The sequence below is a fragment of the Megasphaera paucivorans genome (assembly GCF_900103535.1).
Lineage (GTDB): Bacteria > Bacillota > Negativicutes > Veillonellales > Megasphaeraceae > Megasphaera_A > Megasphaera_A paucivorans.
The window spans coordinates 1-57,671 of sequence record NZ_FNHQ01000015.1 but is presented as its reverse complement, the minus strand read 5'-3'; the positions used below and the strand labels follow the sequence as shown (position 1 = coordinate 57,671).

General features: G+C 42.3%; 51 protein-coding genes and 1 pseudogene (1 of these 52 running past the window's edge). 47 read left to right on the top strand and 5 right to left on the bottom strand.

Features of this window, described 5'->3' with window-relative positions; genetic code table 11:
- From speC to BLR11_RS08020, 24 genes are all read left to right on the top strand, one after another.
- Nucleotides 1-687 carry the 3' end of an ornithine decarboxylase gene (speC, locus tag BLR11_RS08130; RefSeq protein WP_281240849.1) on the top strand. Its footprint begins 1,476 nt before the window's first position, so the window shows 687 of its 2,163 coding nt (coding positions 1,477-2,163); its start codon lies beyond the left edge, outside the window; the stop codon is at nucleotides 685-687.
- A 95-nt stretch (nucleotides 688-782) separates the two neighbouring features.
- Nucleotides 783-1,229 (top strand): universal stress protein, encoded by a 447-nt coding sequence (locus tag BLR11_RS08125; protein WP_091650526.1) that lies wholly within the window; start codon nucleotides 783-785, stop codon nucleotides 1,227-1,229.
- Between the two features lie 319 nt (nucleotides 1,230-1,548).
- Complete coding sequence (locus BLR11_RS08120; protein ID WP_176762920.1) at nucleotides 1,549-3,234, top strand: DUF2157 domain-containing protein; 1,686 nt, start codon at nucleotides 1,549-1,551, stop codon at nucleotides 3,232-3,234.
- Nucleotides 3,231-3,905, top strand: coding sequence for a hypothetical protein (locus tag BLR11_RS08115; protein WP_091650519.1), 675 nt, complete (start codon nucleotides 3,231-3,233; stop codon nucleotides 3,903-3,905). Before BLR11_RS08120 ends, BLR11_RS08115 begins: the two co-directional genes overlap by 4 nt.
- Before the next feature lie 33 nt (nucleotides 3,906-3,938).
- Nucleotides 3,939-5,291: a hypothetical protein gene (locus BLR11_RS08110; protein ID WP_176762919.1), complete on the top strand. Its 1,353-nt coding sequence runs from the start codon at nucleotides 3,939-3,941 to the stop codon at nucleotides 5,289-5,291.
- Nucleotides 5,292-5,412: 121 nt separating this feature from the next.
- Complete coding sequence (locus BLR11_RS08105; RefSeq protein WP_091650514.1) at nucleotides 5,413-6,648, top strand: FprA family A-type flavoprotein; 1,236 nt, start codon at nucleotides 5,413-5,415, stop codon at nucleotides 6,646-6,648.
- 116 nt (nucleotides 6,649-6,764) lie between these two features.
- Nucleotides 6,765-6,923 carry a hypothetical protein gene (locus BLR11_RS14135; RefSeq protein WP_176762918.1) on the top strand — a complete coding sequence of 53 codons (159 nt, stop codon included), beginning with the start codon at nucleotides 6,765-6,767 and terminating at the stop codon, nucleotides 6,921-6,923.
- A gap of 87 nt (nucleotides 6,924-7,010) precedes the next feature.
- Nucleotides 7,011-8,798 (top strand): WG repeat-containing protein, encoded by a 1,788-nt coding sequence (locus BLR11_RS08100; RefSeq protein WP_091650510.1) that lies wholly within the window; start codon nucleotides 7,011-7,013, stop codon nucleotides 8,796-8,798.
- A 139-nt stretch (nucleotides 8,799-8,937) separates the two neighbouring features.
- The gene (locus BLR11_RS08095) at nucleotides 8,938-10,194 is read left to right on the top strand and encodes a putative DNA modification/repair radical SAM protein (protein ID WP_245675118.1); all 1,257 of its coding nucleotides are present in this window, start codon (nucleotides 8,938-8,940) and stop codon (nucleotides 10,192-10,194) included.
- Nucleotides 10,191-10,934, top strand: a complete 744-nt coding sequence (locus BLR11_RS08090) for a TIGR03915 family putative DNA repair protein (RefSeq protein WP_091650507.1) — start codon at nucleotides 10,191-10,193, stop codon at nucleotides 10,932-10,934. Before BLR11_RS08095 ends, BLR11_RS08090 begins: the two co-directional genes overlap by 4 nt.
- 368 nt (nucleotides 10,935-11,302) lie before the next feature.
- A complete protein-coding gene (locus BLR11_RS08085; RefSeq protein WP_091650504.1) occupies nucleotides 11,303-12,760 on the top strand; it encodes an aspartate ammonia-lyase in 1,458 nt (485 codons plus the stop codon).
- A gap of 141 nt (nucleotides 12,761-12,901) precedes the next feature.
- Nucleotides 12,902-13,327, top strand: coding sequence for a YwiB family protein (locus BLR11_RS08080; RefSeq protein WP_091650502.1), 426 nt, complete (start codon nucleotides 12,902-12,904; stop codon nucleotides 13,325-13,327).
- On the top strand, nucleotides 13,327-14,991 hold the full coding sequence (gene argS, locus BLR11_RS08075) for an arginine--tRNA ligase (protein WP_091650499.1): 1,665 nt from the start codon (nucleotides 13,327-13,329) through the stop codon (nucleotides 14,989-14,991). Before BLR11_RS08080 ends, argS begins: the two co-directional genes overlap by 1 nt.
- Nucleotides 14,992-15,072: 81 nt before the next feature.
- Entirely contained in the window at nucleotides 15,073-16,674 is a 1,602-nt protein-coding gene (locus BLR11_RS08070) for a CTP synthase (RefSeq protein WP_091650496.1), read from the top strand.
- Nucleotides 16,675-17,234: 560 nt separating this feature from the next.
- Nucleotides 17,235-17,648 carry a SoxR reducing system RseC family protein gene (locus BLR11_RS08065; RefSeq protein ID WP_091650493.1) on the top strand — a complete coding sequence of 138 codons (414 nt, stop codon included), beginning with the start codon at nucleotides 17,235-17,237 and terminating at the stop codon, nucleotides 17,646-17,648.
- Nucleotides 17,649-17,707: 59 nt separating this feature from the next.
- A complete protein-coding gene (gene rsxC / locus BLR11_RS08060; protein WP_091650488.1) occupies nucleotides 17,708-19,087 on the top strand; it encodes an electron transport complex subunit RsxC in 1,380 nt (459 codons plus the stop codon).
- A 71-nt stretch (nucleotides 19,088-19,158) separates the two neighbouring features.
- The gene (locus BLR11_RS08055; RefSeq protein ID WP_091650485.1) at nucleotides 19,159-20,211 is read left to right on the top strand and encodes an RnfABCDGE type electron transport complex subunit D; all 1,053 of its coding nucleotides are present in this window, start codon (nucleotides 19,159-19,161) and stop codon (nucleotides 20,209-20,211) included.
- Between the two features lie 2 nt (nucleotides 20,212-20,213).
- Nucleotides 20,214-20,768, top strand: a complete 555-nt coding sequence (locus BLR11_RS08050) for an RnfABCDGE type electron transport complex subunit G (protein ID WP_091650483.1) — start codon at nucleotides 20,214-20,216, stop codon at nucleotides 20,766-20,768.
- 2 nt (nucleotides 20,769-20,770) lie between these two features.
- Nucleotides 20,771-21,391, top strand: a complete 621-nt coding sequence (rsxE, locus tag BLR11_RS08045) for an electron transport complex subunit RsxE (RefSeq protein WP_091650479.1) — start codon at nucleotides 20,771-20,773, stop codon at nucleotides 21,389-21,391.
- A complete protein-coding gene (locus BLR11_RS08040; RefSeq protein ID WP_091650476.1) occupies nucleotides 21,391-21,966 on the top strand; it encodes an electron transport complex protein RnfA in 576 nt (191 codons plus the stop codon). Before rsxE ends, BLR11_RS08040 begins: the two co-directional genes overlap by 1 nt.
- Nucleotides 21,967-21,996: 30 nt before the next feature.
- Nucleotides 21,997-22,842, top strand: a complete 846-nt coding sequence (rnfB, locus tag BLR11_RS08035; RefSeq protein ID WP_091650475.1) for an RnfABCDGE type electron transport complex subunit B — start codon at nucleotides 21,997-21,999, stop codon at nucleotides 22,840-22,842.
- A gap of 115 nt (nucleotides 22,843-22,957) precedes the next feature.
- On the top strand, nucleotides 22,958-23,902 hold the full coding sequence (locus BLR11_RS08030; RefSeq protein WP_091650472.1) for an FAD:protein FMN transferase: 945 nt from the start codon (nucleotides 22,958-22,960) through the stop codon (nucleotides 23,900-23,902).
- Nucleotides 23,903-24,039: 137 nt separating this feature from the next.
- Complete coding sequence (locus BLR11_RS08025) at nucleotides 24,040-24,480, top strand: Lrp/AsnC family transcriptional regulator (RefSeq protein ID WP_091650470.1); 441 nt, start codon at nucleotides 24,040-24,042, stop codon at nucleotides 24,478-24,480.
- Nucleotides 24,481-24,748: 268 nt separating this feature from the next.
- Complete coding sequence (locus BLR11_RS08020) at nucleotides 24,749-26,149, top strand: FAD-binding oxidoreductase (protein WP_091650467.1); 1,401 nt, start codon at nucleotides 24,749-24,751, stop codon at nucleotides 26,147-26,149.
- A gap of 105 nt (nucleotides 26,150-26,254) precedes the next feature.
- On the opposite strand, the gene BLR11_RS08015 is transcribed toward BLR11_RS08020, so the two are convergent.
- Nucleotides 26,255-26,995 (bottom strand): 4Fe-4S dicluster domain-containing protein, encoded by a 741-nt coding sequence (locus tag BLR11_RS08015; protein WP_091650465.1) that lies wholly within the window; start codon nucleotides 26,993-26,995, stop codon nucleotides 26,255-26,257.
- Between the two features lie 134 nt (nucleotides 26,996-27,129).
- Between BLR11_RS08015 and BLR11_RS08010 the strand changes: the two genes are divergently transcribed.
- The gene (locus BLR11_RS08010) at nucleotides 27,130-27,795 is read left to right on the top strand and encodes a Crp/Fnr family transcriptional regulator (RefSeq protein ID WP_091650462.1); all 666 of its coding nucleotides are present in this window, start codon (nucleotides 27,130-27,132) and stop codon (nucleotides 27,793-27,795) included.
- Here BLR11_RS08010 and BLR11_RS08005 read toward each other — a convergent pair.
- Nucleotides 27,792-28,439 carry a prepilin peptidase gene (locus BLR11_RS08005; protein ID WP_091650459.1) on the bottom strand — a complete coding sequence of 216 codons (648 nt, stop codon included), beginning with the start codon at nucleotides 28,437-28,439 and terminating at the stop codon, nucleotides 27,792-27,794. The genes BLR11_RS08010 and BLR11_RS08005 overlap by 4 nt on opposite strands.
- A gap of 282 nt (nucleotides 28,440-28,721) precedes the next feature.
- Between BLR11_RS08005 and cpaB the strand changes: the two genes are divergently transcribed.
- The 10 genes from cpaB (at nucleotide 28,722) to BLR11_RS07955 (ending at nucleotide 38,211) form a co-directional block, all read left to right on the top strand.
- Nucleotides 28,722-29,696 (top strand): Flp pilus assembly protein CpaB, encoded by a 975-nt coding sequence (cpaB, locus tag BLR11_RS08000; RefSeq protein WP_091650457.1) that lies wholly within the window; start codon nucleotides 28,722-28,724, stop codon nucleotides 29,694-29,696.
- Nucleotides 29,697-29,709: 13 nt separating this feature from the next.
- The gene (locus BLR11_RS07995) at nucleotides 29,710-31,440 is read left to right on the top strand and encodes a type II and III secretion system protein family protein (RefSeq protein ID WP_176762916.1); all 1,731 of its coding nucleotides are present in this window, start codon (nucleotides 29,710-29,712) and stop codon (nucleotides 31,438-31,440) included.
- 40 nt (nucleotides 31,441-31,480) lie between these two features.
- On the top strand, nucleotides 31,481-32,320 hold the full coding sequence (locus BLR11_RS07990; protein ID WP_091650452.1) for a CpaE/TadZ family protein: 840 nt from the start codon (nucleotides 31,481-31,483) through the stop codon (nucleotides 32,318-32,320).
- 61 nt (nucleotides 32,321-32,381) lie between these two features.
- Nucleotides 32,382-33,500 carry a CpaE/TadZ family protein gene (locus tag BLR11_RS07985; protein ID WP_091650449.1) on the top strand — a complete coding sequence of 373 codons (1,119 nt, stop codon included), beginning with the start codon at nucleotides 32,382-32,384 and terminating at the stop codon, nucleotides 33,498-33,500.
- Between the two features lie 5 nt (nucleotides 33,501-33,505).
- Entirely contained in the window at nucleotides 33,506-34,483 is a 978-nt protein-coding gene (locus tag BLR11_RS07980; RefSeq protein WP_091650447.1) for a type II secretion system F family protein, read from the top strand.
- A gap of 126 nt (nucleotides 34,484-34,609) precedes the next feature.
- Nucleotides 34,610-34,807 carry a Flp family type IVb pilin gene (locus BLR11_RS07975; protein ID WP_091650444.1) on the top strand — a complete coding sequence of 66 codons (198 nt, stop codon included), beginning with the start codon at nucleotides 34,610-34,612 and terminating at the stop codon, nucleotides 34,805-34,807.
- Between the two features lie 171 nt (nucleotides 34,808-34,978).
- Entirely contained in the window at nucleotides 34,979-35,488 is a 510-nt protein-coding gene (locus tag BLR11_RS07970; RefSeq protein ID WP_091650441.1) for a hypothetical protein, read from the top strand.
- A 29-nt stretch (nucleotides 35,489-35,517) separates the two neighbouring features.
- A complete protein-coding gene (locus BLR11_RS07965) occupies nucleotides 35,518-36,915 on the top strand; it encodes a TadA family conjugal transfer-associated ATPase (RefSeq protein ID WP_091650439.1) in 1,398 nt (465 codons plus the stop codon).
- A gap of 5 nt (nucleotides 36,916-36,920) precedes the next feature.
- Nucleotides 36,921-37,868: a type II secretion system F family protein gene (locus BLR11_RS07960; RefSeq protein ID WP_176762915.1), complete on the top strand. Its 948-nt coding sequence runs from the start codon at nucleotides 36,921-36,923 to the stop codon at nucleotides 37,866-37,868.
- A 1-nt stretch (nucleotide 37,869) separates the two neighbouring features.
- Nucleotides 37,870-38,211, top strand: coding sequence for a DUF192 domain-containing protein (locus BLR11_RS07955; RefSeq protein WP_091650434.1), 342 nt, complete (start codon nucleotides 37,870-37,872; stop codon nucleotides 38,209-38,211).
- 16 nt (nucleotides 38,212-38,227) lie between these two features.
- Here BLR11_RS07955 and BLR11_RS07950 read toward each other — a convergent pair whose 3' ends face one another.
- Nucleotides 38,228-39,760 (bottom strand): pilus assembly protein TadG-related protein, encoded by a 1,533-nt coding sequence (locus BLR11_RS07950; protein ID WP_091650431.1) that lies wholly within the window; start codon nucleotides 39,758-39,760, stop codon nucleotides 38,228-38,230.
- A gap of 190 nt (nucleotides 39,761-39,950) precedes the next feature.
- Here BLR11_RS07950 and BLR11_RS07945 point away from each other — a divergent pair, with 190 nt between their 5' ends.
- The 12 genes from BLR11_RS07945 to BLR11_RS07890 all read left to right on the top strand — a co-directional run bounded on the left by BLR11_RS07945 (nucleotide 39,951) and on the right by BLR11_RS07890 (nucleotide 55,711).
- Complete coding sequence (locus BLR11_RS07945) at nucleotides 39,951-42,113, top strand: DUF7657 domain-containing protein (protein WP_091650428.1); 2,163 nt, start codon at nucleotides 39,951-39,953, stop codon at nucleotides 42,111-42,113.
- A gap of 3 nt (nucleotides 42,114-42,116) precedes the next feature.
- Nucleotides 42,117-43,640 carry an NAD(P)/FAD-dependent oxidoreductase gene (locus BLR11_RS07940; RefSeq protein WP_091650424.1) on the top strand — a complete coding sequence of 508 codons (1,524 nt, stop codon included), beginning with the start codon at nucleotides 42,117-42,119 and terminating at the stop codon, nucleotides 43,638-43,640.
- A gap of 48 nt (nucleotides 43,641-43,688) precedes the next feature.
- Nucleotides 43,689-44,462 carry a glucose-1-phosphate cytidylyltransferase gene (rfbF, locus tag BLR11_RS07935; protein ID WP_091650421.1) on the top strand — a complete coding sequence of 258 codons (774 nt, stop codon included), beginning with the start codon at nucleotides 43,689-43,691 and terminating at the stop codon, nucleotides 44,460-44,462.
- A complete protein-coding gene (gene rfbG, locus BLR11_RS07930) occupies nucleotides 44,447-45,538 on the top strand; it encodes a CDP-glucose 4,6-dehydratase (protein ID WP_091650418.1) in 1,092 nt (363 codons plus the stop codon). The genes rfbF and rfbG overlap by 16 nt, the downstream gene beginning before the upstream one ends.
- Nucleotides 45,539-45,549: 11 nt before the next feature.
- Nucleotides 45,550-46,881 carry a lipopolysaccharide biosynthesis protein RfbH gene (gene rfbH, locus BLR11_RS07925; RefSeq protein WP_218118750.1) on the top strand — a complete coding sequence of 444 codons (1,332 nt, stop codon included), beginning with the start codon at nucleotides 45,550-45,552 and terminating at the stop codon, nucleotides 46,879-46,881.
- Nucleotides 46,882-46,895: 14 nt separating this feature from the next.
- The gene (locus BLR11_RS07920; protein WP_091650415.1) at nucleotides 46,896-48,503 is read left to right on the top strand and encodes an aldolase catalytic domain-containing protein; all 1,608 of its coding nucleotides are present in this window, start codon (nucleotides 46,896-46,898) and stop codon (nucleotides 48,501-48,503) included.
- 95 nt (nucleotides 48,504-48,598) lie between these two features.
- On the top strand, nucleotides 48,599-50,401 hold the full coding sequence (locus tag BLR11_RS07915; protein WP_091650412.1) for a thiamine pyrophosphate-binding protein: 1,803 nt from the start codon (nucleotides 48,599-48,601) through the stop codon (nucleotides 50,399-50,401).
- Nucleotides 50,402-50,463: 62 nt separating this feature from the next.
- Nucleotides 50,464-51,408 carry an NAD-dependent epimerase/dehydratase family protein gene (locus BLR11_RS07910; RefSeq protein WP_091650410.1) on the top strand — a complete coding sequence of 315 codons (945 nt, stop codon included), beginning with the start codon at nucleotides 50,464-50,466 and terminating at the stop codon, nucleotides 51,406-51,408.
- A complete protein-coding gene (locus BLR11_RS07905) occupies nucleotides 51,398-51,796 on the top strand; it encodes a GtrA family protein (protein WP_091650408.1) in 399 nt (132 codons plus the stop codon). Before BLR11_RS07910 ends, BLR11_RS07905 begins: the two co-directional genes overlap by 11 nt.
- Nucleotides 51,797-51,817: 21 nt before the next feature.
- Complete coding sequence (locus BLR11_RS07900) at nucleotides 51,818-52,768, top strand: glycosyltransferase family 2 protein (RefSeq protein WP_091650406.1); 951 nt, start codon at nucleotides 51,818-51,820, stop codon at nucleotides 52,766-52,768.
- 68 nt (nucleotides 52,769-52,836) lie between these two features.
- Complete coding sequence (locus BLR11_RS07895; protein ID WP_091650403.1) at nucleotides 52,837-54,753, top strand: DUF7657 domain-containing protein; 1,917 nt, start codon at nucleotides 52,837-52,839, stop codon at nucleotides 54,751-54,753.
- A 16-nt stretch (nucleotides 54,754-54,769) separates the two neighbouring features.
- On the top strand, nucleotides 54,770-55,711 hold the full coding sequence (locus BLR11_RS07890) for a glycosyltransferase family 2 protein (RefSeq protein ID WP_091650545.1): 942 nt from the start codon (nucleotides 54,770-54,772) through the stop codon (nucleotides 55,709-55,711).
- Between the two features lie 5 nt (nucleotides 55,712-55,716).
- Here the strand turns inward: BLR11_RS07890 and BLR11_RS07885 are convergent, their stop codons facing one another.
- Together BLR11_RS07885 and BLR11_RS07880 are read right to left on the bottom strand one after the other, a co-directional pair.
- Nucleotides 55,717-57,252, bottom strand: coding sequence for a hypothetical protein (locus BLR11_RS07885; RefSeq protein ID WP_091650401.1), 1,536 nt, complete (start codon nucleotides 57,250-57,252; stop codon nucleotides 55,717-55,719).
- A gap of 148 nt (nucleotides 57,253-57,400) precedes the next feature.
- Nucleotides 57,401-57,671, bottom strand: a pseudogene (locus BLR11_RS07880) (hypothetical protein); the annotation flags it as partial.

Genomic DNA, 57,671 nt, shown 5'->3' with positions numbered 1-57,671 from the left:
AAGATTTTGCTGTATACGCCGGGAATTAAAGAATCTTCATGGGAGTATGAAGACTTCGGAATTCCCGCTGGCATAGTCTCCCGGTTTTGCATAGAAAATGGCTTTACGCCGGAGAAAAGTGATTTATACTCCATTTTGTTTTTGCTTACACCGGCGGATTCTGCCAGCAAGATGAATACCATGATTACGTTATTAAAACGGTTTGAACGATATGTACGAATGGATATGCCGCTTAAAGCGGTATTACCTGGATTGGTTCGGCAATATCGGGAACGGTACGGACAATATACGATTCGGCAGCTTTGTCAGGAAATGCATGATTTTTCTAAACAGTGGCAGATAAATTGTGTTCAGAAAAATTTATTCCGCAGTGCCAAGCTTCCTGTATATGCCATGAATCCTCAAGAAGCAAATTGGCAACTGGTAGGCAATGAAACAGAATTAATACCACTGGAAAACGCGTTGGGCCGTATTGCTGCAGAAGGAGCCATACCGTATCCACCCGGAATCATTTGTGTTGCACCGGGAGAACGCTGGAGCGAGACGGCACAACGGTATTTTCGATATTGGCAGGAGGCCATCAACCGCTTTCCGGGGTTTGAGCCGGAAATTCACGGGGTGTACTTTGAACAGGAAATGGGAGAAACGACGAAGAGGGCTTTTACGCAAGTAGTGCTTGAAAAATAAATTTTGTATATTTTTTTTGTACTAGCAGGAATTATATTACTCAGTAGAGAATATAACTAGTAAATAGGTGATTGAGGAAGACAGGAGGGATTATTATGAAAAAGTACCAAAATATTATTGTTCCTACAGATGGGTCTGTAAATTCCAAGCGTGCACTGGAACATGCGGTTATCATCGCATCGGCTGTAGGTGCTACGATTACATTGGTCTATGTGGCAAACATCGTATCTGTTATTTCCAACTTTGACCAAATTCCTAATGCCAACGGATATGTAACAGAACAAGTTGCCTTGGATATGGAAGAAGATGGAAAGAAGGTTCTGGATGACTTTGCAAAAGCGATTCCCCAGGAAGTTAGCGTTAAAAGTGTGTTTGAAGTAGGATCCCCAGGACCGGCAATCTTATCGGTGGCTAAAAAATATAATGCCGATCTTATTGTTATGGGCAGCCGTGGTTTGGGACCCCTCAAAGGATTATTTATGGGCAGCGTAAGCAGTTATGTAGTTACTCATTCTGTATGCCCGGCATTAATTGTAAAATAATTCATGTGAGTACTGAAAGCCTTGTTTCCGTTATAGGAAAACAAGGCTTTTTTTGTATTGGTATATCGCGCAGAGCGGATAGAAAAGAAATTAAAATACACGATAAATTAAAAATAGATAAAACATTCTCCGCTTTCTAAAAAAAAAGACAATTACCCTGGTTCGGAAGATGGATTTAATAGAATATATAGGTAGTGAAGAATATGGCAAACGTAAATTTTATGATATACTATGATAGATAGAAATGAATAAGAAAAACGATACTAATTGGTATATAAAATCTTAAGTAATGAGATTTTGCCCGGGAGGCAATATAAAGATGGCAGCTGATAATAAAAAAAATAAATTTGAAATAGCGGACACACAAGGCCGGATACGTTTTTTTTCGCTGTATATGCTACTTGCCGTTATAGGTATATCTGTGGCTGGCATAGCCGGTATTTGGGGAGCGGCATTTACATGGTATCACATACCGATATGGGCGAAAATGACCATTGCACTGGTGATTTTATTTATATCACAAGTAGGCGTAGGGATGGCTATGTTTCAAGAGCGCCAGGGTACTTGGATAGGCGAAGGAGTGGCATTGGTTCATTGTGCAGCCGTATTTATTTCTGTGACGTTATTGGAAACGACCTTTTATACTGGCAGCAGTTCTTATTTTTATATGTGGGTCTGTGCGGTGCTTATTTTGCCAGGCGCGTATTTGCTGCGCTCGGCGGCTTCGATTATCGCGTATGCCGGTGTTGTATTGTATTGGGCCTTTATGACGGGAGTTTCTTATTCTCCCGGCGGCTGCGTCATGATGTGGATTTTGCTGGCCTTAGCCGGACCTTTTTATATGCTGCTTCGAGATCATCACGATGAAGTACGGTTAGCAATATTCTCGTGGGCAGGTACGATCGCAGTGTTCCTTGCCTTTGGCATTGCCGCCGGAGAGGCACCGTATATTCCGTTTTTGCTTTTTTCTGCACTGGCCGGAGTTGTTTTGCTGATGGGGTACGCAATTGATAGTCGCAAAGCATGGGGAGTTCCATTCCGCTGGCTGGGGCGTCTGGCTGCTGTCGGGGCCCTGCTTGTTTCTTGCCTGCCGGCAGCCTGGGACAGTGTTATTCGTGTGGCGGGATTTCAATGGATGAATATAGCTGTTACAGTTTTATTACTGTTTTTTGGTGCAGCTATATATGGGAAAGCGTTAAAAAGAAAGCTTTGGTCGCCGGCTTTATATGCTCTGATTCCTCTATTGATAGGAGCAGAAACTGTTTTAATACGAAACGGCATTGCTTTTTCCGTGCCTATTTTTGTTTCTTCGATTTATATTTTCTTTTTGGGCATGTTTGAAGTATTTCAAGGTGTCCGCTTTGGCAAAGCCCATCATTTGCGGTGGGGACTGACCATATTTATCTTTATAGGTGCCGCTGTGTTGATGGGAAGTCATGTATCCCCGTTTGCCATGGTTATTTCCTTTATTGTTATTTGTGCAGCTGGGTGGCAGCTGCAACGCTTTTTTCGCAAAAAGAAAGTATCATTTTTTCAACAAGCTCGTCAGAAAAGACATGCTAAAAAAGATCATACGGTCACATCCGTTCGGCAAGGAATCAATAAAAAGAGAAGAAATCATCCTGTTGATTCACCCTATAAAAGTAATGCTGCCGATATCACAGAACAGCAGGAGGCACTACCCGGCTGGATGACGGATGCGGTGAACCGCGAATCGGCAGCACTGCCTCATACAGAAACCGTATCACCCAAAGAACCGGCAGTATCTACCTTTGTGGCACCTGTTTTTCATGGACCCGATCAAATTCCGCTGCCTGATAAAAAGATATTTGCAGAAATAAAAAAAGAAGCGAAAGAAAATAAGATGAAACAAACAAAAAAACGCAGCGAATCTGTAAAAACAAAACCGGTGACAACTTCTCCGTGGGGGACGCCGGCTTCCGTCAAGCGTAAAAAACAATTTACACAGTCGCCGTGGTCAAAGGAAGGAGAATCTAAAAAATGAAGGTCATGAATTTTAGAATATCTCCGGATAGTAAATACAGGTGGGTGCTTTTTATTTTTCTTGTCATAGCGCAATTCAGTGTTTGCGGATATATAGCTTGGCGCTGGCATAATATTCAGGTCGATGGCATTCCGTATCAGTGGAAATGCATTCCGCGTTTGGAACAATCTGCCTTCGGTACGGATTATATCCGTGTAGTTTTTCCTGAGGATACGACAAAATGGCTGGATGATACGGAACCGCGGCTTCATGAAACTATTTATGTGTATATTTCACGTGATGATAAAGGGGTAATACAAATTAATGGCGCCTCTGCACATAAACCGCCTGTAGGCGAAGATTATATGAACGCCTCTGTCGTGGGGTATGGTGATAGTATTGTACAGTTCTTGGTTGGGTTTGATCGGTACCGCATTGATCCGGCAAAAGCGGATGGTATTTATGATATCGGTGTATCGGACAGCGTTATTGCCAGTATTCGCATGAAAAAGGGAGAAGGCGTTATTGAAGGTATCTTTGTTAATGGAATGCCCTTGGAATTTTGCGGCAGTGAAGCGGAAAAAACAGCAGAATCATTGGCGGGAAAGGCTGCCGGCAAGCCTGCAGCAAGCGTTAAAACTCATATTTTGGGATCTGCCATGGTTCCGCCGAAGCAGCAGAACGTGGAATGAAAAACATATAAGATAAATAAAAAGGAGGGAATTATGAAAGGGTATTGGAAATTAGGATGTACCGTTCTGCTCATCACGGCGTTTATGCTGTTGTCAGGATTTAGAGCACAGACGATCATTCATGATGACGGCAGTGAGACGCAGGATGTTTTGAAAGTATCCAGCACCACTGCCGGGCAAAAAAAGCTGCGTGCCGATGCAGATGAATTTCAAAAACGGAATTATACTATCATGGATTATAGCAACAATAATGGAGAAGGCTTTCGTGCTATGCGTACGATTACTAAAGACGGCGCGAATAAAAGCTCGGTAGACCATATTGTTCATAAAACGCATGACGGACTTATTTGTTCCACTTATTATATCGATTATCAATATAATCCGGATAGTATAAAGTCGCTTCGTATGGGCATACCCATGGAAGAAAATAATGCCGACTTGGAATATATTGTCTCGTTTCCATCGGGAACACAAGTTGTCAGCAATAGTACGAAGAGTGATAATCAGGGAAGTACCTATTTATGGAGCTTGAAGAATTCTCACCCGCAGGCAATCAAGCTGCAGGCGACAGTGTGGCATAAACTGGCTATTTATGTAGCATTGATGCTGGTTATTGCGGTAGTTATCCTCGTTTTGCTGATCGAACACCGGCGGCGCAATGTTATTAGCTGGAAGCGTGCCGCTCAAATGCGCCGTATGGAAATGATGCTTTTGTTTATTCCTATTTTTATTTTGGGATATATGGGATATGAATACTTTGTTGGTACGCATATCACCGCAGATACGTTGGCAAAAGTGTCACAGCAGCAGCAAGAAGAATTACTTGAAAACAGGGAAGAAGACCGACGCCTCCATGATGCCGAACTTCGTAAAAATGACAGTAAAATTATACATATCAAGGATAAAATGCTGGAAATATCGGCCTCCTTGCGCGATTTAAATCGTGGATATCAATCGGGGCAATACAGTAAGACAGCAGCTAAGGCAGAAGCACAGAAATTGACTTCACAGGCGAAGGATCTGCTGGATAACAGCGGGGATCTGTCACAAGCTGATAAAGATGTTTTGCGGCAGTTAGTGAATCGTGTTATTCAGGAAGCGGAAGATATAGGCAATGGACAGACGGTGATACAGACGCCGATCCAAAAACGCAGCGTATCGGAAGAACAGAAACGAGCCGATGATTTGTCTTCCAGCGGTACACTGAGTGATACTGCCGGCAATTCTGCATCCTCAGATACTGCAGGCACATCGGATAGTACTGCCAGCGGTTCTGATAATTCTGATAATTCAGGACAGTCGGCATCGACGGCAGGTAATTCTGGAAGCGGACCGGCTTCAAAAGCATCGGCGGGAAGTGGAAAAACGACAAAAGGAAGCAAGTAATGGATATATTTAGCATATTCTTATTTGCGAACATGAAAAAAAATGGTATGCTATATATAGCAGTGGGACATAGCAGATAGTTTTCCATTACCAATATTAATAAGTCAGGAGGGTATGATATATGCATTGTGTTGAAGAAATTAAAAATGGTATCTATTGGATGGGGTGCAACGATTTTAGGACTGAAATGTTTGAACATATTTTTCCGTTGCCTTTCGGTATTTCCTATAATTCATATTTCATTGATGATGAAAAGACGGCAGTACTGGATGCGATGGATAAAAGTGTCCGTGATGAATTTTTAGAGGATATTGAATATTTGCTGAAAGGGCGTACGCTTGATTATTTCTTTTTAAATCATATGGAACCCGACCATGCTGGTTCTATTTTGGCGTTAGTGGAAAAGTATCCGAATGTAAAAATCATTGGGCAGGCACAGACCTTTAAGCTATTTGAACAATTTTATCGTCATCCTATGCCGAATAATTATGTTGCAGTTAAAGAAGGCGACCAAATCAAACTGGGAAAACATGTTATTCAAATGATTAAGGCTCCTATGGTGCATTGGCCGGAAGTCATGCTGGCCTATGATGTGACGGATAAAGTGTTGTTTAGTGTAGATGCTTTCGGTATGTTTGGTACCAGCGGCAATGTATATGCTGACCAGGTTGATTTTGAAAGAGATTATATGGATGAATTCCGGCGGTACTATGTCAATATTGTTGGTAAATATGGACCGCAGGTTGTCAATGTGCTGAAAAAAATGGACGGACTTCCTATTGAAGTAGTCGCTCCGGTACATGGGTTAGTGTTCCGTACACCGGAAACGATTCAATTGATCATCCATAAATATCTCCATTGGGCTAAATATGTTCCGGAACAGAACGGGGTTGTGATTGCCTTTGCTTCTATTTATGGGAATACGGAACGGGCGGCTTGTGTGCTGGCTCATAAATTGAGTTTGCAGGGGATCAGAAATATTCATCTCTATGATGTATCCAAAGTTCATCCGTCATTTCTTACAGCCGAGGCTTGGAAATACAGTCATCTGGTGCTGGCGGCACCCACATACAACCTTAACTTGTATTTACCGATGGAAAACTTCCTGCACGATTTAAAAACATTACAGTTTCAGAATCGTAAAATTGCAGTTATAGGCTGCCATAGCTGGGCGTCGGCAGCACAAAAAACGATGATCGAATACGTAGAAAAGAAATTTAAGAATTGCGAAGTACTGGGAACGCCGCTGGATATTAGATCTTCCTTGAAGGATGAAGAAGAAGGAATTCTCGACAGTATGGCTAAAACAATTGCTAAAAGCATAGCAGAATCTCCAGACCCGGATTCTTTGGTTTAATTAAATAAAAAGCCGCCCGTGTAAAAAAGATGGGCGGCTTTTTTATATCTTGCCGCAGAGATATTTCCGGTGGTATAATGAAATCGCAGCCTATGTAAAGGAGGTTATCTGTAAGTATGATTATTAGAGATGACAGTGCTAAAGCCGGCGATCCGCACAAACAAGCCAAAGCTACAAATAACGGCGAACAGTTGCAATTTGATTTGGGTCGTCCATTAACAGAAGAAGAAAAGAAAATTTTTGAAAAACTTAAAGAAGGTTTACAAATGGGATAACCAATAAAATCAGGCTTGCTGTTTAGTTTGCCTGATTTTATTTTTTTTATATATAGATATTGCGGTGTATGTAATCAGGAGGTATCTATGAAAAAATGGATGTATGCAGTGAGTATTCTTACGATTGCAAGTACGGCGGTTATGGCGGAAGCATCATTCGATGCAGCGGTGCAGCAAAATAACAGATGGGGTGTTATTGACGGCACGAATAAAAAAATGATTCCTTTGATTTATGATCGGGCAGGACTATCATTAGAAAATGATAAAGCCGTAAGCAGGGAGGCTTTTCAGGCAGATGTTCAGAAAAATAAAGAATTGGGATTAGTAGAAGTGCAATCCCACGGTGTACGAGGTTTTTTTACACGGGAAGGGAAAGCAATTATTCCTGTATCGTATGACCGGCGCAGTTCTTGGAACGATCATACCCTGATGATACGGGTACAAGGAAAATACGGATATTATAAAAGCGACGGGACTGTTATTGCAGTGCCTCAGTACGATAGTGCGGCTGTGTTTAGTGAAGGGTTGGCAAGTGTTGGAAAACAGGGACAGTATGGATATATTGATGAACAAGGGACTATCAGTATCCCCCTGCAATATGGACAAGCTGGTTCTTTTCAACAAGGTCGGGCAGTGGTATGTAAAAATGGGAAGTGGGGAGTCATTGATAGGCAGGGAAAAGAATGTATTCCTTGCGTATATGAGGGTATCCAATCTGCGTATGAAAACGGATATATCGGGATTCAAAAAAAGGGTCTTTGGGGATTTGCGGATATAACCGGCCGTATTGCTATCGTGCCGCAATATAAAAAAATTATCAGTAATTTTCATGACGGATTTGCTGCGGCAGCGACAGATAAAGGACTTATTTTTATTAATACCCATGGGCAGGCACTGACGGAACCGGTATCAGACATATATGGACAATTTAATGAAGGACTGGCTCCGGTACGCCTGCAAAATGGGACGAAAGGCTATATAAATACAGAAGGAAAAATTGTGATCAAGGCGAACTATGATACACTCGGAAGTTTCCACAATAATCTTGCTGAATACGGAATCAAGGTGCGCACAGTTACGACCGGCGGGACGATTTCTATTTCTGTCGGCGGCAATGATCATTATGGATATCCTTCCTGGCAAGTTCCGTTATATCGCAATATCGGGGTCTACATCGGCGGAGATCCGTATTATGATGGCAGCGAACCGTATTTTGGTTATCATAATGGGGGCGGCATGAATGTGGGAATTACAACTTCTATGGGCCGAGAAGAACGGCGGGGATATATCGATACGACGGGAAAAATTATTATTGAAGCACAGCGGGATATTGTATATCCTATGACAAAAGAGGGGACCTATGTGATGGATCGCAATCGGTGGGGGTATATACGGACTGATGGTTCTTATTTGATACCGCCTGTATACAAATCATTGGAACGCAGTGCAGAGGCAGGACTCTTTCTTGCAGAAAATGAAAAGAATATATGGGGAGCGCTTTCCCTAACAGCAGGACAGCTAATGATTCCTTTCAAGTATGATGGATTGCAGCAACTGGGAACGATACTTGCATATAAGGAAGGAAAGAAATGGGGATTATTGCAGACCGATGGAACCGAACTATGCCGGCCTGTTTTTGATGAAGTCAGGGGACGGCTGCAGGATGACCGTCTTTTGGTAAGGACGGGAAAGAACTTGGCGTATGTAAATGACCATGGGACAGTTGTAATAATACTGGCTTCAACCATAAACAAAGCTGGCGATTTTTTCGGTGGGTATGCACCGATTCAATGTAAGGGAAAATGGGGAGTTATCGATGTAAATGGCAATAGTACGGTACCACCGGAATACGAAGAACTAGACGTGTTGAATTAATGAATCACCTATAGGCCGTGTTGTTCCGCGTATACGGAATAACACGGCTTATGTATTGTTGTTAATTTCCACAAAATAGAACATATGTTTGAAATACGCGAAAAAATATGATATGATAATAAAAAAAGGAGGGGATCCCTTGGACTGGGACAAGATGCAAGATAAACTAAAAATTTTGAGTGATGCTGCGAAATATGATGTATCTTGTTCATCCAGCGGCAGTACTCGTAAAAATGAAGGACGTGGTATCGGCAATGCGGCTTATTCCGGTATTTGTCACAGCTGGTCCCAAGATGGACGCTGCATATCTCTTCTTAAGATTCTTATGACGAATCGCTGTATATACGATTGTTCTTATTGTGTAAACCGCAGCAGTCATGATACACCGAGAGCCATGATGACGCCGGAAGAAATTGCCGAATTAACGATTCAGTTTTATCGTCGGAACTATATTGAAGGCTTGTTTCTTAGTTCCGGCGTATATCGGTCTCCAGATTATACGACGGAACTGCTTATTAAAGCGGCACGAATGCTGCGTGAGGAGAAACATTTTAACGGATATATCCATATGAAAGGGATTCCCGGTACAGACAGCCGTCTCATCCGCGAACTTGGCAGGTATGTGGACCGCATGAGCATTAATATAGAGCTGCCATCATCAGCTAGTCTGCAGTTATTAGCTCCGCAAAAAACGAAACAAGCGATTATGATGCCGATGCGGGAGGTAAAACAAGGCATTGCTGAGCGGCAGGAAGAAAGTCGATCCTATAAAAAACTGCCTTCTTTTGTCCCGGCCGGGCAGACAACACAGCTCATCATCGGGGCGACTCCGGATAGCGACCGCCGCATTATGGAATTAAGTGAAGCATTGTACCGAAAAGTAGGACTGAAGCGGGTATATTATTCAGCCTATGTGCCAGCTTTGAGCGGTCCCAATCTGCCGGCGCTTATTAAGCCGCCGCTGCTGCGGGAACACCGCCTGTATCAAGCCGACTGGCTGCTGCGATACTACCAGTTTTCAGCGGCAGAAATATTGACGGAACAGCAGCCTGATTTTGATTTATCCCTCGATCCCAAGGCGTGCTGGGCTCTCCGTCACATCGAATGCTTCCCGGTGGAAGTGAATAAAGCATCTTATCATATGCTGCTTCGGGTACCGGGTATCGGAGTCACTTCTGCTAAAAGGATCTGTGCCGCCCGCCGGGCAGCGTGGGTTTCATACGATACACTGCACCGCATGGGCATTGTTTTGAAGCGGGCTAAATATTTTATTACCTGTCGTGGAAAATATTATGGCGGTTCAGGTAAGCCGGAGGCAATTCACCACAGCCTTTGCCTGCATGAAAAAAACAGCCGTTACGAAGCCGGTGACTTGTTTTCGCAGGTACGCCTATGAATTATATATATGATGGCAGTTTTTTTGGATATATATCCGCTGTGTTTGATGCGTATCATGACGGTATCTGTCAGACAGGAATAATCCATGACGGAAGTCAGACGAGTCTCTTTGGGGAAGAACGGTTTGTTTGTACAGATATGGAAAAAGCCGGTAAGGTCTTGGAAAGTCTACGACAGCAGTGCGGCAGTGAAATCTGTCATTTGCTGTATTATGCGTTTTTAGCGGAACAACCGAAGCGTGAACAGCGGCTTCTGAAATTTATTCGGCAGGCTTTTCAGCAAAAGCAGGAGTTTCAACACCATTTGAGTGAGGAAACGATCTGGGAAGTACATCAATGGGCAGTAAAGACGGGGAACGAACGGCACAAATTATTAGGTCTGCTGCGCTTCCGAGAAATATCCAACGGAATGCTTTATGGAAAAATCGCACCGGATTATTGTGTTGTCCCTATTATGGCACCTCATTTTGTGCGACGGCTGCAAGGAGAAACGTGGGTCATTCACGACGCGCGGCGGAATTTTGGGGTATTTTATGATACGCGGAAACTACAAATCGTAGAGATACCAAAGATACTGCAGACGGCAGAAATAACAGAGGCAGAACACTTTTTTTCAGAACTTTGGCGGAACTATTATCGGACGATTGCGATTAAAGAACGAACCAATACAAAATTAAGACGCCAATTTATGCCTAAAAAATATTGGCCCTATCTCATCGAATTGAATGAACACGAGTAGGTGCAAGTCTATGAGACAATTAGAAACAAAAAATATTTTTCGACTATTTTTTTAAAATTATAAGGTAAAAAAATCATTTACATATATTTTTTGAAATCAAGAACGATTCGATTCCGAAATGATTAATTATTATTTTTAACATCGGTGATTTTGGCATAAGAGAGTACCTTGACTTTGCAGAACAGAAGTATTAGAATGTGGTTAATTTAAGAAGCTCGTACGGCAAAGACGCTGTTGAATTTTATTTCGACAGCGTCTTTTACTATGTCAAGGGGGACATACCCTACGGGTTTTTAAATCAAACTTGCTTTTTTTGTATACAATATGCAATAGGATTATACGTCGCTGTTACAACAGGGGGAAATATCATGAGAAAAGAACATGACTTTTTAGGAGAGATGGAAATACCGGACGAAGTGTATTATGGTGTACAAACTATGCGGGCTATGGAAAATTTTCATATTACAGGAGAACATCTCGATAAAGATTTTATTATTGCGGTCGCTACCGTCAAAAAAGCGGCAGCGCTGGCTAATATGGAAACCGGCCGTCTGGATCCAGGAATCGGTAATGTACTTGTACAAGCGGCAACAGAAGTTATGCAGGGAAAATTTATTGATCAGTTTCCTGTCGATCCCATTCAAGGAGGAGCAGGGACCTCTGTTAATATGAATATGAATGAAGTATTATGTAATCGCGCATTGGAAATTATGGGGAAACCAAAAGGACGATATGATATTGTATCGCCTAATAACCACGCTAATATGGCGCAGTCCACTAATGATGTGTTTCCCACGAGCATCAAAGTCTGTATTATTATGAAAAGTAAAGGCCTGTTGCGGGCGCTGCGCCGCCTGACAGATGAATTGGAAGTAAAATCCGAAGAATACAAAGATATCGTCAAGATGGGGCGGACACATTTGCAGGATGCCGTGCCTATTACCCTCGGGCAGGAAATGGGATCCTATGCTTCGGCCGTCCGTCGCAGCATTCATCGTATCGAACGTGCTATTGAAGGGGTTCATACGATCAATATGGGCGGTACGGCCGTAGGGACGGGACTTAACGCCGAACCTAAATATATCCAGTCTGTTGCCCGGCAATTGTCCGCTCTTACAGGCGAGATGTTTATTACAGCACGAAACCTTATCGACATGACCAATAATACCGATGCGTTTGCTGATTTTTCAGGAAGCATGAAAGCAACGGCACTGGTACTTATCAAAATGGCAAATGATTTTCGTCTCATGGCATCGGGACCGCGCTGCGGACTGAATGAATTAAAACTGCCGCCGCGTCAACCGGGGTCCTCTATTATGCCGGGCAAAGTAAATCCGGTGATGGCGGAAGTATTAGACCAAACTTGTTATCAAGTTATTGGAAATGATATTGCGATCAGTTTAGGCGTAGAGAACGGACAGTTTGAACTAAACGTGATGGAACCGGTCATGGCCTTTAATCTGTTTAATTCCATGCGTTATCTGACTAATGCCGTCAATGCATTTGTTGATAATCTGCTCATCAATCTGGAACCCAACCGGGAACAATGTGCGTATTGGCTGGATCACAGTGTTGGTATTATTACCGCGTTGTTGCCGCATATTGGGTATGAACAATCTTCTATGCTGGCAAAAGAGGCCTATATGTCAGGACGGCCTGTAAAGGAAATTATTTTGGAGAAAGGGCTCCTGACACAGGAACAAATAGAATATATTCTTTCACCGGCAGAAATGACACAACCTGGCATTGCGGGCGCTAAACTGCTTCATACGGATCAGGGAAACCACATAGAGCATCATAAAAAAATCAGCGGTGAATTTTACTGATAGATAACAGCGGTGGCAGTTTCTGACTGCCACTTTTTCTATGGAATTCTTTTGAAAATTTCCATTATTCATTGTTTCTTTTTCAAGTCATATGTTATATAATAGTAACATTGAGATAAAAAAGGGAAGGATTTGGATTCAGTGAAACCTGTCTTAGTAACCGTACAAAGCATCCAGCGAGATGAGGACGGACAGGAATTGAAGCTTGAGCTTGTTTCTGCAGGAAAATACTATTGCAAACAGAATGTCCAATATATTGTATATGAAGAAAGCGAAATTACAGGCATGGCCGGGGTTACCACGATTATTAAACTGCTACCCGATTCGGCAGTGCTGCTTCGCAGGGGAACTGTCCGACAGCGCCAAGTATTTCGTAAAGGCAGCAGTTTTAAGGCAACCTATAAAATGCCGTTTGGCGAAGTTATGATACATATGAAAACCTATGAGATGGAAATTCATTTGGTAGAAGGTATAGGAACGGTTCGTCTTGGATATGATGTTACAATAGAAGGAATTGGAACAAGCTATAATCAGCTGACAATTACTGTGCAGGAGGATAACGCGTAATGGAAATGAAAGAATTATTGCAGCAGGGAATCGCAGAAGCGATGGCGAAAGCGATTCATTCCGGCGTGCTGCCGGAAGGTACCTATCCGGATATCAGTTTGGAAGTGCCTCCGCAGAAAGAATTTGGTGATTTTGCATCAAACATCGCAATGCAATCTGCCAGAGTGGCACATAAAGCTCCTCGCGCAATAGCGCAGGCCATTGTTGATGAAATGAAATATCCTTGGCTGGAAAAAGCAGAAATTGCCGGAGCCGGATTTATCAACTTTTTTTTAAATAATACAGTTCTTTATGATTCACTGCAGCAAATACTAGCAGCAGGTCCGCAATATGGGAAGGCGCCCCTGCGTCCGGAAGATACGGTCCAGGTAGAATATGTCAGTGCTAATCCGACAGGACCGCTTCATGTGGGACATGGCCGGGGGGCTGCTTATGGCAGTGCACTGGTCAATTTGTTATGTGCGGCCGGGTATAATGTGCAGGCAGAATACTATATTAATGATGCCGGTAATCAGATGAATAATTTAGCAGCATCTGTCAATGCCCGCTATTTGGAACTCTTGGGAAAAGAAAGCCAGATTCCCGAAAACGGATATCATGGTACCGATATTATTGATACAGCCCAAGCGATTATCGACCAAGATGGCGATGCCTATTTAGCTATGCCGGAACAGGAACGGTTGGAATTTTTTAAAGACCGGGCCTATGTGGAAAAAATGAATATATTGAAAAAAGATTTGGCTCATTTCAATGTTCAATATGATACGTGGTTCAGTGAACGGACGCTGCATCCGGATGCGATTCATGCGGCGTGCGATGTACTTGAAAAACGTGGCAAGATATATGAAAAAGAAGGAGCTCTCTGGCTGAAATCAACGGAGTACGGAGATGACAAAGACCGAGTTGTTATTCGTGATAACGGCGTGCCTACCTATTTGGCAGCGGATATTGCGTATCATAAAAATAAATATGATAGAGGCTTTAAGAAACTCATTAATATATGGGGAGCCGATCATCACGGCTATGTAGCTCGTGTTAAAGCGGCTATCGCTGCTCTTGGATATGACCCGGATCAATTGGAAGTATTGCTGCTGCAGATGGTCAGTCTTTTCCGAGAAGGAAAACCTGTTAAGATGTCAAAAAGGACAGGACAGGCAATTACGCTGAATGAGTTGATCGAAGAAGTTGGGACAGATGCGGCACGATACTTTTTTATCATGAGATCGCTGGATACGCAGCTTGATTTTGACCTTGATTTGGCAAAATCACATAGTAGTGAAAATCCTGTATATTATATTCAATATGCCCATGCTCGTATTTACAGCATTTATGCACAAGCTGCGGAAGCGGGAATCAAGCTGGATACAGATTGGTCCCATGTAGTTTGGAATACATTGCAGGAAGAGGAAGAACTGGAAATAATAAAGAAAATGGCGGCTTTTCCTAATATTATTAAACAGGCAGCTCGTGACCGGGCGCCCCATCGCATTGCCCATTTTGTGTATGAGTTGGCAAGTCTGTTCCATCAATTTTATAATCATTGCCGGATCATTCAAGAGAATAAAGAACTGGCAGAAGCGAGATTGGCTTTGATCACGGCAGTGCGTATTACGATTGCCAACAGCTTGGCCATTTTGGGTGTTTCGGCACCGGAAAAAATGTAATATAATATAATATAAATAGTTCAGTGATTGCCGTATATTGCGGCATGTTTCTATATACTACAAGGCATACAGGGAGGAATTATGGCTAAGTACATATTTGTAACAGGCGGGGTTGTATCTTCATTAGGAAAAGGTATTACGGCGGCGGCTTTGGGTCGGTTGTTGAAAAATCGTGGATTTAAGGTAACGATTCAAAAATTTGATCCGTACATCAATGTCGATCCCGGTACAATGAGCCCATATCAGCATGGGGAAGTGTTTGTCACTGATGATGGTACTGAAACAGATTTGGATTTAGGTCATTATGAACGGTTTATTGACATTAATTTAGGCAAGAATTCCAATGTCACGGCTGGTAAAATTTATTGGTCCGTGCTACAGAAGGAACGCCGCGGAGATTATCTGGGTCATACGGTCCAAGTCATTCCGCATATTACAAATGAAATCAAAGACCGTATTTTCCGTGTTGGCGATGATGATAATGCAGATGTTGTTATTACCGAAATCGGGGGTACTGTCGGAGATATAGAAAGTCTTCCGTTCTTGGAAGCGATTCGCCAGATCAAAAAAGAAGTAGGCCGCAACGATGCACTGTATATTCATGTTACGCTTGTTCCGTATATTGCGGGTGCCGGTGAATTGAAAACCAAGCCGACACAGCACAGTGTTAAAGAACTTCGCAGCATTGGCATTCAGCCGGATATCATCGTATGCCGTACCGAATATTCTCTTTCTGAAGAAATGAAAGATAAATTGGCATTGTTCTGCGATATTGATAAAGATGCAGTGATTGAAAATAAAACCTTGAACAGTATTTATGAAGTACCGTTGCTGATGTCGGAAGAAGGCTTGGATCGTATTGTTTTAGAAAAGCTGGGACTTCCGGATCAGCCGTGCAATATGGAAGACTGGAAAAAGATGGTATACGATATTTACCATCCGGAAAAAGAAGTAAATATTGCTATTGTCGGAAAATATGTAGCGCTTCATGATGCATACCTTAGTGTGGCAGAAGCATTGGGGCATGCCGGCATTGTCTATCGGACGAAAGTTCATATTGATTGGATCGATTCGGAAACATTGGAAGCACCGGATGTATCATTAGCAGAAGTATTTAAAAACATCCAGGGGATTGTAGTTCCCGGTGGGTTTGGCAATCGCGGCATTGAAGGAAAAGTTAAGGCAATTCAGTATGCCCGAGAAAATAAAATTCCTTTCTTGGGATTATGTCTGGGCATGCAGTGCGCTGTTATGGAATTTGCCCGGCACGTTGCCGGTATGGAAGGCGCAACGTCTTCTGAATTTGAAGAAGATGCCAAATACCCGGTCATTGATTTAATGGCAGATCAAGTCGATATTTCTGAAAAAGGCGGAACTATGCGATTAGGACTGTATCCGTGCAAACTTGATGAAACTAGTAAATCTTTTGGCGTTTATGGCAAGAACCTTATTTATGAACGTCATCGGCATCGCTGGGAATTTAACAATAAATACCGGACAGAACTGATCAATGCAGGTCTTAAAATAGTGGGAACTTCACCCGATGACCGGTTGGTAGAAATGATCGAAATAGCAGATCATCCATGGTTTGTAGGCTGTCAGTTCCATCCGGAATTGAAATCCCGGCCGACAAATGCACATCCGTTGTTCCGTGGATTAGTCAAGGCGGCGCTGGATAAGTAATACGTATGATTTTTGCTATAAAAGATGACTTTTCGCAGGGGAAGTCATCTTTTTTTCGTCTTTTCAAGATCGATATATTTTTGTCATGGGACATGCTGGTTTTTCCATATAGAATACCGTCAGCGAATCGTACCCGTTTGCATTGTTACCAAAGCTGTCGTAAATTGATTGAGAATATCGTGCGAATATGTTCTAAAAAGTTACAAATAAAAAAAATAATACCAAACAGTTTATACATATAAAAAACGCAACATATAAATCTTGTTTCAGCATACTTATAAAAAGACCGAACAAGGCTGATATGTATCGATAAGAGCGAATGTAGGATAATTACCGTACCTTTTCGCTGTTATGTATAATTAATATTTATGCTATTAAAAGATTCATCTTATTTTAGTAAAAATCTTTTGCTTAAATTGCGGTATTTAAGCTAGCTTGCGATAATTTTCACATTGAATATTGCAAAATATGATGTTATAATTAAAACTGTTGAGAACACACTATTAGTAATGATAATGGTTTTCATTCATTTTATTTTGTGGGAAAGGAGCGATGAAATTATGAAGACGGAAGAAGGGACAATTACATCTATTGATGAATCAGGTATCGCAGAAGTAAAAGTCGGACGCCATTCCGATTGCATCGCTTGCGGAGCCTGCCCGGGTGCGGAGAACATTATTGTAAAAGCGACGAACCCTATTCATGCCAAGGTGGGGGACCGGGTAACGTTTGAAGTAAGAGAAGCCAACATTGTGATTGGCGCTTTTGTATGTTTCATTATGCCGCTGGTTGTTGCGGCGATTGGCGTTTTTATTGGTAGATGGGTAAGCATCCCTTTGGGATACGATATAGTGCAGTCGGAAATCATCGGCGGCATCGTGGCATTTCTTATTGCTTTAGTAGGAGTTAAAATGTATGACCGATCCATATCAGATAAGGAAAGTTCGAAGCCGAAGATCATATCGATTCTCTAAATTGGTTGCTTAACTGTTTTTATTATTTTTTCATTATATATTTAATGAGGTGATTTTTGATGATGAAAAGCTTTATCGGTGGGGTCCATCCGGATGATGGCAAGATCTATGCGAAGGACAAAGCAATAGAAACCCTAGCAGTACCGGAAGAAGTAGTCATCCCGATGAGCCAGCATTTTGGCGCTCCATGTACTCCGACCGTAAAAGTCGGCGATCATGTGAAAAAAGGCCAGCTTATTGGGACCAGCGATGCATTTTTGCATGCTGACATCCATGCATCTACTTCCGGTGACGTTATCAAGGTAGCCCCTATGCCCCATAACATGATGGTTAAGTGCATGTCCGTTGTCATTAAGAGCGACGGCTTGGATGAATGGGCAGATGGACTTCCGGAAGAACATGACTGGAATCAATTAGACAGCAAGGAAATCATTGACCTGATTAAACGGGCCGGTGTTGTTGGCTGCGGCGGTGCTACTTTCCCTGCACATGTAAAATTGACTCCGAACAAACCTGTCGACGTATTTATCGTTAATGGTGCAGAATGCGAACCGTATTTGACGGCCGACTATCGCGGCATGCTGGAATGCTCCGATCGTTTAGTAACGGGTGTCCAGATCTGTATGAAAGCTTTGGGTGTTAAAACCGCTTATATCGGGGTGGAAGACAATAAACCTGAAGCAGTAAAAGTACTGAAGGAAGCCTTTACGGGTATTGAGGGTGTTTCTGTAGAAGCCTTGCCGACTAAATATCCGCAGGGTGCAGAAAAAATGCTGATCAAAGCTGTTACGGGACGCGAAGTTGAACCGGGCGGCCTGCCGATGAATGTCGGCTGTGTGGTCAGTAACGTAGGTACGGTTTTAGCTATTACCGATGCGGTATGCCACGGTATTCCGTTTATCGAACGTATTACGACCGTAACCGGTGATTGCATTAAAGAACCGAAAAACCTTTTGGTCCGTATCGGTACATCGTATCAAGCTTGTGTTGATTATTGCGGCGGCTTTTCTAAACAGCCGGATCGTGTGATCAGCGGCGGTCCTATGATGGGACTTGCACAATTCAGCTTGGATGTTCCTATTGCTAAAGGTGCTTCCGGTATTACTTGTTTATCTGCTGAAAAATGTGAAGTCGGTGAAGAATCCCCTTGTATTCGCTGCGGCCGTTGTGTTGTAGCCTGTCCCATGGGGCTTATCCCGAGCCAGCTGAGTATCTTTTCCGAACGCTCTGCCTGGGAAAAATGCATGGAATACGGTGTCATGAACTGCGTAGAATGCGGCAGCTGTGTATATACCTGCCCGGCAAAACGGAATATTGTTCAATATATCCGCAATGCAAAAGGACAATGCAAAGCCTTGCAGGCAGCTGCAAAAGCTAAGACGGAAGCGCAGAAAGCTAAGGCGGAAACTTCGCTGAAGGACACGATTCAAAGAATGTAAAATGGCCGAAGCCGAAGCGGAAAGCTAAGGCAGAAGCCCTGGCAGACAAGTAATAGGGAAGAAGGGATATCATGAGTCCAGTAGCAGAAGGACAAACAAAAGGAAAGGATGCTAAAGACATGCAGGAATATAAATTTACTGTATCATCTTCGCCGCACGTTCGCTGTAACGAAACAATTCCTAAAATTATGTGGAATGTTGTTGCCGCATTGGTACCGGCAGCGGCATTCGGTGTGTTCTACTTTGGTATGAACGCCCTGGTCAACATCATTGTAGCAGTTGTTTCCGCAGTTATATTTGAATATTTATGGGAAAAAATGATGCACAAAAAAGTTACCATTCAAGACGGTAGTGCTGTTATTACCGGCTTGTTGCTGGCAATGTGCTGTCCGCCGACCTTACCGTGGTGGATGAGCATCATTGGTTCTTTCCTTGCTATCGTTGTATGTAAACAATCTATGGGTGGCTTGGGTTATAACTTATTTAACCCGGCTCATGTAGGCCGTGCGGGGTTAATGGTTTCCTGGCCGGTCGCCATGACGACATGGACAAGCCTGAATGGCACTGTCGATGCGGTAGCCAGCGCTACGCCGCTGAATGTATTGAAACATGGCGGCCATGATGCATTACTGGCGATGTTTGGCAACGATCCGATGACAATGTATCAGCAAATGTTTATTGGTTTCCGTAATGGTTCTATGGGGGAAACCTCCACCGTACTTTTAGTCCTTGGCGGGTTATACCTCATTTATAAAGGATATGTAAATTGGCAGGTTCCTGTTACCATGATCGCTACCGTTGGCATCCTTATGTGGATCGTTGGCGGTATTCCTCTCGGTACAGGCTTATTCTCCGGTGATCCGCTCTTCCACATGATGGCTGGCGGTCTTATCATCGGTGCTTTCTTCATGGCTACAGATATGGTTACTGCTCCTATTACGTTAAAGGGACAAATTATCTTCGCTTTGGGGTGTGGTCTGATTACGGTTTTGATTCGTCTTGTTGGCGGGTATCCGGAAGGTGTTTGCTATTCCATCCTCTTGATGAATGCGCTCACGCCGCTTATTGATCGCCTCGTTAAACCCAGAGTCTTTGGCGCAGTAAAGGCAAAGGGGGCAAAATAAAAATGGCTGAAAATCACGAACAAAGTAACATTTTTAAGATTGCACTCAATCTTATACTCACCTGCCTTGTTTCCGGCTGTATTATCGGTGCTGTTTTCTTTATTACAGGACCGACGGCGGCTGCAAAGGCTGAACAAATGAAACAGGAATCTATGAAGGCTCTTGTTCCTGATGCCGACAACTTTAAAGAAATAGCCGGCAAAAAAGATACCTTCCTAGCCCAAAAGGGCGGACAGACAATCGCCTTTATTGTTCCGAGCGAACCGAAGGGGTATGGCGGACCGATCAAAATGCTGGTAGCTGTTTCTAAGGACGGCACTATTCTTGATTATACCATTCTCGAAGCAAATGAAACTCCGGGTTTGGGTGATAATGCATCGAAACCACCGTTCCGTAATCAGTTTAAAGGTAAGAAATTAGATAACCTGGAAGTAACAAAGACACCGAGTGATACAAAACATATCCAGGCTATGACCGGGGCTACTATTTCTTCCCGCGCAGTTACTAAGGGCGTTAAAGAAGCTGTTGAAGCAGCAGCGCAGTTAGGAGGTAACTGATTATGAGTTTATGGAAAGTATTTACCAGAGGCATCATTGAAGAAAACCCGTATTTCGTACTGGCATTGAGCTTGTGCCCGGGGCTTGCTGTTACAACTAGCGTAGTCAACGGCCTGACGATGGGTCTTACGGTATGGTTTGTTATTACCTCAAATAACGTAGTCGTTTCTATTATTCGTAAAACGATCAATAAAAAAGTACGTGTACCGGTATACATTACCTGTATTGCTACGATTGTTACCTGTGTACAATTATTCTTGATGGCCTATGCACCGGATCTGTATAAAGCCTTGGGCGTATATCTTGATTTGGTTGTCGTATTTGCTATCATTCTGGCTCGTGCCGAATCTATTGCATCGAAGAACGGTGTGGTCGTTTCCTTCCTCGATGGCATGGGCATGGGGATGGGTTTTACCATTGCCATGTTTGTCATTTCCGTAGTTCGTGAACTCTTTGGCAATGGCACCTTGTTCGGTGTATCTATGTTTGGCGCATCCTATCAGCCGGCTTTGATTATGGCGCTGCCGCCGGGAGCCTTTATGCTTATCGGCTTTATGATGGCAGGTCTTAAGATGTGGAATAAATCGCGGGAAATGAAGAAAATGAAAGGGAGTGAAGCGTAATGGGTGCCTATTTTACACTGTTTATCGGTGCAGTATTGATTAATAACTTCGTTTTGACCAAGTTCCTGGGCCTGTGTATCTTCTTTGGTGTTTCCAAGAACTTGAATGCATCAATCGGTATGGGCTTTGCCGTTACCTCTGTCATTACCTTGAGTACAATTTTGGCATGGCTTTTGTACAACTTCATTCTGGTACCATTTGGCTTGACCTTCCTGCGTACTATTACGTTCGTTGTTTTGATCGCAAGTTTTGTACAGCTGCTGGAAATCGTTATTAAGAAAATGTCTCCGACCTTGTATAACATGTGGGGCATTTACCTTATGCTGATTGCAACAAACTGTATTGTTTTATCTGTACCTGTATTGAGCGTAACCAACAACTACAATTTCATTCAAAATATTGTATTTGCCGTTGGTTCCGGGTTAGGCTTTGCCTTGGCATTGATCCTGATGGCCAGCGCTCGTGAAAAATTGGATTATGCCGATGTTCCGGAAGCCTTAAAAGGCACGCCTATTGCCTTTATTGTAGCCGGGATGCTTTCATTGGCATTCCTCGGTTTCTCCGGTATGTTATAATCGTTACGCAAAGGAGTTGGAATAGTTATTATGGATTACACTCAAATCGCGATAATGGCGGTTGTTATCATGACCGGTGTCGGCGTTGTCTTTGGCTTCGTCCTGGCTCTGGCCGATAAGAAATTTGCCATGGAAGAAAATCCGCTTATTGGTGAAGTGGAAGAAGCACTTCCCAAAGGACAATGCGGTGCCTGCGGTTTTGCTGGTTGTGCAAAATATGCGGAAGCCGTCGTACTTGATCCGGAAGTTCCGCCTAACCTCTGTGTTCCTGGTAAAGCGGAAGTTGCGACTGTTGTTGCAAACCTTACCGGTAAAGTTGCGGAAGCTACGGAACCCAAATATGCTCATATTCGCTGTCGTGGCGGTGCGGGCATTGCTAAACTCGCGTTTAACTATAAAGGGGTTCATGACTGTGCTGCTGCTAAATTAGTGCAGCAAGGTCCGAAAGACTGCAAGTATGGTTGTCTTGGTTTTGGCAATTGCGTCAAAGCATGTCCTTTTGGTGCCATGAGCATGGGTGAAAATGGAATCCCTGTAGTTAACAAATCTCTCTGCACCGGGTGCGGTAAATGTGCTTCTATATGTCCGCAGCATGTTATTGAATTGATTCCTATCAGTGCTAAGGTTACGGTAAGCTGCAGCTCGAAAGATATGGGAGCCGCTGCTCGTAAAGCTTGTACAGCAGCTTGTATTGGCTGTGGTCTTTGCATGAAGAACTGCACGCATAAGGGTGGCGTAAAAGTCGTTGATCATTTGGCGATTGTCGATCCGTCCATCTGCCGTGAGTGCGATGATTTGACCTGTGTTGATAAATGTCCGACCAAAGCGATTGCGGCCTTGGTTGCGAGAACCAAAAAAGAAGAAAACGTAGGGTAATATGAACAGAAAACGGTATATAAGGCTGATATGCCTAGCCGTTTCTATTGTAATGATAAACTGCTCCGGATGCTCTTTGCGTCCGGAGCAGTCTTATGATAGAAGCGGAATTGCAATGGATACGACGATATCTCTTAAAGCTACCGGGAAAGAAGCAAAACAAGCGGTAGATGAAGGATTTGCTAAAATTGCGGAATTGGATTCTTTAGCGAGTACGACGAATCCCAATAGTGATGTGAGTCGTATTAATGAGGCCGCAGGGAAAGAATACGTCCAAGTAGATCCGGCTATTTATGAAATGATTGCATATTCACAGCAATATTCTGCAAAAAGTCAGGGAGAATGGGATATATCCATAGGGCCTATTACGACATTGTGGGGCATTGGAACGGATCAGCAGCATGTTCCTTCCGATAGTGAAATTGCGGCAGCCCTTTCTAAGGTAAATTATAAAAATATTCGTCTGCGTTCTTCTGACCACAGTGTTATGCTGGCACAACCTGGAATGTCTATTGATTTAGGGGGGATTGCCAAAGGGTATGCTGTTGATGAAGTACGCAAGATATACGAAGCGCATCATATTGAAAAAGGACTTATCAATATGGGGGCTAGTTCTATGTATGCAGTAGGTACTAATAAAAAGGGGAAACCTTGGAATATAGGGATTAAGCATCCACGCTCCGAAAAAGAAGGCGAGTATTTAGGTATTGTAAGCATCAAAAATCAGGCATTGTCTACATCCGGTGACTATGAACGATTTTTTATTGAAAATGGCAACCGATATTTTCATATTTTCGATCCGCGAACCGGACGTCCAGCTGATTCTGGCATTATGAGCGATACTATCATTATTGATGGGTCGGTAGAACATGCCGGAATGCTTAGTGATTTGCTGACAACAGCAGTATTCGTTTTAGGGCCTGAAAAAGGACGAGATTTGATTAATGATATGGATGGCGTCGAATGTGAGGTAACGGGGACAAATGGGACCGTATATGTCACGGATGGGTTTAAAAAACAATTTTCTGATTTAAACCCGGATTTTCATATATCGAATTAAGGCGGCGAGTACTGTCTGCACAAGTGTGGAGACAGTACTTTTTTAACTTTTAAATTATCTCTTTACTTTTCCTTTATAATATAAGATAATAAGAGAAGTGGGTGGAGGGAATATTTAAATGAAGATAGGAGTAGAAAATGGATCAAATCGATGACAAAATTTTAACAATCTTAAAGAAGAATGGTAAAGTTTCGGCGACAGAAATCAGCAAGGTTGTAGGTCTGTCTATCCCAGCTGTAGCGGAACGTATCCGTAAGATGGAACATAGCGGCATTATTGAAGGATATGGTGCAAAAATCAGCCGTAGGAAGACAGGGTATAATGTGACGGCTTTTGTTATGGTAAATCTGGAACGGTCTGGAGATGTTGATGAATTCCGTCAAAAAATCATTGATTTTCCGCAAGTGCTGGAATGTCATCATGTAGTAGGTGCCTTTGATTATTTGCTAAAGGTGCTGGTTCATACACCTGATGATTTGGAACACTTCCTTATGACCGAATTGAATGAAATACCGACAGTAGCTTCGTCTCAAACCTTTATGTGTCTTTCGACGCTGAAGGAAGAATGGAATGTATGAAATCAAATATAAATGCAGCTGAATAGTACGCAGAAAACGATGTGGCAGAAATGCGGCATCGTTTTTTGATGAGAAGATTGTATTCCGTACGATGAATCGATAATGTATTGCAATTTTTTATGAACGTGATACAATAATAGACAATTGCAGTATAGATTATAGAGCGTATGCTGCAGTACAGAAACGGCACGCCTTCTTATACGGATGCTATAGCCGTATTGGCAAAGTGCCGAGTAAGATTAGGAATTGCATAAGGGGGAGCGGTAACGTGAAGGAGTACCAGCCAATTACAAAAGAAATAATAGAAAAATTACGGGATATTGTTGGACCATCTTATATAAAAACAGATACCGATGTATTAGTGCAGTATCAGACCGATTACGAATCGGATCCGAAACGGTTTCATATGCCCGAAGCTGCCGTTATTCCTGCGGATGCCGAAGAAATAGCGGCTGTCCTTAAGTTGGCGAATACATATGGTTTTCCTGTTACAGTGCGCAGCGGCGGAACCAGTTTGGCCGATGGGGCGATTCCTGTATGTGGTGGACTGGTATTGTCCATGGAACGATTGAATACTATTTTGGAACTTAATGAAGACGGAATGTATATGGTGGTGGAGGCGGGTGTTCGTACGGTCGATCTGCAGCGACGGGCTCGAGAAGCAGGCTTGCTGTATGCTGGAGATCCCAGCAGTTCGGAAAGCTGTTTGATCGGCGGCAATTTAGCTACCAATGCCGGTGGATTGAAGGCCGTCCGGTATGGAGTTACTCGCAATCAGGTATATGCCGTGGAAATGGTAACACCTACGGGAGACATTGTGGAACTCGGTGCTTGTTTGAAGAAGTGTTCTACCGGATACAGTCTGGAACAGCTGGTTATTGGCAGTGAAGGTACGCTAGGAATTATTACCAAAGCAACGTTGAAATTATCGCCGCTGCCGCCGTATAAATTTGATGTATTGGCCATTTATACAGAACCGGATACAGCACTGGAAATGGTGCCCCGGCTCTTAAAAGCCGGTATAGAACCGACGAGTGTCGAATATATGGATAATTCATATGTGCGCGGCTGTGCCGACTATTGCGGATATACCAATATGCCGCATTATGAAGATGGTATGTATGTCATTATAACGGTAGAAAGCTTTCGGGAAGAGGAACTGGATACCCGCATGGAAACGGTATGTCAGGTATGTGAAGCCTCAGGAGCCGCAGAGGTCTTGGAAGCCGATGAACGCGTCTGGAATATGCGGCGTAATTGTCAGACCTCTGTAGAACAGATCAGCAAGGTCTCTCTTACGGATGATATTGTGGTACCGGTGCATAACATAGCGACAACGATTGAACATATCATGGAAGTGGGGAAAAACTATCCCTTCCAAGTTAAAATCAATGCACATATTGGAGATGGTAACCTGCATATCGTTCTATGTAAAATGGATATGAGTGATGAAGAGTGGGATAAGAATGTAGAAGCATTTCATCAAGATGTGTATGCATACACGTATGCAGCAGGCGGACGATTAGCCGGAGAACACGGCATCGGCAATAAAAAGTTGGCGTATATGGAAAAATTTACGCCGGCCGGCGAATTAAATATGATGAAAACGATAAAACGGGCAATGGATCCTAATACTATTCTTAATCCGGGAAAATTAATAGAAGCGTAAAAAAATAAGGGTATCGATATAACTACATATCGATACCCTTATTGGCAATCTGAAAAAACAATAAAAGCACGGAAATCACGGTCCAGCAAATACACAGCGTACCGTCTAGCTTATTATTTTCCCGTCGATGGAGAGAGTAACTACCTGCCAAGGAATAAATTTCCCACTTGCCTGCAACGCTCTTTTGGCGGCGTTTTCCAACCCGCCGCAGCAGGGAACTTCCATGCGGACGATCGTCACATCCTTGATGTCGTTACGGCGTATAATTTCTGTTAATTTTTCTGCATAATCCCCATCATCCAGTTTGGGGCAGCCAATCAGCGTGATTTTATTTTTAATAAAGTCTTCGTGAAAATTAGCATAGGCATAGGCAGTGCAATCTGCCGCAATAAGCAGGTGTGCATTTTCAAAGTAGGGGGCATTGACCGGAGCTAACTTAATTTGAACAGGCCATTGCCGCAGTTGCGATTGTCCGACAGGCACGGCCGCCGTGGCAGTTGCCGGAGTAATAACTGCGGCTTTATGTCCCGGGCAGCCGCCGACGGGGGGCGTATGGGTGATCTTTTGTGCGCGGCTTCCCGGGCAGCCGCCCTGTAACGGGAGACCTTTTGTCTTTTTATTTGCTTCTACTGCTTTTTCGTCATATTCTGCGGCTTCCCGTTCTACAAACGTGATGGCGCCGGTAGGGCAGGTAGGCAGACAATCACCTAACCCGTCGCAATAATCATCGCGCATCAGTTGCGCTTTGCCGTTTACCATGGCAATCGCACCTTCGTGACAGGCTTGGGCACAAGCTCCGCAGCCGTTGCATGCATCTTGGTCGATATGTATAATTCTTCTGATCATAATAAGTATCCTCCTTAAAAATGAGCACTCTGTATAAATACGAGTGTGATTTGTTGTTTTTCCTTTACCTTACGATGTAAGTATAGTACAATAAAAAGAAAAGCACCGTTGTTTTTACAACATGGAGGTGAATTATGGGAAGCTACACCGATATTTTTAAAAAAAATCCTCTGTTTAAAGGAGTACGGCAAGATGAATTTTTGCCTATGCTGCAAGGGTTGGAGGCAAGAAAAAAAAGCTACAAAAAAGGCAGCTTTATTTTTTTTGCGGGTGATGAAATTCATCATATTGGTATTGTGTTAAGCGGGGCAGTCCATATTATACAAGAAGACTTCTGGGGCAACCGCAATATTTTAGCGCGTGTTGCACCGGGCGGGATGTTTGGCGAAGGGTTTGCCTGCGTACAGAATGCTAAAAGTGAAGTAGATACGGTAGCTGCGCTGGCAGCAGAGGTACTGTATTTAGATATAGATAAATTTGTAAGAACGGAAATTAATGCCGGAAAATATGCCAGTTTATTGATGGGAAACCTCTTGGCTATTATGGCGGAAAAAAATGTTTTTCTGACACAGAAAATTCGGTATATATCACAACGTACAACGCGGCAGAAATTGATGGCGTTTTTGTCTGATGAAGCACGCCGGCACGGAGCTTCTTCTTTTGATATTGCGTTTGACCGGCAGCAGCTGGCAGATTTTCTTTCCGTAGACCGCAGTGCGATGTCCTCTGAACTAGGCCGGATGCGGGATGAAGGAATCATTGATTTTCATAAGAATCGTTTTACGCTGCGTGGAGATTAAACATATAAAGCAATCATAGCAGCTATTGCAAAATAGGGACCATAGGCAATGGCATCTTTCCGCTTCTTTCGTTTAGTGGATAATAAGAAGAGACTGACGAGGCCGCCAGCAATGATGCCGCAGACGACGGTAAAAATAATACGGTCTAATCCGAGAAATAATCCTAAGGCACCGATTAATTTAATGTCCCCGCCGCCGATGCCACCGCGTGTTAATACGGCTAAGAGAAGAAAAATGGCAAAACTTCCGGCCCCGGCAAGAATTCGTTCTGTCAGTGCGGCAGATAATACGGGAGTGGCTGCCAATGCCAATAGTGCCAGTGCCAATACAAAAGTATTCAAAATAATTTGCTGTTCAAAATCCATGACAATAATAGCGCCCAAGATTGCGGCATATACGACATATATCAATAACAGCGGCCAAGAGGATGCGGCCCACAGAGCCAGTCCATAAAAGATAAAAAGTACGAGCGTCAGTCTCTGCCGGCGCGTGTGCGTAGCTCTTTGTGTTAATTTTTCAGGAAATTCCAATTCGGAAGATGCCTTTTTATATCCCCAAAGGATACTATGATTTAATATAATAGCGGTTCCATATGCTAAAAAAGGGATGAAAACGATTAAAAATATAGAAAAAAAAGGCTGCATAGCCGAGTCCTCCTCATAAAATGACTTATTTTTTTATTATAGCATAGCTTGCCGATTTTTTCAGAATACAGGTAAAATATGCAGTACGTGATTTGAACATGTAATACATGCATAGCATTGAAATAGCAAATATGATATACTAAATTTAATTGTAATAAAAACTAAAATTAATATATACTGAAATGAAGGGCAGTACTTGGGGTACGTATGTAGTTATTTGTAAAATTTGAAAATGAGAATACTGCCTGAAATTTGATATAAAATACAAGGGAGGCCCTTGTGATGAAATTATTGGACAAATTCAAAGCTCTGCCGGAAAAGCTAGCAGTCATGTCACCTCGCAAATTGGTATTTTTGGCATTTATATTGAGTGTGATTGTTGCGAGTATTATTTATATCATTTTGACGGGATTTTTGACACCGAGACAAGAGGGAGCTGTCGTTCCGCAATATCAGAATGTTGTTGTTGCGGCAGTAGATATACCGGAGCGGACACGAATTACCAAAGATATGTTAAAAACCATAAACGTTCCGAAGGATGTAGTATCTCAGGATGCCGTACATACAATCGGAGATGCCGTAGGGAAAGCGGCGGCTGTAAGGATTATGAAGGAAGATATCATTACCGGACAAAAACTTACGGGTGGAAACGGTTTTTCCGGGACGATTCCGGATAATATGCGGGCGATTACAATTCCGATCAATGATCTTACCGGCGTTGCCGGATTGGTAAAACCGGGCGATTATGTGGATATTTTTATGATCAGTACGAACAAAGCGTATAAAAACGCTGTGTACGGAAAACTGATACTTCAGAATGTATTATTACTGGCAGTGAATACCTCTTTCAACAATGTGCAGGGAACAGATGCCAAAGATGCAAAGGACAATAAAGATAAACAACAGCAGCCTGCAGGAAAATTGGGGATGGTTACGATTGCCGTACAGCCTTCGGATGTAATGCGTGTGCAGGGGGCGTTGCAGGAAGGCATTCTGTATCTGGCCCTGCGGCCGGATTTACCGAGTGAATCCTATACGGTTGTTCCTGATTATTTCCAATATATGGCCGGTGGACAAGAAGAACCAAAACAACAGCAACCTTCACAGCCTGTTCAGCCGGCAACTGCTCCGATGCCGTATTATCCGCCGGCACAAGCCCAAGTGATTTCCAACGGTTCATCGGGATACAGCGATGGCGGCGGCCGTGGAATTGAAGTTATCCGCGGTAATTCAGTCAGTCAGGTACGTGTACAATAGGGGGCAGAAAGCTATGAACAAGAAAAAGCTGAAAAACGGCATATGGGCATTGCCTTTCTGTACCGCCGTATGGATGATGTCTGCTACTGTCGCATGGGCGGCTTCAGACATTGTGATCGATATCAATCAATCTCAAATCATGAATATAAATGGCGGGATTTCCCGCATTGCGATCGCCAATCCTGCCATTGCCGATGTGACGGTGACTTCGGGACAACAGTTGGTACTTGTTGCCAAAGGGGTAGGTTCGACTTCTCTTTACGTGTGGGACGGCGGCGGAAGACGGCATGATTATAATGTCATTATTACGGATCAGGACGTAGGCACAGGAGAGGTAATTCAGCGAATTATCGGGTATTCCGGCGTGCATGTCGATAAAATTGGCGGCAAAATACTTCTCACAGGCGAAGTGAAGGATCAGGAACAGCAGCAGCGTGCAGAAGCCATTGCCAAGATGTATGGCAGTGATGTAATCGACATGCTCACGTTAACGGATCCGATGCAGATTCGCATTGAAGCGCGAATTGTTGAAATATCTAAAAATAAAACCAAAAATTTAGGTATTAATTGGGGCAATGCCGCTTCTGTTGATAGTACGACCGGGATTGCCTCCGTTAATCCGGGCAGCTTTTCTTTTGGACAGTATAGTAAATTTGATACGACAACGATGTCGTATGATAGTAATAATAATGTTATTGCTGTCAATTCACGAAAATATAATACGACAGCTCCGTTAATGGCAACCTTAAATTTATTGATCGGAAATGGCGATGCTAAAGTATTATCTCAGCCGCATGTGGTAACAATGAGCGGACAAAAAGCCAGTATTTTGATCGGCGGAGAAATGCCGGTTCCTTCTACCAATTCCAATGGATCTACCAATGTGCAGTGGAAAAATTATGGTATTGAACTCAATATGGAACCCATTGCGAACGAAGACGGGTTGATTACCAGCAAAGTAATGGTGTCCGTCAGCACGTTAAGCTCTGCAGCAGGAATTATTGTAAATGGCACATCGTTAATGGGACTTGCTACACGCAAGGCAGAAACGGTGGTCAGCCTGCCTTCCGGACAGACTATGGTAATCGGCGGTCTTATCAGCACGGAGGAAACAAAATCCATTAATAAAATTCCTATATTGGGAGATATTCCTATATTAGGGCGGTTGTTCCGTGACGTATCAGAATCACATGATGAAAAAGAATTATTGATTTTTATTACACCGACACTAATCGATAATTCAACACCTACAAGAGTGTCTGAAGCGATGCAGCATGAATTGCACGCCATCACTCGGGATGAACAGCAAATGCCGGTCATTCCTAAGATCATGGACAGCAATACAGTCGTTGCTAAAGACGAATATCAAGAAGAAGATGAAGCGGTAGCAGCTCAAAAAGCAGCCAATAAAGCAAAGGAAAAAGAGGAAATCGCGAAAGCCAGAGCAAAACGACTCGCGAAAGCTGCGAAGGAAGCAGGCAATACCCCGGATAGTAATTTTATCCATGCCGCTACCGAAGCGGACCGAGAAGCCAGTATACATACGATGAGCAGAACAACCAACTCATATCAGCAAGTCGTGGCGGCCAATAATGCAAATAACGGGATTGTTCCCGTACGCTTAGATCAGCATATGAACGATACAAATAATACGAGCCCGTCAGATCATACGCCGGGACTTTTAGAGCAAAAGCTGGCGATTCTCAGGGCAAAGAATGAGAAAGCAAAAGAAAATATAACATAATGGGATAACCTGTGGTATCGATGGAAAAGGGGGAACAGTAATGGCAGAAATAAGCAGGAACGGCATTATCATTACTGTGTTCAGCACGGCTTCCGCAGTGGGAAAGACATTGATAGCGGTAAATCTGACTGCGGAATTGGCTCATCAAGGATTTCGAGCCTGTGTTGTTGATTTAGATCTGCAGTTTGGCGATATAGCGAATTTTTTGCAACTCCGACCGACGCAGACAATATATGATGCCCAATTAGCAATAGATAAAAATCCGGAACAGTTTGATCCGCTGACCTATACAACGCTGTATAAATACGAGGACACGTCATTTTCTGTTATTGCTGCGCCGAATACGTTGGAACAATCGTATAATGTCTCTGCCAAGCAGGTGGGAAAAGTCATGGGAGAACTGCGCCGTGAATACGACTATGTAATTGTAGATGCCATGGCAACGTTTACGGAACTCAATTTGCAGATCATGGATATCAGCACGATTATAACAGCCGTTGCAATCGTGGATTTTATCCCAACGATCAAAAATATGAAAATGGGATATGAAGCGATGAAACGGCTCGGATATGCTTCTAATAAAATCCGGTTTATTTTAAACCGCAGCAATGCCAAAACAAATATAGAAATCAGCGACGTGGAACGGCTGCTGGATGCTCGTTTTTATCATGTATTGCCCAATGATTTTAAAGCGGCTGTTGAATCAATACAATCAGCTGTGCCGATCGTATTAGACCAGGCAAAGAGATATTCTCCTCTGGCGGCAGGGCTAATAGAATTGACCGATAAATATACGAATAGAACGGGGAAAGCACGCAGTACCAAGACGCCGGTGCTTCAGCAAAACAGCGGCGGGCTTTTTGGATTATTCCGTAAGTAGGCATTTAAATAAACTGCCGTTGTGTTTACATACGGGTTAGAGATAGAAGGGAAGGTATAACATGGCAACACAGGAATATCGTGTTTTGCTTGTGGAAAATGATACAAAACTGCTGCAGGATATGGCCACCGTCATACAGGAAACGGTTGGTTTTCAACTAGCTGCTGCATACACTGATTCACACGATGCGCTGAACCAGGGAGGGATATTTCGTCCGACATTGATATTGCTTGATGTTGACCATATAGACACGTACGCTATTATTGAAGATTTCCGGGAAAAATTCCCTAATACGCAATTGCTGGCATTAGGGAAAAAATGGTCCTTGAATCTATTTCGGTCTGTTATAAAATCCGGTGCCGGCGGGTTTCTGGTGGCACCGTTTTCTTCTATGGAATTAGTCAATAGTGTGCGGGCGTTTGAGGAAGAGGAAATTCATTCAAAAGTGATTGCTTTTTTCAGTCCGAAAGGGAAAAGTGGCAAAACAACCTTTATCGCTAACCTTGCTATGTCATTAGCTGAAGAAAGCCAAGGTCGTGTTGGCATCATAGATGCAGATTTACAATTTGGCGATATGGCCATGTTTTTTAATTTGAATCCACAAAGTACGATAGTAGAAGCTGTTCGTGATATTGTTTTTTTATCGCCGACGACCTTGAATTCTTACTTTATTCCTGTGTCTGAGAAGGTCAGTGTTCTTTGCAGCACGCGGATACCGGAGATGTCTGAGCAGGTTATGCCCGATGATTTTACGGCCCTCGTGCAAATGGCACGAGGAATATTCCAGTATATTTTGATCGATTTGCCGCCTGCCTTTCGACCTATTACCAATGCGGCCTGTGAGACAGCCGATATGACGGCGGTCATGACGATGATCAGCGGCGGGTTTGAAATAGAACACATGAAAAAATGCTTGGATATTTTTAAAACTTGGGATGACTATGCGGAACGAGTCCGTGTTTTCTTTTCTCGGGTAGAACCTTGCACGGAAGACATGCGGCAATGGTTGGAAAGCGAATTAGGCAATCCCGTATATGCCATTATTCCGAATGAATATCTTCTGTTATCTACGGCGGCTAACAACGGACGAATCGTAGCAGATATTCGTCCGGATTCAGCATTTGCCAAGAGCGTTGCGGCTATTGCCAAAAAGATGTATGTAGCAGATAGGAAGGGTTGAGTCTTGTGGTTATTCTCCTCTCTTTGACAATCGGATTGTTTTTCTTCATCGTGATAACTATCTTTCTTTTGCGTGCCGGCGTATCCACAAAGCGTGTGGATGTTAATGCGAAGATGCGGCCGTATATGGAACAGCGTAATATACAGGCGGCGCAACCGAGAAGACAGGTGGCAGGACAATTTTTCGAGGCACTGCTTCGCGTGATCCATCCCATTGGATCTTCTATTATCCGTATGCCGCAGGCCATTTCCATGGATCAGCGCATGCAGCAGGCAGATCTGCCGTTTCGCGGGGCTGATTTTATCGTATTGATGGTTCTCGTGGGCATCGTTGCGGGTGTGGTTGCGGCCATTCTCTTTCAGAATGTGTTTTCAGGAGTTCTGTTGGGCTTGATGGCTATGATTGCCAGTTTTTTTTGGCTGCAGATTCATATACAGCAGCGGCGAACGGCTTTTGGCAATCAATTGGGGGATGCCTTGGTCATGATGGCCAACGCCCTGCGAGCCGGGTTCAGCTTTAATCAGACCATGTCCTTGGTGGGACGGGAAATGAGTCCGCCTATTTCCACAGAATTTACCAAGACGATCATGGAAATACAATTGGGAGCCAGCACCGAAACAGCCATGGAAAATATGGGACGGCGCATTCCCAGCAAGGATTTGGACCTTGTCGTAACGGCTGTACTGATTCAACGGCAGGTAGGCGGCAATCTGTCGCAGATTTTAGATACCGTAGCGCAGACGATTATGGATCGGATCCGCATGAAACGGGAAATCAAGGCGCTGACGGCACAAGGTCGCTTGTCCGGGTATATTCTGGCATGTCTGCCGTTTGGTTTTGCTGGAATTATATTATTGATAGCTCCTGAATTTATGATGCCTTTGTTTACGCTTACTATAGGCAGGATTCTAATTGGGGTAGGAATCTTTCTTGATTTCATAGGACTGATGATTATCCGAAAATTGGTCAATATCGAGATGTAAACAAGAAACAATTAATAGTAAATGAGTCTTGAATTATAAAAATACATAGTGTATAATCAAAACGTGATATACCTTATGATTATGCAAGGGTATATAAAGAGTACGGATGGAGGGGAGGGAAACGATATGTTGACGTATGTACAGTATTTGATGAATCGCTATTTAGGCGAAAAAGGTCAGGGACTTACCGAATACGCTATTATTTTACTGCTTGTAGTTCTTATTGGTGTCATGATTTGGTTTGGCTTTAATATTAAAGGCTCCTTATCTACGATTTACAGCAAAATTGGCAGTGATTTATCCAGCATTGCAACTACTTCGTGAAATAAAATCAGATAATGGGTTTATATCGACGGTAACACGGAAGTTATACTTCAAAGAACTGGTAAAGACAGCTTCTCCTAGAGAGAAGTTGTTTTTTTTTGCAGAAGTATTAAACCTGTTCCCTTTTAGGTCTGGATTTGTTAAAATAGAGAAAAGAAAGGGGCAATGGAGATGAATCTGCTGCATAAAAAAGGACAGGGTATTGTGGAATTTGGCATTGTCCTAATGCTTGCCATCCCATTTGTTTTTGTTGTATATTTTGTGTTTATTTTTGGCTATTATTATACCACGGTAGCCTCCTTGGCCAGAGAAAGTGCGCGGGAATTATCCGTACAGACGACCTCGACTATGTCGACAGCCAGAGATGCGATCATTACCCGTAAGACAAATGGGAATACATTGTTGGGCAGCTATTATGTGTGGAATCCGACAAAGGGAATACAGCCGGGTACGCCAGATGCTTTTATGTATACTTATTATTCCAACAGTTCGACGACTAGTAGTTCTTCTACAGGAACCACCAGCAGTACGACGAGTACGACTGGTGATGCATATGTGACCGTTACGATGACGGCGACAAAAACGCAAAGCGGCCTGAATGATATATTTAGTATCCTGCCAAATACGATCAAAGCTACTTCGACGATGTACTGGGAGGGCAGCACCTCCTCCAGTCAGTAATTATATTATTTTTATAAAGGAGTCTTACGATGGGCACGTTAGTAAAACGGCTCGGAAAACTGCCGGAACAAGATATACCAAAAAAAATATTTTCTATACGGGAAAAAACGATTAACGCCAATGAGAGCGATCAGTATCGTGCATTGAAGTTGGAAATCCATCACCGAATCGTAACCGAAATGAATGTTGAGCAGCAGCGGCTGCTGACGCACGGAGGACAGGACCGGAATACGGTAGAACAGGTTATTTCCAGTTACTGCAACCGTGTGATTGACGAAAACCCGTTTGTGGTTCCTCGGGGGGACAGGCAGACCATTATTAATGACGTGATTGATGAAATTCTTGGACTGGGGCCGATAGAACCGCTGCTTAAGGATGATACGGTTACGGAAGTCATGATCAATGGACCGAAAAATATCTTTGTGGAACAAAAAGGGAAACTTCATCATACGGACGTGCAATTTTACGACACGGCCCATTTAATGAATATCATTGAACGTATTATTACGCCCTTGGGGCGGCGTGTCGATGAAGCGTCTCCTCTTGTAGATGCGCGTCTTGCCGATGGATCTCGAGTCAATATTATTATTCCGCCGCTGTCGCTGATGGGTCCTTGCGTGACGATTCGTAAATTCAGCAAGGATATTATCAGTGCCGAAAAACTGATGGAATTCGGCACCATGGATCAAGACATGGTGAATTTTCTGCAAGCCTGTATCCGGGCACGTCTGAATATCATCGTTTCCGGTGGTACGGGTTCCGGGAAAACTACTACATTGAATGTATTGTCTAGTTTTATTCCTTCTGGAGAACGGATCGTTACGATTGAAGATGCGGCAGAACTGCGGCTGGAACAAGATCATGTCGTGACCTTGGAAGCTCGGCCGGCGAACATTGAAGGACGCGGTGCCGTGTCTATCCGCGATTTGGTACGGAATGCCCTGCGTATGCGGCCGGACAGGATACTGATAGGAGAAGTTCGTTCCGGGGAAGCGTTAGATATGCTTCAGGCCATGAATACGGGCCATGACGGATCCTTAACAACAGCGCATGCCAATAGTCCACGGGATGTGTTGAGCCGACTGGAAACGATGGTGCTTATGTCGGGAATGGATCTTCCGGTCAAAGCCATACGGGAACAGATATCCTCAGCGCTGGATCTGATTGTACATCAATCGCGTATGCGTGATGGCAGCCGGAAAATCACCTATATTACAGAGGTGCAGTCCTTAGAGGGAAATGTAATAACGTTGCAGGATTTATACCGGTTTATTCCAGAAGGAGTAGACGAAGAAGGAAAAGTATTAGGCACGTTTAAGGCGACCGGACTGCGTCCGAGCTTTATGGAAAAATTTATTATCAACGGTGTGGAACTGCCTAAAAACATGGAGATTGTGAATATGCCGGATGAACAGACGGGATGGTGATACAGATGATTTTGTTTGTTTCGATAACAACGGGAGTGGCTGTTTTCCTACTGATTTTTATGCTTTTTGTACGGCGCTCTTCTACTCGGTACCAAGTACGTAACCGGGTACAAGGGTTGCAGGCTGTCGATATTATGCAGACGGGAAAGATGTATCAGGAACAACGGCCGCATCGTTCACTGCGTATTTCCTTGCTGCGCATATGGGATTGGATCATGTTTATTGTGGGAAACCGCGTCAAGGCGATGACCCCGCAGGCGTTGTACCGGGCATTGGATCAGCGGATCACATGGGCAGGAAAACAATACATCTGGAATGCAGGTACCTTTTTTTTCGTTATGGTTTTATGCGGTACCGGGATGGTCGTATTATCGTTAGGGTTTATATTTACGGATGTATTGCCTTTGATGCAGCGTCTGATGATCGTGCTTGTCATGTTTTTTTGTGGGATGTTTCTGCCATGGTTTTGCCTTAGTGTCATGATTACCAAACGACGGCAGGGAATCAACGCACAACTTTCCGATATGATGGACTTGGTGTGTGTCAGTGTACAGGCGGGACTTTCTTTTGATGCGGCGTTGACTAAGGTAGGAGAACGCATGAAAGGTCCGATGGCTGATGAAACAAACCGCATGCTTCGTGACGTGCGCATGGGGATGACCCGGCGTCAGTCTTTGACAGCAATGGCGAACCGCTGTCATGTCGATTCCGTGTATCTCTTCGTGGCTGCTGTTATTCAGACGGAAAGCTTGGGAGTGAGTTTGGCCAATATGCTGAAAATCCAAGCCGATAATATGCGGGACCGTCATCGGCAGATGATTCGGGAAAAAGCGATGAAGCTGCCGGTCAAATTAGTGTTTCCTTTGGCTTTCTTTATTTTCCCGACTATTTTTATAGTCGTACTAGGTCCCTTGGTCTTGACTGTACTGACGCAACTTAAAGGAAATTTCTGATATGAAGAAAAAATATTGCATTATAACAAACAAAAAGCCGGCCATAGAACTCTATGTTGCCGGCTCCTTTTTAGAACGCCTGCGCGGCCTTCTGGGTACAAAAACATTGAAAGCGTATACAGGATTGCTGCTTGCTGATTGCAATGCCGTCCATATGTTTTTTATGCGCTATGCCCTTGACATTGTATATGTAGATGCCGATTATCGTATTGTAAAAATCGTTTCGGATCTCCATCCTTGGCAAATAAGCGGGTGCTGCAAAGCTAAGCATACGATCGAATTGCCGGCAGGGACAGTGAAAACATTGGAGTGGCGCATAAATCAAAATTTGGCTATACGGTAATATGGAATATGTGGAATTAAGAATCAGGAATTAAGGAAACGGAGCTAGCAGAACTGGAACTGCCGCCGCCACTGCTTCCGGATGAATCGGCAAACGATTGATAATTGATAATTTGTCCTGCGGAACTGATGTATATGGTATTTCCTACCAGACTACCATATACGGTACCGCCTACATCAACGCGGATATTGCCTTTGGGTGCATATACATAACCATAAAAATCGGTGCTGTTATGTAAATTTATATTTCCGTTAAGTGAAACAACAATAAAAGGACTATTTTTAGTATTAGCGGTATTCCCGCTGAAATTGATATCGCCATTGGCAATGACGACATTGTAATACCGAGCAGCCCAAGGAGTTACGCCGGCGTTGTATAGCATAACCTTTGTAACTCCGTCGTTAGGGTAGGTGCTTGTTGCACTTTTTAACTCTATACTGCCAGAGGTGTAGTATACTTGTGTTCCTGTACTTGCGGTGATTGTTGGGGGCGAATACGGATTGTCCGTTTTCGTGATATTGTTTCCTCCATATTCGTTTTTATCATCCCACCAATTAGAAGTAATATTTGAAGGGGAAGAGTTATTTAGAATTGTATTAATATACGTATTAATATCTGCCATATCTGTATTTGCGGAATAATTGATATTAGTGATATTTTGACTGCCAGTAATGGGATATTGGAGATAATAAGGTTTTCCGCTGGTATCATATTCTAATTTAGTGACATAATTTATGCTATTTATATCAAAGCCCTTGACTTCATATATAGGAATATCTCCAGGATTCCAGCCTCCTACCTGCACTATATTTGCCCATGCTTGATCCGGAGCGTATGGACTGTAGACATTGACAGACGTACTATTTACTTGTCCGGTTAGTTTGATATTACTATTTTCTTTTCTTTCATATAAATCGATTTTTCCATTTGTTCGGACATTGCCGAGATTAAGTGTAATATTAGGACTCACAATATTAATAGAAGATTGGTTTGTTGAACCGGCAAACAGTATATTATCTTTGAATGGGCCTTCACTGAAAATTGAAAAAGGTGTGGCAGTGGTGGTAGGAACATATTTTGCGGTTGCTCTTACCGCAATATTTATCGTTGTAAAATCTTGCAGAAAATGTAATCCAAAAAAATATAGTGGTACTTTTCTGCGTAGGTCAACTGTTACTGTTTTGGCAGTATTTCGCGTTCCTTGTGTTATATTAATATTTATTGTATGTGTATCATTAGGAAAATCAGTTGCGTTAGGAGTATCTCCAATAGCGGCATTAAATGTATTTTTTCCAACATAGCTGCTGACATAAGAATTAATATTAGCCGTTATGGTGCCTGTGTCAGAAGCACTGCCATATTGTGATGCTCCAGCTAATGCTGCTGCATCAGCTGCATTTTGCAGCTGTGTTTTTTGTACTTGAATAGTCGCTACATTGATAGCTATGGCGGTACTAACCAAAACTATGGGTAAAAAGGCAGTGGCAAATAACAGAAATACAGCACCGCGCTGATGTTTCAAGTATGATTTTAGTTGTGGTATAAGCATGATAGAAAATCCTTTCCGGCGGAAAAGTATAACGTTTCTGTTTTCTTGTTATACAGTCTTGTATTTTTATAAAAGATGTAATACGAAAAAATGTATAAACAGAAATTCTTTATTTTAACTTATCTATATTATAAATGGGTTTGTGATATAATAAAAGTGGTTTACTAACAAATAGTTGAGGGTTATCTGCATGCTGCATAAACGGGGAAAAAAAGTAAATAAAAAATGGCTGCTGTTTCTATTAGGGTTGGCGTATTTTATGGTTATTCCTGTCGCTGTTTTTATTCCCAGTGAAGACCGGTATCATTTTGCTGAATATATTCCTATTATTATTCCATCTGTGAGTATGTACCTGATTATCAGCGGCTGCTTATATAAAGCGAGACGCCCCCTGCAGCAGTTTATTATACAATATGCGGTGGTGCAGCGGATCAAACGGTGGCCGGGCTGGCTGTATCGGTATCGATGGTATGTGGGAGTGGGACTTTGGGGTGTGTTGACGCTGCTTCAAATTCATGGTTCGGCTATCGGAGTATATGCAAAAATACTGGATGATGCCAATGTGGATACTGCACGTATTGGTTTTAGCCGGCCGGATCGCTTTGATGAATGGCTTAACATGACTTCCTTTGCGTTTTCTCAATATGTACCCGGACCGGACGGAAGTACGTTTAACTATTTCAACCCGTACTTGCGGGCCGTACCCACGGATGTGTTTATTGTCCTTGGACAGCCGGTATGGGATATATGTACCCTATTTCGTCCCTTTATGCTGGGATATCTGGTCATGCCCCCGGGAAACGGCCTTGCTTTTTTCTGGATAGGACGGCTCCTTATATTGGGACTTGTGTCTTATGAATTTGGCAGGTTGTGGCTGAAAGACAACCATACGTGGGCGTGGTACTATACGCTGATGACGGTTTTGTCTCCGGCTGTGCAATGGTGGTTTGGCGTCAATGAATTTGTGGAAATGCTCATAGCCGGGCAGGCGGCAGTTCTCGTTATTCATCGGTATCTGCAGTGCCGGACAGGGTGGCGGCAGGTTGGCTGGGGCCTGCTGCTTTCGTATTTGGCAGGTATATATGTATATGTTATGTATCCGGCTTGGCAAATTCCGTTTGCCTATATTTTTCTTATTTTTGCCATATGGATCATAAAACAACATTGGCGGGAGCATCAATGGGGCAGACTGGATGTAGTCTGCGGCGGTATTTTTGCAGCGATGCTTATCTTGCCGCTGCTGCATACGCTGCATATGTCGGCGGCAGCTATTGCCCTTATCCGTTCCAGCGTCTATCCCGGAGAACGGTTTATTACCGGTGGGGGATTGACCTGGGATTGGCTGTTTAATTCGGGACTGGGATTATTTACGCCGTTCAGTGCTATCACAAAACCGCAATATGCGTTTAATTTGAGCCAATTTTTTGATTTTGCACCTTTTGGATTTTTGCTGGCACTCTATCAAATGGCGAAAGCGCGTAAAATAGATGCCTTGATCACTGCATTGCTGATACTCGATGTCATATTTATTGCCTTTTGCATGTTTCCCTGGCCGCGCTGGCTGGCTGCGGGAACATTGCTATTTGAAGTACCCGAAGGACGTATGATTATTCCTATTTCGTATATCAATGTAGTATTGATATTGCGTACGATTATCATATATCCACAGCGGCTCGGCCGATGGCAGACGGCTTTTCTGGCAGATGGAATTGCTTTGTTTTCGGCGTGGGCATCTTTTCATTATTGTAAAGATGCATATATGCCGGTAAATACGATCGTCCTGCTCCTGGTAACGACAGTGGGAATTGCTTGTTTCTGTCGTTACCGCAGTCATCTGGGGCCGTTGCTGCTAGGGCTGTTTCTGTGTATCGGCGGCATGATCAATCCCGTTGCGCAGGGAACTGCCAGTGTGTATAAAACTGAATTGGGACAGGCGATTTCACAGATTGCCTCTGTGGATAAGGGAAAATGGATCGTAATAGGAGAAGAAACGACGTTGAATAACTATCCGCCTATTTTCGGAGCTCCGACAATTAACAGCTACAATACCTATGTAGCTTGGGATAATTGGAATAAATTAGATTTGAATGACGAAGAACGCTGGGTATTGAATCGCTGCGGTCATATCAAAATCGGAGAAATTACGAAAGAACCATCGACATATATATCTGAACATGGTGACTTGGCAGAACTTACACTAAGCCGCGATGATGTAAAAAGGCTGGGTGTGCGCTATATTTTATCAGACAGTACAGATCTGCAGCCGCTCGATACAACTACTATTAAATTCAAACCTATTGTGTGGGCTAATGGCCGGATCATATATAAGGTACTCTATGATAAGGAGTCATAACAAATGGAGCATAAGAAAACAGCCGTCATCATTGGGGCTGGTACGGCAGGCTTGACTGCTGCCTATGAATTATTACAGAAGAGCGATATCCGTCCCATCGTCTTGGAAGCAGATACCATGGTTGGCGGGATTGCTAAAACCGTAAGTTATATGGGAAATCATCTTGACATGGGAGGCCATCGTTTTTTTTCCAAGTCGGATGAAGTTATTGATTGGTGGCTTCATTTTTTACCGATGGAAGGTTCGGAAGATGATTTTGGAAATATGCGGGAAGCAGATGATATAGACCGTATTATGATGGTACGTCATCGTGTGTCGCGTATCTTCTTCCTGCGTAAGTTTTTTGCATATCCGATTTCTCTTCAATGGGAAACTATCCATAATTTGGGAATTCTGCGCATGCTGCGTATTGGATTTTCCTATTTAAAATATATGGTACACCCTATAAAACCGGAACGATCGCTGGAGGATTTTTTTATTAACCGTTTTGGCAAAGAACTGTATGAAACTTTTTTTAAAGACTATACCGCGAAAGTCTGGGGGATTCCGTGTAACCAAATCGAAACTGACTGGGGTGCGCAGCGTGTCAAAGGGTTATCTATTATGGGAACCGTTAAGCATGCCATTTTGCAGTTTTTTCATAAAAGCTATTCCTTACGGCAAAAAGAAGTCGAAACGTCGCTGATTGAACAGTTTTTGTATCCTAAATATGGTCCCGGACAGATGTGGCAGACCGTAGCAGATACGATCGTGGAACAAGGCGGAATTATTCGGCTCAATTGCCGGGTAGATAAGATAGAATATGAAAATAACAAGGTAAAAGGGGTTTGGATAGAAGATGCGGAAACGGGGAGTGCCTATATCCCTACAGAATATATCATATCGACGATGCCGGTCAAAAATTTGATTCGGGCTATGGGCGATACCGTACCCAAAGATGTCCGGCGTGTATCCGAAGGGCTGATTTATCGCGATTTCATGACTGCGGGGCTGCTTGTCAAACGACTGCAGATACGGGAAAAGGACGGACAACTTGTTCGAGACAATTGGATTTACATCCAGGAACGAGACGTGAAAATAGGTCGTCTGCAGATTCTTAATAATTGGAGTCCCTATATGGTGGCCGATTGTTCCAAGGTTTGGCTGGGACTCGAGTATTTCTGCAATGAAGGCGATTCACTTTGGAATATGGAGGATAAGGACTTTGCAGCATTTGCGGCAGGGGAATTGGCTAAAATAGGTATTATCGATACGGCAGATGTATGTGACAGCACGGTTGTTCGAGTCCCTAAAGCATATCCTGCTTACTTTGGTACCTATAAGGAAATGGACACGGTCCGCAATTTTACAGATCCTATCACAAATTTATACCTTATTGGCCGGAATGGGATGCACCGCTATAACAATATGGATCATTCCATGCTGACCGCCATGGAAGCGGTTAAGAATATCGTAAATGGCGCAGCAGGCAAAGAGAATATATGGAATGTCAATGTGGAAGAAGAATATCACGAAGAAGTGAAATAATGTACAATGCGGCATACTATAATTGATACTTCAAAGGACGTGATGCCAGTGAAAGTTGTAATTCTTGCGGGGGGATATGGGACTCGCATCAGTGAAGAAAGCCATTTAAAGCCTAAACCGATGATTGAGATCGGAGAACAACCTATTTTATGGCATATAATGAAAATTTACTCAGCATATGGGTTTCACGATTTCATTATATGTGCTGGGTACAAGCAGCATATTATAAAGGAATATTTTGCTAATTATTTTTTGTATACATCGGATATCACCTTTGATTTTACTAATGGAAATGAAATGCTAGTGCATCATAGAGCGGCGGAACCTTGGCGGGTCACGGTAGTTGATACAGGAATGGATACGATGACGGGTGGCCGTATTAAACGAATTCAAAAGTATATTCCCAATGAAAGATTTATGTTTACATATGGTGATGGTGTTGCAGATATAGATGTATGCCAATTGTTGAAATTTCATGAAGCACATGGAAAAATCGCTACGTTAACTACGGTTAATGTGGAACAGCGTTTCGGTGTTATCGATATAGGCGAAAATAATGCAGTAAAGGATTTTCGCGAAAAAAAAATGACCGATTCCGGCCGAATCAATGGAGGATTTATGGTCTTGGAACCGCAGATTTTTGATTATATCGGCAATGATAATACAACCTTTGAACAAGAACCGTTGGAACAACTAGCAAGGGATAAGCAATTAATGGCGTACTATCACGATGGATTTTGGCAATGTATGGATACACAGCGTGATAAAAATCGGCTGGAAGACTTATGGGCAACAGGAAGGGCACCATGGAAAATATGGTAGAGTATGTACGTTTTTTTCGTAATAAACGAGTACTGATAACCGGGCATACCGGATTTAAAGGACTATGGCTATGCAAACTATTGGCAATGGCCGGAGCCCGCGTAATCGGGTATGCACTGCCATTTTCTACGGCAGAACGGGAAAAGGCATTTCGTCTTTCCGGCTTAGAAGAACAAATGACCTCTGTCTTGGGGGATGTTCGGGATTATGAAGCGCTCAACACGGTATTTGATATCTATAAACCACAGATAGTATTTCATTTGGCAGCGCAGCCTTTAGTATTAAAAAGTTATGAAGAACCGTTGGCAACCTATGATACAAATATCATGGGGACGATACACCTGCTGGAATGTATACGGCAGCATTCCGAGGTTATATCTGTTTTGAATGTGACGACCGATAAAGTGTATGATAATCAGGAACAAGAAACAAAACAATATAAGGAAACAGATAGGTTGGATGGGTATGATCCGTATTCTAACAGCAAAAGCTGTTCGGATATTGTAACACATGGGTATAAGCGAAGCTTTTTCGATCAGTTAGGTATTGCCGTATCTACTGCGCGGGCCGGTAATGTAATCGGTGGAGCAGATTTTGCAGAAAACAGGATTATTCCTGACTGTATCCGTTCTGCGATTATGAGAGAACCAATAGTTGTCAGAAATCCATCATCTATTCGCCCATATCAGCATGTGCTGGAGGCGTTATCAGCGTATTTGCTGATTGCCTATAAACAGTATAATGATATACACTATGCCGGATCCTATAATGTAGGACCGGGGAAAGAAGATTACATAACGACAGGAACGTTGGTGGAATATTTTTGTCAAAGCTGGGGTGGCGCAATATCTTGGAAGACCAATCATGAGCAGCAAGCTCATGAAGCTTCCTATTTAAGGCTCGATTGCCGGAAAATAGAAAATATATTGAAATGGCAATCTAAATGGGATATTCATATGGCTGTGGAAAAAACGGTAGAATGGGCAAAGCTATATTATGCAGGAGAAGATATTGCCGCTTGTATGGAACGGCAAATACAAGAATATTTTCAAGCCGGGATACGGAATCGGCAGTAGGGAGTATGCGAATGGCAACAGAAAAGGAAGCACGAGAAAATATACTGGCATTGGTAAAAGAATATTGTCAAACGTATCATAACCAACAGAAATTTTTTCATGCCGGAGATTATATCCCGTATGCTTCTCGCGTCTATGATTATCATGAAATGGTAAATTTGGTAGATAGTGCTTTGGAATTCTGGTTAACTGCCGGTACCTATGCAGCTGAATTTGAGAACAAAATGGCAGCGTATCTGCAGGTTCCCTTTTGTTCTTTGGTAAATTCCGGGTCTTCAGCGAATCTGCTTGCGTTTATGGCATTGACTTCTCCCTTACTGGAAGAACGGGCCATCCGTCGTGGCGATGAGGTAATCACTGTAGCCGCAGGATTTCCTACGACGGTCACTCCGATTATACAATATGGAGCTGTACCGGTTTTTGTCGATGTGACGATTCCGCAATACAATGTTGATACAGAGCAGCTGGAACAGGCACTGTCTCCTAAAACAAAGGCAGTTATGCTGGCTCATACATTGGGAAATCCGTTTGATCTAAAAGCGGTCACCGTTTTTTGTCGTAAACATAAACTGTGGCTGATTGAAGATAATTGTGATGCCTTGGGTGCTCAATATAAACTGAACGGCATCGATATGTATACAGGGACCGTGGGTGATATTGGGACCTCCAGTTTCTATCCGCCGCACCATATGACGACGGGAGAAGGGGGGGCGGTGTATACGAAAAATCCGCTGCTGCATAAAATTATTCGCTCTCTCAGAGATTGGGGCAGGGACTGCTCGTGTGCTCCAGGACAAGATAATGCTTGTGGACATCGATTTGATACAAAATATGGAGAACTGCCTATCGGTTATGATCATAAATATGTATATTCTCATTTTGGATTTAATTTAAAAGCAACAGATATGCAGGCTGCTGTGGGAGTCGCTCAATTAGATAAACTACCTTTTTTTATAGCACGGCGTCGACATAATTTTGAAACATTGCGGCAAGCATTGGAAACAGTACAGGAAGCATTCATTCTTCCGGAAGCGTGCGCATCTTCAATCCCCAGTTGGTTTGGCTTTCCGCTGACCTGCCGGGGACATATACATCGAGAACAGGTTGTACGTTACTTGGAAAATAATGGAATACAAACACGGATGCTTTTTGCTGGAAATCTTATTAAACACCCTTGTTTCGACAGTATGAGAAACAAGCAGGATGAATATCGGCAAATCGGTACGCTTCAGCAAACAGACCGAATAATGAGTGATACTTTTTGGGTTGGCATATATCCGGGAATGACCGATGAAGAGATAGCATATATGAGTCGTAATATAAAACAATCTGTTATCAGGTAAAAGGAGCATCTATCATGGGGAATAGGAAGTTACTGGATTGTACACTTCGTGATGGGGGATATGTTAATGATTGGAAATTTGGTTACGATCAAATAGTTGAAATTTTTAAGCGTCTAGTTAGTGCTGGGATTGATGTTATTGAAATTGGTTTTCTGGATGATCGTAGAACGTATGATTGTAACCGCACTATTATGCCAGATACACAAGCAATAAATAAAATTTTTGGCGGATTGGATAAAGGAAATTCTACTGTTGTGGCGATGATTGATTATGGGACTTGTAGGTTAGAACATATTCAGCATTGTTCAGATGTCTTTATTGATGGAATACGTGTTATTTTTAAAGAACCTTTGATGTATGAAGCCTTGGATTTTTGTAAACAGTTAAAGCAATTAGGCTATATTGTATATGCACAAATGGTTTCAGTTACGACATATACAGACGAAAAATTAAAAGAATATGCCGAATTAGTAAATTCCGTTGAACCTTATGCGACATCTATGGTAGATACATATGGTCTGATGCATCCTTTTCAACTTCTGCATATTTTTGAAACATTGGATGCATATTTAAATCCACAAATTGCGATAGGGTTTCATGGACATAATAATCTCCAGATGGCGTATGCCAATGCCATTGCATATTTAAATTCACATACGAGTAGAAATTTAATAGTTGATGGTACTTTATATGGCATGGGGAAAAGTGCAGGGAACGCACCTAGTGAACTTTTAGCTGCATATATGAATCATCATTATGGAATAACATACAATATTGTTCGGATGTTGGAAACGATTGATACTTTTATTTTGGAAATTTATCAAAAGCAGTATTGGGGATATACTATGCCCTTCTTTATAGCAGCATGCTATCAGTGTCATCCTAATTATATTAATTTCTTAATAGATAAAAAGACCTTGTCTGTGAAACAGATTATTGATGTGCTACAAAGTATTATACCCAGTAAAAAACTGATGTACGATGCTGCATATGCGGAGAAACTTTATGTTGATTATCAAAGCATTCAGTGTGATGATACCGCTGTCATGACGTGGCTGAAACAGATAGTTGCTGAAAAACATATAGTAATATTAGGACCTGGAAATAACTTGAACAAACAAAAATATAGGGTAAAAAAGTATATCAAGAAAAATAAACCGTTGATTATGGCTGTTAATTTTGTTCCTGCGGATATAGAAGTTGATTATATTTTTTTGACTAATACCAAACGGTATAGCCAATTGGCCAATGATATGGGAAATAGTGTAAACAATGGCCGTGATATTGGTATTATTGCAACTTCTAATGTTACCAAAATAAAAGGAAGTTTTCCCTATGTGCTGAATTTCAGTACATTAATTGATACAAATACAGAAATTATAGATAATTCTTTGGTAATGTTGCTAAAGGCAATGATAAAAGTGCAGGTTAAATGTGTTAATTTAGCGGGTTTTGATGGATATTCCAGAAAAAATGACAATTATTTTAACGCAAGCAGAGAATATACTTTTGTAAAAGAAAAATCAGGATATTTAAATGGCTACATAAGTGATTTTTTAGAATCTGTAAAAGAAAAAATAACCGTAAATTTTATTACGTCCTCTCGATATAAAGAAAGTTGACATTAACTAGGATACCGGTGTATTTAATAACAGCGAGAAATATTGTAGAAGGCTTGCCTTTTATGTTGTAAAACTACTTAAAGGGGATAGTGCGTATGAAAGTTAAATTATCGGAGTATATTGCGGACTTTATGGTAGAAAATGGTATTACCGATTGTTTTATGATAGTTGGCGGCGGCGCTATGCATTTAAATAACGCATTAGGTCATAAAGATGGACTGCATTGTATTTTTAATCATAATGAACAGGCGACTGCTATAGCGGCGGAAGCCTATACTCGTCTTACGGGAAATTTGTCTGGAATATGTGTTACCAGCGGACCGGGAGGAACCAATGCTATTACCGGAGTATTAGGAGGCTGGCTCGATTCTATTCCTATGTTTGTTATCTCGGGACAGGTTAAAAGAGAAACGACCACATGGATCACAGAGATTCCGCTTCGGCAATTAGGAGATCAGGAATATGACATTACAGCATCTGTAAAACCTATGACTAAGTATGCTCACATGATTACCGATGCTAATGAAATACGTTATCATTTAGAAAAAATGTTATATTTAGCAACCCATGGCAGAGGCGGTCCGGTATGGCTTGATGTACCGCTTGATATACAAGCGGCCATTATAGATACAAATGAGTTGCAGGGATTTGATCCTGAAGAATTGGATATGCCGGAAGATTCCATATATGATACCGCATTTACTGCTGAAATTATTGAAAAACTGGAAACGGCAAAACGTCCTGTTATTTTAGCAGGTACGGGTATCCGCTTGGGAAAAGCACATTCGGAATTTATCGAATTGATTAATAAACTTCAGCTTCCGGTTGTTACCGCTTGGAATGCACATGATACGCTTTGGGATGCACATCCGTTGTTTTGTGGCCGGCCTGGGACCGTAGGCACCCGTGGCGGTAATTTTATTGTTGAAAATAGTGACGTATTGCTAGTTTTAGGATGTCGCCTTAATATACGCCAAATTAGTTATAACTATAAGCATTTTGCTGAAAATGCTTATAAAATCATTGTTGATATTGATGATGCGGAACTGCATAAGCCGACAGTGCAGCCGGATTTGCCAGTTCATGCAGATGTTAAAGATGTGATAGTCGATTTGCTTAAAGCGAACTTCAAGCAAAATGATAGTCATACCCGCTGGCTGACGTGGTGCCGGAATGTAAATGCCAAATATCCTGCTGTACGTCCGGAATACTATAAGTTAAAAAAGCCTATCAATCCCTATGTTTTTATTGCAGAATTATGTAAGGTATTAGAAGAAGGTGATGATATTATCTGCGGTAATGGCAGTGCCTGTGTGATTACCTTCCAAGCAGCAAATCTGAAAAAAGAGCAGCGGTTATTTACCAATTCAGGCTGTGCGGCTATGGGGTATGGTTTTCCGGCAGCCATAGGATGTGCTGTTGCTAATGGCAGTAAACGGACGATTTGTATCGATGGGGATGGCAGTTTTCAGATGAATTTGCAAGAATTACAAACCGTTATATATTATAATTTAAATTTAAAAATTTTTTATATCAATAATAATGGATACCATTCTATTAGACAGACACAAAGCAGTTTTTTTGAACCGCCGTTAGTCGGCGTATGCAATGGGAATGGCATCAGTTTTCCCAATATGGAAAAAATCTGCGGAGCGTATGGCATTCCGTATGTGAAAGTTGAATCTTTAAGTGACATATCTAAAAAAATACAACAAGTAGTAAAGTCTGACGGCCCTTATTTTTGTGAAATTGTTGTGGATAGCCGACAGAATTTTGAACCGAAACTTTCTTCTAAGGCATTGCCGGATGGAACTATTGTGTCACCGCCGATTGATGATATGTATCCTTTTTTGGATAGACAAGAATATGAAAAAAATAAAGACGTTGATTCTATTTAAAAATAATCTGTTATTGTTGGACTTTCATTAGCTGGGTATACCTATAAAGGGATGTAAAACGTATGACTAAATTAATCGTAACAGGAGCTACGGGAGTAATCGGACATGCAGTGCTGGAATCATGCCTATTGCGGAGGCAGGAAGTGTATGTAATCGTGAATCCTAAATCTCTGCGAAAAAAAAATCTTCCGCATGATCCGCTGATTCATATTTTGGAGTTTGATTTATCGGAGTTAAAGTTTGCTGCCGATGTGATTCCGCATACGTGCGATGTGTTTTATCATTTAGGATGGAGTGGCTCGGCAGCTGCCTATAGAAATAATGTGTATATGCAAACTGCCAACATTCAGTACACATTGGAGGCAGTGAAACTTGCACAAGTCTGTGGCTGTCATACGTTTATTGGAGCAGGTTCGCAGGCTGAATATGGTAGGGCTGAAGGGGCTCTGAACGAAGAAACTCCTGTATTTCCAGAAGTGGGATATGGCGTGGCAAAGCTTTGTGCCGGACAGATGAGCCGGCTTTTGGCTCATCAGATGGGAATGAAGCACATATGGGCTAGAATACTCAGTGTATATGGTCCATATGATGGAGAGAATACGTTGATCATGTATCTTCTCCGCACATTACTGCACCGGCAGAAACCTGCCTGTACAAAGGGTGAACAAATATGGGATTATGTATATGCTAAAGATGTTGCCAATATATTAACCGCGCTTGGTGAAGAAAAAAGTGTAGATGGTAAAATTTACTGTATCGGAAGCGGGCAGGCAAAGCCGCTCAAAGACTATATGAAAACGATTCGGGATTTGATTGATCCTTCGCTGCCGTTAGGGCTGGGAGAAATTCCTTACAGTGAACGGCAGGTGCAGTATCTGTTGGCTGATACGACGGCAATTAAAAATGATTTAGGGTATACGATGCAGTACTCTTTTCAAGAGGGTATGAAAGAAACGTTGAATTGGTACAAAGAAAAATTGCAGAATAGGAATAGACATGATAGGTAAACAGAAACCCGCCGATAGAGATAATTTCAAACAATTTCTTAAATTTGGGATAGTAGGAATTTCCAATACGGGAATTGCATTTATCGTTTATTATAGCTTGGTGTTTTTGGGAATTCACTATCTTATCGCCAATATTGTTGCTTGGATTGTGAGTGTATTTAATGCTTTTTATTGGAACAGCCGATATGTTTTTAAGACGCCGGCGTTTTGGTTGAAGGCATTGTTTAAAACCTATATTTCTTATGGTATTTCATTTTTACTGGGAACCGGATTATTGTATGGCCTTGTGGAATGGGGACATATATCTGTGTTGCTGGCACCTATATGCACTCTTTTGATTACGGTACCGGTAAACTTTTTGATGAATAAATGGTGGACATTCAGATAACCGAAAGGAATACAGAATAGAATGAAAAAAATAAGTATATTGATTCCTTGCTATAATGAAGTGGAAAATGTAATTCCCTTAAGTAAAGCTATTATCGATGAATTTTCCACTCATTTATCCTATTATGACTATGAAATTGTTTTTATCGATAACTTTTCTACTGATGGTACGCGGGATAAATTAAGATTGCTTTGTGGGCAAAATAAAAAAGTGAAAGCCATATTTAATGCGAGAAATTTTGGTCAGGCAAATTCGCCTTTTTATGGCATGTGTCAGACGACAGGAGCGTGTACGATTTCGATGTGTGCGGATTTTCAGGATCCCGTGGAGTTGCTTCCCCAATTTGTGAAAGAATGGGAAAAGGGTTTTAAAATCGTGATCGGCATTAAAGTGAACAGTAAAGAAAATCCACTGGTGTATGCGTTGCGGTCTTGTTATTATAAAGCCATCAAGAAAATGGCATCTGTTGAACAAATTGAACATTTTACCGGATTTGGTCTTTATGATAAAAGCTTTGTTGATATAATGCGGTCACTCGATGATCCGCTGCCGTATTTTCGCGGAATCGTTGCCGAATTAGGACCGGAACGTAAAGAAATACCGTACGTACAGCCCAAACGCAGGAAGGGCAAGACGCATAATAATTTATACACGTTATATGACTTTGCTATGTTAGGTTTTACCTCATATACTAAAATAGGATTGCGTATAGCTACGATTACGGGTTTTTTGTTTTCTGCCGTGACAATGATGATTGCAATGTTATATTTGATTGCTAAATTGGTCTGGTGGAATGCATTTCCTTTTGGGATGGCGCCGCTTTTGATTGGCATCTTTTTTATTGGTTCCGTTCAAATTTTTTTTATTGGACTTTTAGGGGAATATATTCTCAATATCAATGCTCGCATATTGCACAGGCCGTTAGTTGTTGAAGAAAAAAGGCTGAATTTTGATGAAGAGATACAGAAATAATGTGATATATAACTAGATGACGTAATACCTTGTATTCGTAGGACTAACATAATAAATGGGAGAAAATAATGAATCGAATACTTTCGCATCGCTGGAAAATCGGTATTATCTTATGGATCATATTGATTATTTTTCAAATACATGGATCCTCCATAGGATTGTATGCACATATATTGCAAGTGCCGGATATGGATACGGCATGTATGGGCACAAATCATGATTTTCAACTGGATGAATGGGCGGTTTTTACACCACTTGCATTTTCGCAGTATTTTGATGGATTTTCCTATTTCAGCCATTTATCACGAGCCGCAGTAACTGATGTCGCTTTGGTTTATGGACAGCCCTGCTGGGATGTGATAACCGTATTCCGTCCTTTTTTATGGGGATATTTATTTTTGCCTGTCGGTAATGGACTGTCTTTTTTTTGGACGGGCCGGCTTATTTTTCTGTTCCTTATTTCCTATGAATTCGGCATGCTCTTTCTGCAGCAGAATAAGAAATTATCTTTTTGTTATGCACTGTTAACAGTGTTTTCTCCTATGGTACAATGGTGGTTCAGTATCAACGGTTTTGTAGAAACGCTTCTTTGGGGTCAGGTGGGAGTACTTGCGGTTAACGGTTATATTACTACTTCTTCTTATAAAAAAAGGCTGTTATATATGGTGGGGTTGGCATATGGTATAGTGGCGTATGCCGTATCTTTTTATCCGGCTTGGCAGGTTTCTTTTGCTTATGTGTTTCTGTTTATGGCAGGCTGGATTATTTATAAAAATCGTAAGAATACCTATGGGACATATAAAGATGTTTTTTTGGGACTGGCGCTTATCTGTCTTGCCACCCTTCCAATAGTACATGTTTTTTTTAAATCATGGGATACGATCCTGGCTTTTGCCAATTCCGTCTATCCGGGACAACGCCGGGATTTGGGCGGCGGTTTTTCCTTTGACTGGCTGTTTCATTATATATTGCTGTATATGGCACCGTTTGGCTGGGATATGGGATATGCACCGACAGGGGCAGCAACGTTCATTAGTTTTGCCCCGCTGGGGATCGTGCTGGCTGGCTGGAATTACTGTAAAACACATTTTAGAGACAGCCTTACAGGTGGCCTGATTATATTGCTTGTTGTATATATAACTCACTTTTTATATCCGTGGCCCGAATTCCTGGCTCGTGCAACCCTGCTTTCTTTTTCGCCTGCGGCGAGGATGATACCGGCCATGGACTTTTTGCAATTACTTATTTTGCTGCGAGTATTGTCGTTTCAACTGCCTGTTTGCAATAAAAAAATGACGGCTTGTATGACTGCGGCCTTTGTAATTTTTGAACTTTGGGCTGTGCTGCCGGTTATCAAGCCTGAACATTTTACATTATGGATCATGGTAGTATCTATGTTTTCTGTTTGTGCAGCCTTGTATATATTGCGACTGCGGCATGGTCTGGTATTGTTCATCGCCTTAACAGCGCTTGTATCCGGCATGGCGGTGAATCCAGTGGCACGAGGCGTACAAAGTGTATATGGAACGCAGCTGGCACGAGAAATAACGGAGATCGCAGCGCAGGATAAAGGAAATTGGATCGTTGACAATGGAGATACATGGAATACAGATCATATTAATTATATGAATAGTTATCCTATCATGTTTGGAGCACCTACCATCAACAGTGTTAATTTATATGTATATTGGCCGCGTTGGGAATCGTTCGAGCTTACAGAAAAAGAACGCAGTATATTGAACCGGTATGCTCATATGAATATAACGCTGGATAATGCAGAACCGACAAAATTTCAAAATCCAAAAGGAAACTCTATTATTGCGGATATTGTTAATATTAAATTAAATGTCAGCGATTTAAAAAAATTGAATGTATCGTATGTATTAAGTTCCCGAGACTTAAGTGTAATGCACAATAATACGGTAGGCTTAGTACCATTGTATGCAGCCAATGGGCATACGGTATATCATGTTGAATATAAGTAAAACAGAGGAAAAACATATGGATAAAATAGCAGTGTTAATACCGTGTTACAATGAAAGCCAGACAATAGAAAAAGTAGTGCGCGATTATCAAAGAGTATTGCCGCAGGCGGGTATTTATGTGTATGATAATAACTCGGCAGATAATACGGCTGCGATTGCACAGGCAGCCGGTGCGATAGTCCGCTACGAATACCGTCAGGGAAAAGGAAATGTAGTTCGAACCATGTTCAGAGAGATAGAGGCGGATTGTTATCTGATCGTAGATGGGGATGATACCTATCCGGCAGAAAGTGCAGGGGAAATGTGCGAACTTGTGCTGCAGAATAAAGCGGACATGGTAATTGGTGATCGATTATCCTTGACCTATTTCAAAGAAAACAAGCGTCCTCTTCATGGAGCCGGAAATATTTTAGTCCGTAAGTGTATCAATATGTTTTGGGGAGAACGTTGTCATATAGAAGATGGGATGACGGGATTCCGCGCGTGTAGTCCCTTGTTTGTAAAAAGTTTTCCCATTCTCTCACAAGGCTTTGAAATTGAGACAGAAATGACGGTACATGCCTTAGATAAAAATTTACGTATCTGTAGTGTGCCTGTCTCCTATCGGGATAGGCCGGAAGGCAGTCATAGTAAACTGAATACCTTTTCTGATGGATGCAAAGTAATGGGAACTATATTTAACTTGTACCGGGATTACAAACCGCTGAAGTTTTTTGGCTATGCGGCTTGTTTGATGTTTTTTATATCCCTTGTCTTATTTATTCCTGTTTTTATTGAATATATAGAAACAGGATTAGTACCGCGCATGCCTACTTTGGTTGTCAGTGTAGTTCTTATGCTGGCGGCATTTTTGTCCGTTGTTTGCGGTCTTATTTTGGATACAAACGCGAAAAATAACCGCAAGAACTTTGAAGTCCAGATGAATATTATCCGGATGCTCTTGCGGCAGCAGCGTTGATTCCATTATTTTGCGATACAACGGTAGAAAGGCGTATCCTTATAGTACGGATTCATAAAATTTCCATATGTATGGATAACACTGTCTCGGGATGTATTGCTTAAGGTATCTTCCAATTTCGGTACGTTAACATATACAAAATAGGTACCGGCAGCATAACACTTGAGGAATTGAGATGTTAATTGCAGACACGGTGTTGTCACAGCAATGCAAAGGACAACCATTGTGATCACAAAATGGCGGCTTCTATCATGCGTCCGGAATAGCCGCAGAATTTCCTGCATAAGGAAAATCATAATAATATAAAAACCGGGGATAGAAGCATTCCAGCAAAAATCTAAGGAGTGTCCGATTTTAAAAAAAGGAATAATCATCAATGTAAGGAGCACAGCGCCCAGCAATACAGAGTCCGTGGTATGCGAATGGCATAAATCTGCGAAAATAATGAAGTAGAACATATAGTATAACCCTAATATGGTGATTCGTATGACCGTATAATCAGATAAAGGTGCTAGCCATAAACTGCTGGTTTGATCCAAGGACGCGTTGGCTGTAAAGTAGAAAAAAAATATCGGTAAAATGGCAATAACAGCGAAAATATTTGAACGACTGACGAGACTCTTAAAAAAAGAAGAAAATTGGCGTGCTCGAAACGCTAAAATGCCATGTCCAGCCATATCTATGCCGGCAAGGAGACATAAGCCAACAGCTCCAAAAGGGGAATACGGCAGGAGCAGTGCGATAAATAGTGCATAGTATGTGGGTTGGCGATATTTTAAAAACAATACAGTACATAAGACTATGGGAATCAGTTGGTTATAGATATTAGATAAACCATCAAACGTAGAACGGATCATGTACCCCATGGTATACCCGTTTTGCGAAATAGCGGTAAACTGCCAGGTATGCCAGCCCCAATCAGCATCCAGGTAAAAAGGCATAATACCGGTGGCAGATACAATGAGCATTCCGATGGTACTGAGTCCACTCCAGAATAGAAATATAAGGGTAATATAGATATAGTATTTTTTTTCTGCTTTTAAAAAATTCCATAAGAGAGAAATAAAAATCCGCAGACCTATATATGTCCACAAAAACAAGATAATGTTTGCCGACAGCGTATTTGATCCGAATACATACGTAATACCTGCCGGGGCAAGCCAATATGTCAGATAATATACTAAGGCACTTTGAGAATATTCATATAGGACAGGCCAAGATTGATGTATCAAATCATAATACATAGCGTTACGCCAAGGAATATCATACCCCGAGCCGCCGATAAACATGCCGTGCCCGGTCGAAAGGAGAAATATACATAAGAGGATAGAAGCGATAAACCCTTCCTTTGACCATGAAATAGAAGAAAACGCCGTTTCTTCTTTTGGGATAGAGCAAAGGAATCGATAGGAAGCATATAGTAAGAGAATCGCTGCGGGCACTCCATAATACCAGCGAACCCAAGTCAAAAAAAATAAAACGATAGAAGAAAGAAGATAAAAAATGGCAGCAGCTGTCGTATACGGCTTCAGGTTTATCAATAAAAGCACCTCTTTTAGCAAGTTGTTACTTGCATTATATAAGTATTTGTTTTTCAGTGTCAAATAAAACACTGCACAGGTATGTGTCAAGAAGTTCTCGGTAAATGTATTGACCTAGATAATAGCTAGCCTCGTCGACATCGTTTTTTTATAAAAATGCAGGTGTTGAGAAACTGTTAGCTAACTTCCCTATGGCACTGCTGGACGGGCCATTATTGCAAATGCGTCCGTGATGAATCCCTACATGCGTTTGAAAGGGAATCTTTCGCATGACTCGTCTCATCGTCCCACGGAAAGTACGGCTGACTGGAGCGGTAAACCCCTTGGTCCAGTCGGCAAACGCCTGATCTAATTCCTTGTTTCGTATGGCCGTAATCACTTTCACCATCGCAGTCCCTCCTGTCCGACTCCAATGACGC

Excerpts from the sequence above, each read along its gene's own strand:
- BLR11_RS08105 (WP_091650514.1), top strand. The coding sequence starts at position 5,413 with ATGCATTGTGTTGAAGAAATTAAAAATGGTATCTATTGGATGGGGTGC.
- BLR11_RS08040 (WP_091650476.1), top strand. The coding sequence starts at position 21,391 with ATGGGTGCCTATTTTACACTGTTTATCGGTGCAGTATTGATTAATAAC.
- BLR11_RS08115 (WP_091650519.1), top strand. The coding sequence starts at position 3,231 with ATGAAGGTCATGAATTTTAGAATATCTCCGGATAGTAAATACAGGTGG.
- BLR11_RS08015 (WP_091650465.1), bottom strand. The coding sequence starts at position 26,995 with ATGATCAGAAGAATTATACATATCGACCAAGATGCATGCAACGGCTGC.
- BLR11_RS08030 (WP_091650472.1), top strand. The coding sequence starts at position 22,958 with ATGGATACGACGATATCTCTTAAAGCTACCGGGAAAGAAGCAAAACAA.
- BLR11_RS08005 (WP_091650459.1), bottom strand. The coding sequence starts at position 28,439 with ATGCAGCCTTTTTTTTCTATATTTTTAATCGTTTTCATCCCTTTTTTA.
- rsxC (WP_091650488.1), top strand. The coding sequence starts at position 17,708 with ATGATGAAAAGCTTTATCGGTGGGGTCCATCCGGATGATGGCAAGATC.
- rnfB (WP_091650475.1), top strand. The coding sequence starts at position 21,997 with ATGGATTACACTCAAATCGCGATAATGGCGGTTGTTATCATGACCGGT.
- rsxE (WP_091650479.1), top strand. The coding sequence starts at position 20,771 with ATGAGTTTATGGAAAGTATTTACCAGAGGCATCATTGAAGAAAACCCG.
- BLR11_RS07990 (WP_091650452.1), top strand. The coding sequence starts at position 31,481 with ATGGCAGAAATAAGCAGGAACGGCATTATCATTACTGTGTTCAGCACG.
- BLR11_RS07970 (WP_091650441.1), top strand. The coding sequence starts at position 34,979 with ATGAATCTGCTGCATAAAAAAGGACAGGGTATTGTGGAATTTGGCATT.
- BLR11_RS07905 (WP_091650408.1), top strand. The coding sequence starts at position 51,398 with ATGATAGGTAAACAGAAACCCGCCGATAGAGATAATTTCAAACAATTT.
- BLR11_RS08070 (WP_091650496.1), top strand. The coding sequence starts at position 15,073 with ATGGCTAAGTACATATTTGTAACAGGCGGGGTTGTATCTTCATTAGGA.
- BLR11_RS07920 (WP_091650415.1), top strand. The coding sequence starts at position 46,896 with ATGGGGAATAGGAAGTTACTGGATTGTACACTTCGTGATGGGGGATAT.
- cpaB (WP_091650457.1), top strand. The coding sequence starts at position 28,722 with ATGAAATTATTGGACAAATTCAAAGCTCTGCCGGAAAAGCTAGCAGTC.
- rfbH (WP_218118750.1), top strand. The coding sequence starts at position 45,550 with ATGGCAACAGAAAAGGAAGCACGAGAAAATATACTGGCATTGGTAAAA.
- BLR11_RS08090 (WP_091650507.1), top strand. The coding sequence starts at position 10,191 with ATGAATTATATATATGATGGCAGTTTTTTTGGATATATATCCGCTGTG.
- BLR11_RS14135 (WP_176762918.1), top strand. The coding sequence starts at position 6,765 with ATGATTATTAGAGATGACAGTGCTAAAGCCGGCGATCCGCACAAACAA.
- BLR11_RS07950 (WP_091650431.1), bottom strand. The coding sequence starts at position 39,760 with ATGCTTATACCACAACTAAAATCATACTTGAAACATCAGCGCGGTGCT.
- BLR11_RS07960 (WP_176762915.1), top strand. The coding sequence starts at position 36,921 with ATGATTTTGTTTGTTTCGATAACAACGGGAGTGGCTGTTTTCCTACTG.
- BLR11_RS08085 (WP_091650504.1), top strand. The coding sequence starts at position 11,303 with ATGAGAAAAGAACATGACTTTTTAGGAGAGATGGAAATACCGGACGAA.
- BLR11_RS08010 (WP_091650462.1), top strand. The coding sequence starts at position 27,130 with ATGGGAAGCTACACCGATATTTTTAAAAAAAATCCTCTGTTTAAAGGA.
- BLR11_RS07995 (WP_176762916.1), top strand. The coding sequence starts at position 29,710 with ATGAACAAGAAAAAGCTGAAAAACGGCATATGGGCATTGCCTTTCTGT.
- BLR11_RS07965 (WP_091650439.1), top strand. The coding sequence starts at position 35,518 with ATGGGCACGTTAGTAAAACGGCTCGGAAAACTGCCGGAACAAGATATA.
- BLR11_RS08120 (WP_176762920.1), top strand. The coding sequence starts at position 1,549 with ATGGCAGCTGATAATAAAAAAAATAAATTTGAAATAGCGGACACACAA.
- BLR11_RS08055 (WP_091650485.1), top strand. The coding sequence starts at position 19,159 with ATGAGTCCAGTAGCAGAAGGACAAACAAAAGGAAAGGATGCTAAAGAC.
- BLR11_RS08125 (WP_091650526.1), top strand. The coding sequence starts at position 783 with ATGAAAAAGTACCAAAATATTATTGTTCCTACAGATGGGTCTGTAAAT.
- BLR11_RS07890 (WP_091650545.1), top strand. The coding sequence starts at position 54,770 with ATGGATAAAATAGCAGTGTTAATACCGTGTTACAATGAAAGCCAGACA.
- rfbG (WP_091650418.1), top strand. The coding sequence starts at position 44,447 with ATGGAAAATATGGTAGAGTATGTACGTTTTTTTCGTAATAAACGAGTA.
- BLR11_RS07915 (WP_091650412.1), top strand. The coding sequence starts at position 48,599 with ATGAAAGTTAAATTATCGGAGTATATTGCGGACTTTATGGTAGAAAAT.
- BLR11_RS08065 (WP_091650493.1), top strand. The coding sequence starts at position 17,235 with ATGAAGACGGAAGAAGGGACAATTACATCTATTGATGAATCAGGTATC.
- BLR11_RS07945 (WP_091650428.1), top strand. The coding sequence starts at position 39,951 with ATGCTGCATAAACGGGGAAAAAAAGTAAATAAAAAATGGCTGCTGTTT.
- BLR11_RS07900 (WP_091650406.1), top strand. The coding sequence starts at position 51,818 with ATGAAAAAAATAAGTATATTGATTCCTTGCTATAATGAAGTGGAAAAT.
- BLR11_RS08100 (WP_091650510.1), top strand. The coding sequence starts at position 7,011 with ATGAAAAAATGGATGTATGCAGTGAGTATTCTTACGATTGCAAGTACG.
- BLR11_RS08025 (WP_091650470.1), top strand. The coding sequence starts at position 24,040 with ATGGATCAAATCGATGACAAAATTTTAACAATCTTAAAGAAGAATGGT.
- BLR11_RS08050 (WP_091650483.1), top strand. The coding sequence starts at position 20,214 with ATGGCTGAAAATCACGAACAAAGTAACATTTTTAAGATTGCACTCAAT.
- BLR11_RS07955 (WP_091650434.1), top strand. The coding sequence starts at position 37,870 with ATGAAGAAAAAATATTGCATTATAACAAACAAAAAGCCGGCCATAGAA.
- BLR11_RS07910 (WP_091650410.1), top strand. The coding sequence starts at position 50,464 with ATGACTAAATTAATCGTAACAGGAGCTACGGGAGTAATCGGACATGCA.
- BLR11_RS07975 (WP_091650444.1), top strand. The coding sequence starts at position 34,610 with ATGTTGACGTATGTACAGTATTTGATGAATCGCTATTTAGGCGAAAAA.
- BLR11_RS08110 (WP_176762919.1), top strand. The coding sequence starts at position 3,939 with ATGAAAGGGTATTGGAAATTAGGATGTACCGTTCTGCTCATCACGGCG.
- BLR11_RS07985 (WP_091650449.1), top strand. The coding sequence starts at position 32,382 with ATGGCAACACAGGAATATCGTGTTTTGCTTGTGGAAAATGATACAAAA.
- BLR11_RS07895 (WP_091650403.1), top strand. The coding sequence starts at position 52,837 with ATGAATCGAATACTTTCGCATCGCTGGAAAATCGGTATTATCTTATGG.
- argS (WP_091650499.1), top strand. The coding sequence starts at position 13,327 with ATGGAAATGAAAGAATTATTGCAGCAGGGAATCGCAGAAGCGATGGCG.
- BLR11_RS07940 (WP_091650424.1), top strand. The coding sequence starts at position 42,117 with ATGGAGCATAAGAAAACAGCCGTCATCATTGGGGCTGGTACGGCAGGC.